Origin of the sequence: Spirillospora sp. NPDC000708 (genome assembly GCF_040299565.1) — a bacterium.
In the GTDB taxonomy this organism is placed as follows: domain Bacteria; phylum Actinomycetota; class Actinomycetes; order Streptosporangiales; family Streptosporangiaceae; genus Spirillospora.
In genome coordinates, this window is sequence record NZ_JBEPCJ010000098.1 from 1 (window position 1) to 40,611 (window position 40,611).

The following is a 40,611-nucleotide window of genomic DNA, read 5'->3' on the forward strand; positions in this document are numbered from 1 at the left end:
GGCCGCCCGCGCGATCGGCAAGGCCGCCCTCGCGCACAACCGGCGGCCCGGCCTCGGGCACGCCGCCGCCCTCGGCATCGGGCGGGCCGCCGTGCTCGGCCGCCGTCCCGGGCCGCTGCCGCGCCGCGTCGCCGCGCTGCTGGCGCCCCCGCCGCCGCGCCGCCGGTGGCTCGTCGTGGCCACGGCGGCGCTGGTCGTCCTGTCGGTGTGGGCCGCCAACGACGGCGCGATCGACCTGCACCAGCTGATCGAGCACGCGCAGACCCGCTAGGGCGCCCCGGGCGGCTCGGACGCCTCGGACGTCCGGGGGCGTTCCAGCAGGTCGCGCAGGAGCCGCTCGTCGTTCTCGGTCAGCTCGGAGACGAACCGGGCCAGCACGCCCGGCCGCTCGGCGCCGCTGCGGTCGAGCTCGGTGCGCATGCGGCGGGCGGTAAGCGCCGCGGTGTCCTCCACGGCGGCGCTGTAGGCGTAGGTGCGCCCGGCGCGGACCCGGACCAGCAGCCCCTTGGCGTGCAGCCGGGCGAGGATCGTGGCGATCGTCGTGCGGGCCAGGCCGTCGCCGAGGGCGACGCGGACGTCCCGCGCGGTCAGCGGCCGCTCGGCGGCCCAGATCGTCTCGAGCACCGCCGATTCCAGCTCTCCCGAGGGGCGGCGCGCTGCAGAGGTCACGGGCCCGAGTGTGCCACACGGCCGTCGGCGAACCCATGGACGGAAGATGGACGGCACGCGTCGGCACGGAGCGGCACGAGTCGGCTCTTGCCGGCGCGGGCCGGCGCGGTTCAGCGCGGTGCGAGCAGGTCGCCGACGGCGGCGATGCCCGCCCGGACGGCCCGCTCTCCGGTGTTGCCGAACCCGAGCACGAGCTGCACCGGGGTGTCCCCGCCGTCGGCGCGGCACATGCTCATCCCGTGCAGGCCGACCCCGCGCGCGCGGGCCGCCTGGACCAGCGCCGCCTCGCCGCCGGGGGCGTCGAGGTGCGCGACGGCGTGGAATCCGGCGTCCAGGCCCGTCACCCGGACGCCGGGCGCGTGCTCGGCGAGCGCCGCGAGCAGCGCGGCGCGGCGCGCGGCGTACACCGGCCGCATCCGGCGCAGGTGCCGGTCGTAGCGGCCGGACTCGATGAGCCGGGCGAGCGCGAGCTGGTCGAGCGCCGGGGAGCCGCGGTCGTTGAGCAGCTTGTGCTCCAGGACCGCCGCGCCCAGCGAGGGCGGGGCGAGCATCCAGCCGAGGCGCAGCGCGGGCGCCAGCGACTTGCTCACCGTGCCGATCGAGACGACCCGGTCGGCGGCGAGGCCCTGCAGCGCGCCGACCGGCTCGCGGTCGTAGCGGAACTCGGCGTCGTAGTCGTCCTCGATGATCATGGCGTCCCGGTCCGCCGCCCACGCGATCAGCTCCAGGCGCCGGCGCGGGGCCATGACCACGCCGGTCGGCCACTGGTGCGCGGGGGTGACGACGACCGCGCGGGCGCCGGTGGCGGCGAGCGCCCGCACGTCGACGCCGTCCCCGTCGACCGGCACCGGCACCGCGTCCAGCCCCGCCCACGCGGCCGCGGCCTCGGTGGAGCGGGGGCCGCCGGGGTCCTCGTAGGCGACCGTCCGCACGCCCGCCCGGGCCAGCGCGCTGAACGCCAGCACCAGCCCTTGGGCGTGGCCGGAGCAGACGACGATCCGGTCCGGCTCGGCCGCCGCGGCCCGGACGCGCCGCAGGTACCCGGCCAGGACCTCGCGCAGGGCCGTGGCGCCCGCCGGGTCGCCGTAGTCGAGCGCGGCGGTCGGGATCGCCCGCCCCGCCTCGCGGACCGCCCACAGCCAGTCGGCCATCGGAAAGGACCCGAGGTCGGGCACCCCGGGACGGAAGTCGGCCATCAGCCGGGCGGGCGGGGGAGCGGGCCGCGCGGGCGCCGCCGGGACCGGGGGCGCCGCCCCGGCCGCGACGCGGGTGGCCGAGCCGCCCCGCGTGGTGAGGTAGCCCTCCGCCCGCAGCTGGGCGTAGCACTCCTGGATCAGCCCGCGCGAGATCCCCAGCGTCCGGGCCAGCTCACGGGAGGACGGCAGCCGCTCCCCGACCCGCAGCCGCCCGCCCCGGATCGCGTCCCTGACCTGGCGTTCCAGCTGGCAGCGCAGCGGCTCGGCGGACGCCCGGTCCAGCGCCAGCAACAGTTCGGGGGACGAACCGGACCACTCCAGCGGCATGGAAGTGGAGCTTATCGGCGGTCCGCCCGGTCCGTAGCGTGATCGGCATGACGACGACGCACTGCCCCGAGGCCCCCGCCCCCGCGGCGCGACCGGCCCTCGTGACCCGCCCGCTGCTGCTGCGGTTCGTGTCCATGCTCGGCGCCGCGATCAGCTTCTACCTGCTGCTGTCGGTGGCGCCGCTCTACGCCCAGGGCGCGGGCGGGGGCGGCGGTGCGGCGGGCCTGGCGACCGGCGCGCTGATGTTCGCGACCGTGTGCGGCGAGTTCGGCACCCCGTGGCTCATGAACCGGTACGGGTACCGGGCCGCGCTCGGCGCCGGGCTGGTGCTGCTCGGCGCGCCCGCCCTCGTGCTGACGGCGTCGTCGAGCATGGCGTGGATCGTCCTGGTCTGCCTGCTGCGCGGCCTCGGGTTCGCGGTGACGGTGGTCGCCGGCGGCGCGCTGACCGCCTCGCTGATCCCCGACGAGCGGCGTGGCGAGGGGCTGGCGCTCGTCGGCATCGTCGCGGGCGCCCCGGCGCTCGGCGCGCTGCCGCTCGGCGTGTGGTCGGCGCGGCACTTCGGGTTCACGCCCGTCGCCGTCGCCGCGGGGCTCGCCGCGCTCGTCGCGGTCGCCTCCGTGCCCGGGCTGCCGGACGGCGAGCGCGGCGGCGGGCGGGCCGCCGGGATGCTCGCCGGGCTGCGCACGCCGGCGCTGTCGCGTCCCGCGCTCGTGTTCGGCGCGTCCGCGCTGGTCGCCGGCATCATCGTCACGTTCCTGCCGCTCGCCGTCGCGTCCGCGTCCGCCGGGGTCGTCGCGGCGGCGCTGTTCCTGCAGCCGCTCGCCTCGACCGTCGCCCGCGTCGCGGCGGGCCGGATCGGCGACCGGCGCGGGGCGGCCGTGCTGGTCCCGCCCGGCCTGCTCCTGTCGGCGGCCGGCGTCCTGCTCACCGCGCTCACCCGGCACGATCTCGCTGTGATCGCCGGGGTGACGGTGTTCGGCGTCGGGTTCGGGCTGCTGCAGAACGCGACGCTGGCCCTGATGTACGAGCGGGTGCAGCGGTCCGGGTACGGGACGGTCAGCGCGCTGTGGAACGTCGCCTACGACGCGGGGATGGGCGTGGGCGCGCTCGGTTTCGGGCTCGTCGCCGGGTGGACCGGCTACCCGTGGGCGTTCGTCCTCACCGCGGCGCTGCTGGTGGCGGCGCTGCCGGTCGCGCTGCGCGACGTCCGGGCCGCCCGCGAGGGGTGACCGTCCGCGACCGGTGGGCGGGCGTCCCGCTCACCGGGCCCGGTGCCCGCGCCGGAGCGGCAAATATTGTATCAAGTATCTCCAGGTAGAGATCTTGAGGAGGAGCGGGCGATGACGGAGACGCTGCGGATCGAGGACGACGGTGCGGTGCGGACGCTGGTCTTCGCCCGCCCCGAGGCGGCCAACGCCTTCAACGAGGAGCTGTACCACGCCGCCGCGCGGGCGCTGCGGGACGCCGCGTCCGACGACGCCGTCTCGGTCGTGCTGCTGACGGGGGAGGGCCGCGCCTTCACCGCCGGGACCGACATCAAGGAGATGGCCGAGATCGCCCGCGACCACGCCGCCGGGCGCTCGGACCAGGAGATGGGCAGCGGGTTCATCGCGCTGGTGGACGCGCTCGCCGAGTTCCCCAAGCCGCTGATGGCGGCGGTGAACGGCTCCGGCGTCGGCCTCGGCATCACCATGCTGGGCCACTGCGACGTGGTGCTCATCGCCGAGCACGCGCGGCTGATGGCGCCGTTCGCCGCGATGGGCGTCGTCCCCGAGGCGGCGGGCAGCTACCTGCTGCCCGCGCGCATGGGCCACCAGCACGCCGCGCTCGCGCTGTTCACCGGGAACTGGATCACCGCCGAGGAGGCCGTGCGCTGCGGCCTCGCGCTGCGCGCCTGCCCGGCGGAGACGCTGCTGGAGACCGCGCGCGGCATCGCCCGCGAGATCGCGGCCAAGCCGCTGGCGTCGCTGGTGGCCACCAAGGAGCTGATCCTCGCGCCGCGGCGCGCGGAGGTGCGGCGCGCCCGCGAGCGCGAGGACGCCGCGTTCGCCCGCCTGCTGGGGGAGGCGGGCGCCGACGGCCGCATCGCCGCGCGGCTCGGCTGACCCGCCGGACGCGCCCCTTCCGCCGATCGGGCCCGGGTCACTCCTCCGCGGGCAGGCCGCGCAGCGCCGCCTCGCCGAACAGCGGCTCGAAGACCGAGGAGTAGTCGGGGCCCCGGCGCAGGTGGTGGCCGCCGTCCACGTTGAGGATCTGCCCGGTGATCCACGACGCGTCCGGGCCCGCCAGGAACCCGACGGCCGCGGCGATGTCCTCCGGCTCCCCGACCCGGGCGAGCGGCATGCAGGCCAGGTAGTCCTCCAGCACGGGGCCGGTGTCGGCGATGCCCGCCACGAGCTCGGTGCGGGTCAGCCCGGGGCGGATCCCGTTCACCCGGATCCCCGCGCCGCCGAGCTCGTCGGCCGCCAGCCGGACGAGGTGGTCCACGGCCGCCTTCGACACCCCGTACGCGCCGAACCAGCGGTGGGTGTTCGACGAGGCGATGGACGAGATCGCGATGATCGAGCCGCCGCCCGCGCCCGCCATCGCCCGCGAGGCGTGCCGGATCGTCAGCATGGTGCCGGTGGCGTTCAGCTCCATCGTCGCGCGCCAGGCGTCGAGGTCGAGGTGCCCGATCGGCCCGATCGAGCTGGACCCGCCCGCGCACGCCACGGCCGTCCGCAGCGGCCCGCGCTCCGCCGCCGTCCGGACGGCGTTCGCGACCTGCGCGTCGTCGGTGACGTCCGCGACGACGTACCCGATGCCCCTGCCCGCCTTCGCGGCGGCCTCCCGCAGCCGGTCCTCGGTGCGCCCGCAGATGGTGACCGCGGCGCCCTGCTCGGCGAGCCGGACGGCGCACCCCAGCCCGATCCCGCTGCCGCCGCCCGTGACCAGCGCCGCCGTTCCGTCCAGGTTTCCCATGTCGTCTCCTCTTCAGCGGTCGACGGCGGTGGTGCCGCCGTCGACCGTCAGGTGCGTGCCGGTGATGAAGGACGCCTCGTCGCTCATGAGGAACCGGACCGCCGCGGCGACCTCCTCCGGGCGGCCGAGCCGGCCGACCGGGGCCTTGGCCTCGAACAGGGGGCGCATCTCGGCCGGCACGTCCGTGCTGAGCATCGGGGTGTCGATGTAGCCGGGGCAGACGGCGTTGACGCGGACGCCGTCGCCGGCGAGCAGGTGCGCCATCGAGCGGGTGAGGCCGAGCATCCCCGCCTTGGACGCGCAGTACGACGGGATGAACAGGCTCCCGACGAACGCCTCGATCGAGGCGATCCCGACGATCGCCGAGCCCTCCTGCGCGCGCAGGTCGTCCAGCAGCGCCTGGGACACCAGCGCGTGCGCCCGCAGGTTGACGTGCTGGACCGCGTCCCAGCGGGCCTCGTCGAGGTCGCCGACCGCGGCCGGTCCGGAGATCCCGGCGGCGTGGACGAGTCCGCCGATCGGGCCGAGCGCGGCGCGGCTGCGCTCGATCGCGTCGGGGAACGCGGCGGCGTCGGTCACGTCGATGCCGACGGCGAGGGTCGCCGTCCCGGTGTCGGCGGTCACGGCCGCGGCGACGCCGGCGGGGTCGGTGCGGTCCCACAGGGCGACCGGGCGGCCCACCTCGGCGAGGGCGCGGGCGCAGGCGGCCCCGATGCCCGAGGCGCCGCCGGTGACGACGACCGCGGTGCCGGGGGACGCGCTGCGGATCGCCATGGCGACTCCTTGATACTTGATACTTGATGCAAGTTCGGATCGAGATTAGCGTGCTCGCGACCCCGCCGACAGGGGCGGGACGGCGGACGCTGGAGGGTGCCGTGCGGGACCTGCGCGGAAGGGCGGCGGCCGTGACCGGCGCCGGAAGCGGTATCGGACGCGCGCTCGCGGTCCGGCTGGCGCGCGAGGGGGTGCGCCTGGCCCTCGCCGACATCGACGGGGAGGCCCTCGCGGAGACCGAACGCGCCCTGGGCCCCGGCGCCACGGTCGTCACGCGGGTCACCGACGTCGGCGACGAGGAGTCCGTGCGGGAGTTCGCCGACCGTGCGTTCGCCGCGTTCGGCGAGGTGCGCCTGCTGTTCAACAACGCGGGCGTCTACATGGGCGGGCGCATGTGGACGCGTCCCGCCGCCGACTTCGAATGGACGCTGCGGGTCAACCTCTGGGGCGTCCTGCACGGCGTCCGCGCCTTCGTGCCCCGGATGATCGAGCAGGGCGGCGAGGGGCACATCGTCAACACCTGCTCGGTCGCCGGGCTGTTCGCCGGTCCCGGCGCCGCGCCCTACACCGTCTCCAAGTGGGCGGCTTTCGCGGCGACGCTCAGCCTGGCCCAGGAACTGGCGCTGGAGAACTCGCCGCTGGGGGTCTCGGCGCTGTGCCCGGGCGGCGTGCGGACGCGCATCCACGAGTCGGAGCGGGGGCGTCCCGCCGGGCTGGCGACCGAGCCGGGCGAGGACTCCGCTTTCATGGAGGAGGTGATCGCCGCCACCGTGGCCGGCGGCATCTCGGTGGAGGACGCGGTGGAGGCGACGCTGAGCGCCGTCCGCGAGGGCCGCTTCCTCGTCCTCACCCACCCCGAGTACGAACCGGGCCTCGCCGAGCAGGCCGAGGCGCTCGCCGCCGGGCGGCTGCCGCGCCTGCCCGACTACGAAGGAAAGGGATGACGATGCCGCCGAAGGGGACCGCCGCGCCCAAGGGCCTGGACTCGCCGATCGTGCCGAAGATCCTCAAGGTCATGTCGCGCGTCAACATCGCGGCCTACCGCGCGACCGGCGGGCGCGTCGGCGGGACGTGGCGGCTCGGCAGCGCCTTCCGCAAGGGCGTGCCGATCTGCCTGCTCACCACCAAGGGGCGCAAGACCGGCCGCCCGCGCACGCAGCCGCTGCTCTACATGCCGGACGGCGACCGCGTCGTCATCGTGGCGTCCCAGGGCGGGCTGCCCAAGGATCCCCTCTGGTACCTCAACCTGCGCGCCGACCCGCGCGTGACCGTCCAGGTGCGGCGCGACGTCCGCCGCATGCGCGCCCGCACCGCCTCGCCGGAAGAGCGGGCGGCGCTGTGGCCCCGCCTGGTCGCCGTCTACGCCGACTTCGACAAGTACCAGTCCTGGACGGACCGCGAGATCCCCGTCGTCATCTGCGAACCCGCCTGACACCGGCTGCGGCGGCGCGGCGAGGCGGGCGCTCGCCGGGCGGCCTCCGGTTGACGCCCCTGTTGGCTAACCGCTATTCATTAGCTAGCCGTTAGGGGTGGTGCATGCAGGACGCGGTGCTGGCGATGCTCGCGAAGGAACCGTCGCACGGTTACCGCCTGCGCGAGCGGCTCCGGCGGGCCCTCGGGCCGCTCGGGGAGTCGATGAACGCGGGCCAGGTCTACGTGACCCTGGCCCGGCTGGAGAAGCAGGGGCTCGTCGCGTCCGAACACGCCGACGGCCTGCCCGACCGGCCGGACCGCAAGGTGTACGCGCTGACACCGGCCGGGCAGCGGCGGGTCGCCGCCTGGCTGAGCGAGGTGAACTGGCCGAAGCCGAACCTGGCGGAGTTCCACCTGAAGCTCGCCGCCGCGGCCGCGGGCCGGCTCGCCGATCCGGTGGAGCTGGTGGACGCGCAGCGCCGCGAGCTGCTGCGCCGCCTGAACGAGGTGCAGCGCGCCGTGCTGGCCGAGCCGGACGGGTCGACCGCCGGGCTGCTGCTGGAGGGCGTCGCGCTGCGGCTGCAAGCGGACCTGCGGTGGCTGGAGTCCTGTGAGCGCGTCTGGTCGACGCTTCGAGACGGAACCGGGGACGCATGAACGAGGCGGGCGCCGTGCTGCAGAGCCGCGGCCTGTGCAAGGAGCACGGCCAGGGACAGGGGCTGGTCCGGGCGGTCGACGAGGTCGACCTGGACGTCCCGGCGGGGCAGATGCTGGCGGTGACCGGCCCCAGCGGGTGCGGGAAGTCCACGCTCCTGCACCTGCTGGGCGGCCTGGAAAGGCCCAGCCGCGGGGAGGTGCTGCTGGCCGGCCGGCGCATCGACGCGCTGAGCGAGCGGGCCCTGGCCCGGCTGCGGCGCCGGTCGGTCGGGTTCGTCTTCCAGGCGTTCCACCTCGTGGAGGAGCTGTCGGCGAGGGAGAACGTGGAGCTGCCCGTGCTGCTGGCCGGCCGTTCGCCGCGCGCGGCCAGGCGCCGGGCGGCCCTGCTGCTCGAGCGGGTCGGGCTCGCCGACCGCGCCCGGCACCTGCCGTGGGAGCTGTCGGGAGGGCAGCGGCAGCGGGTGGCCATCGCCCGCGCCATGGCCAACGAGCCGCTGGTGCTGCTGGCGGACGAGCCGACCGGGAACCTCGACACCGCGGCGACGCTCGACGTGCTGCGGCTCTTCGAGGGGCTGCGCGCCGCCGGGCAGACCCTCGTCATCGTCACGCACGACGAGCGGGTCGCGGCGACCGCGGACCGGGTGGTCTCGATGCGCGACGGGACGTTCGTCGACGACACCCGGCTGGCGGGCCGGGCCGCCGGGGGGCTCGGGGACATGCTCGGGCTGGGGGAGTGAGCCCCGTGGGCCGCGTCCTCGTGGTACTCCGCCTCGTCGTGGCGGACGTGCGCCGCCATCCCGCCCAGGCCGCGATGATGCTGCTGGCGATCACCGCGGCCACCGCCACCCTGTCCCTGGGCATGTCGCTGCGCGGTGCGACCGACGCGCTCTACCTGCACACCCGCGCCGCCACGGCCGGGCCGGACGTGGTCGCGCTCGCCCCCGGCGGCGACCGGGCCACGTCCTCGGCCCTGGCGTCGCTGGCACGGGAGCCCGGAGTCGTCGCTCATGGCGGGCCGTACCGCCAGTACTACACGACCGCGACGGCGCACGGCGCGACCTCGGCCGCGGTGGTGCAGGGCGCCGGCGCGGCTCCTGGGCCGGTCGATCGCCCGCTGGTCACCTCGGGCACCTGGGTGCGTCCCGGCGGTGCGGTGGTCGAGCGCGGCTTCGCGTCCGCCCTGGGAGTCGGGGTCGGCGACCGCGTGACCGTCGCCGGCCGATCGCTTCCCGTCACCGGGATCGCCGTGACGACGGCGCACCCCATCTACCCCGGGGCGCAGATGATGGGCCCCGGCGGCGGCCCGAGCGACTACAGCGGCCTGGTCTGGATGACCGTGGCGGACACCCGGGCGCTCGCCGCCGCCGACCTCCCGGCGACCTCCCTGCTCTACCTGAGACTGCGGGACCCCGCCGCCGCTCAGGACTTCGTCGCCGCTCGCCGTCACGTCAGGGAAGAGCACCCGACGAACTTCTTCACCTGGCAGTTCATGGCGGAGCAGGACGCGGACATGCTCCGCCAGAGCCGGTCGGTGCTGGTCATCGGAAGCTGGCTGCTCGCCCTCCTGGCCGTCGGCGGGGTGGCCACGCTGGCGGCGGGACGCGCCACCGGGCAGACCCGGCGGGTCGGGCTGCTCAAGGCCGTCGGCGCCGCCCCCGGGTTCATCGCCGCCGTCCTGCTCGCCGAGTACCTCGCGCTGGCGCTAGTCGCCGACGTGCTGGGGCTGGTGATCGCCCGGCTGGCCGCGCCCGGCCTCGCCAACCCCACCGCGAGCCTGCTGCCCGCCGCCGCGGGCCCGACCGGTGACACCATCGCCGCCACGACCGTCCTCGCCCTGGCCGCGGCGGTCCTCACCACCCTCGGCCCGGCGCGGCGCGCCCTGCGCACCGAGACCGTCACCGCGCTGGCCGACGGCGCCCGCCGGCCCGCCCACCGGGCCCGGCTGAACGGGCTGTCGGCGCTCCTGCCGACCCCGCTGCTGCTCGGGCTCCGCCTGATCGCCCGCCGGCCCGGCCGCGCCGTCCTGCACGCGTGGAGCATCGCGGTCATGATGATCGGCGCCACGGCCCTGCTGATGGCCCGCGTCCAGCCCGACTACGACTACGGCCTGGGCTCCTCCGCCCTGGGCAACGTGCAGGCAGAGCAGGGCCACCGCGTGATGCTGGCCGTCACCGTCGCCCTGGCCGTGCTCGCCGCGGTGAACATCGTCACGATCACCTGGACGACCGCGCTGGAGGCCAGACCCGTCATGGCGATCGCGCGGACTCTCGGCGCGACCCCCGGGCAGATCACGGCCGGGCTGTCCGCCGCGCAGCTCCTCCCGACCCTGCCCGGCGCCCTCGCCGGCGTCCCCTTGGGGATGTTCCTGGTGCTGCTCTTCTCTCCTCCGAACGTCGCCGTTCCTCCCGTGTGGTCGCTGTTCCTGCCGGCGCTCGCCGCCCCCCTGGCGACGGCGGCGCTGACCGCCGTGCCCGCGCGCCTCGCGGCCCGCCGGTCCGTCGCGCGGACCCTCAGCACCGAGGCGGCCTGAGCCGCGGGGTCAGACCAGGCCGAGCGAGCCCAGGTCCCGGATCGCGGCGCAGGACCGGGTCGCCATGGCGAGGAACATCCGGTCGCCGCGCTCGGTCCGCGTGCCGTACGCGCAGCCGAGCACCGTGATCAGCGGTCCCTGGAGGGCGGCGAACCGGTAGTCGTCGAAGCACTCGTCCAGGCCGTAGCCCTCCACCCCGTACCCGGTGAGCGCCGCGTGGTAGGCCGCCACCAGGGACCGCTCGTGCTCCGCGCGGGCGCCGGGGTCGAGGCTCGTGCCCAGGAAGAAGGCGAGGTCGCGCAGGGGGTGGCCGATGCTGAGCGTCTGCCAGTCCACCGCCGTCGCGCCGCGCTCCGGCGCCGGCGGGAAGAGCAGGTTGTCGAGCCGGTAGTCGCCGTGGACGAGGCCGAAGCGCTCGGGACGCGCCGTCACCCACGCGGCGACCGCGCCGGCGGTCTCGCGCAGCGTCCGGACGTCCCGGTCGCCGAGGTCGGCGGCGAACCGGTCCGCGAAGGTCTCGACGGCGGGCGCGAACACCTCGGCCAGCGTCGCCGCGTCGTCCGCGCCGACCGCGCTCAGCCACGGCAGGTCCGCGAGCATCGGATCGCACCAGCGGGGCCCGTGCAGACCCGCGAGGTTCGTCACGGCGTCGGCGGCCTGCTCCGGCGTGCAGCCGGCGAGCTGGTCGCCCTGCGCCGCCGGATGCAGGTCGTCGAGCAGCAGGACGAACGCCGTGCCGTCCTCGGACAGGGCGCTGTAGTGGCAGCGCGGTGTCCGCACGTCGACGGTGGGGGCGATGTCCCGGTAGAAGGACACCTCGGCGCGGTAGGCGGGGCCGAGGAACGCGCGGGACGCCTCGTCCTCCGCCGCCATCTTCGCGACCAGGCGGCGCGGTACGCCGGCGGCGCCCTCCAGCCGGAGGCGGTAGCACGCGCCGATCTGCCCGGAGCCGACCTTCTCCCAGGCGACGGAGGTCACCGGGGCCGCGAAGATCTCGCTGAGCGCGGCGGGCGTCAGCCCGGACGGGCCGTCGATGACGGGCACGGGGGTCAGCTCCGTCCGGGGTTGTGCCGGGCCGTGCGCGCGGGGCCCTCCGGCCTGACGTCCCGGTAGGCGGCCACGACCGGTTCGGCCTCGGACGGCGTCACCCCGTGCAGGATCACGCCGTCGGCGCCGGCGCCGAACTGGTCGAGGACGCGCCGCGCGCACGCCTCGGCGGTGCCGGTCGCGGAGGCGGCGAGCCACTCGTCCGGGATGAGCGTCGCGACGTGCTCCAGCTGCTCCGCCGCGCCGATCGCGTCGAACGCGCCGGGGAAGCCGCTCACGAGGTCGTCCGCGCGGAACCGGGCGAGCGGCGCCGGGTCCCAGCCGTTCACGCGGACGAGCAGGTCGCCGTACCCCTGGAGGTAGGTGGCGAACCGGCCGACGAGCTTGCGCAGCCGCTGCTCCTCGTCCAGGTGGTCGCCCACGGTGGCGAGGACCGACCAGACCCGGACGCTCGCGGGGTCGCGCCCGGCGCGCTCGGCGCCGCGCCGCACGGCCCGCACCGAGCGGTCCAGCGTCTCGTCGGTGAAGAAGGTGTGCAGGACGACCCCGTCCGCGACCCGCCCGGCGAATTCGAGCGTCCTCTCGCCCATCGCGGTGAGCAGGATCGGGATGTCCTCGTCGAAGGCGGCGTCCTGGTTCAGGTACGGGAAGTCGCCGGCGGGCCCGTGGTGGCCGACGACCGCCTCGCCGCGCCACAGCCGCCGCATGATCCCGATGAAGTCCTCGAGCTGCGCGGACGTCACCCGCGGCAGGCCCATCACGTCGAACAGCAGGTCGAACCCGCGGCCGAGGCCGAGCGCGAAGCGCCCGCCGGTGAGCCGGTGCATCGTCGCCGCGAACGTCGCGGTGACGAGCGGGTGCCGGGTGTTGTGGTTGGTGGCCGCGGTGGCGATGCCGAGCCGCTCGCTCACCGCGCCCGCCGCGCCCGACAGGGTCGCGGCGTCCTTGGTGGCGAAGCGCTCGGACAGGAACACCGAGCCGAGGCCGAGCCGCTCGCCGTCGCGCACCTGGCCGAGCAGGTCGCGGGGCGAGGACGCGTGCCCGGCCAGCCCGTAGAAACCGAGTTCCGGCAGGTCGTCCACGTCAGGCGCCCAGCGGCGCGGACGGGGTGAACCTGACCTTGAACGACTCGTAGCCGGAGACGAAGTTCGCGGCCCGGTGGGCGGGCTCGCCGTCCTCGATCGGCTCGATGTCGGGCAGCCGGGCCAGCAGCCGCTCGAACATCACCTTCAGCTCCAGCCGGGCGAGGCTGTTGCCGAGGCAGAAGTGCGGGCCGTTGCCGAACGCGATGTGGTCGTTGGGGGTGCGCTCCACGTCGAAGCGGAACGGGTCGTCGAACACGTCCGCGTCCCGGTTGGCCGACGGGTACAGCAGCAGGACCTTGTCGCCCTCGCGGATCGTCCGCCCGCCGAGCTCGACGTCGCGGGTCGCGGTCCGGTTCATGTTCTTGATGGGGGAGACCCAGCGCAGCATCTCCTCGACCGCCGTCGGGATCTTCCCGGGGTCGTCGATGAGCGTGCGGCGCTGGCCGGGGTGGAGGCACAGCTGGTACATGCCGCCGGAGATGACGTGCCGGGTGGTCTCGTCGCCGCCGATGAGGATCAGCAGCGACTCCTGGAGCAGCGAGTCGTGGTCGAGGTGGTCGCCGTCGATCTCGGCGTGCACCAGGATGCTGAGCAGGTCGTCGCGCGGTTCGGCGCGGCGCAGCTCGACGGCCCGGGTGGCGTACTCGTTGAACCCGTTGAACGCCTCGCCGGCCTTGACCATCAGCTCCAGGTCGTCGCCGCCGGTCAGGGCGCGGAGCATGTCGTCCGACCATTCCAGCAGCTTCTGCCGGTCCTCGGGGGCGAAGCCGAGCGCGTCGCCGATCACGATCAGCGGGAGCTGGGCGGCGATGTCGTGGACGAAGTCGCACTCGCCCCGCTCGCAGACGCCGTCGAGGATCTCGTCGCAGATGCGGCGCAGGTAGTCCTCCTGCGCGGCGACCCGGCGCGGGGTGAAGCCCGCGCTGACCAGCTTGCGGCGCAGCTTGTGCTCCGGGTCGTCCATGTCGATCATCATCGGCATCGCGGCGTTGTCGGGCCGGATGCCGTGCGCGCTGGAGAACGCCTCCGGGTTCCGGGACACCGCCTTGACGTCGGCGTGCTTGGAGATCCCCCAGACGCCGCCGTTCTCGTCCCGGTACACCGGCTCGTTCTCGCGGATCCAGCGCAGTTCCTCGTGCGGGTCGCGGCCCCAGAACTCGCCGCTGACCAGGTTGATCGACTCGTGCATCGTGCCATCTCCACCAGTAGCGGGGGCCGGTCGGCCCGGCCCGGCGTGTGCGGTTCGCGCCCGACGGATCGAAATGAGACTGCCGTCTCATCCTTTCGTAGACTTGATGTTATATACAAGAGGTGACTCGACCCGGCGGCCCGACGGGAAGTGATCGATGCCCACCCCCCTCACCCTGGCGTGGCGCGGCGACGAGCTGCTCGACGACGGCATGCGCGAGCTGCTGTGCGGGCCCGGCGCGATGTTCGAGCGCCGCGTCGAGGACGTGCTCGGCGTCCCGGCCGAGGTGTTCGCCCAGCGGGCGCCGCACGTCCCCGCCATGCTCGCCGGCGCCGCGTCCGGCACCCCCGGCCTGACCTACCTGGCCTTCGCCGGCGCGCCGGACCGCGCCGTGACGTTCGCCGAGGCGCACCGGCTGGCCGCCGCGTACGCCCGGGTGCTGTCGGCCCGGTACGGGATCGGCAAGGGCGACCGGGTGGCGGTGGCGGCGCCGAACGGGCTGGAGCACATCCTGCTGTGGTGGGGGACGCTGTCGCTCGGCGCGATCATGGTCGGGCTGAACGGCTGGTGGACGCCGGGCGAGCTCGACCACGGCATCGGCCTCGCCGGGCCGTCCGTGCTGTTCGGCGCGGGGAAGCCGCTGGTGCGCCTCACCGAGACCCGCGCCGCCGCCGACGGCGTTCCGGTCGCGTCCCTCGACGAGCTGCACGCCGCCGCACTCGCGCTGGACGCCCCGCCGGCCGCGCTTCCCGACGCCGGGATCCGCGAGGACGACCCCGCGGCGATCATGTTCACCAGCGGGACGACCGGACGCCCGAAGGGCGCGACCATGTCGCACCGCAACTTCGTGCACTTCGGGCTGTTCGGCGGGCTCGGCGGCGCCGTCGCCGCCCTCACCGGCCCGCCCGGCCGGAGGCAGGTGCCGGACGGCGTCCAGCGCGCCTCGGTGTTCGCCAACCCGCTGTTCCACGTCTCCGGCGCCTGCCTCGCGCTGGCGAACGCGCCGCTGTTCGGGCTCAAGCTCGTGCTCCCGCCGCCCGGCCGCTGGGACGCGGAGGCCGCGCTGAAGCTCACCCACGACCACGGGCTGACGCAGTGGACCGGCGTCCCGACCCACTTCTGGCAGATGCTGACCCATCCGCGGTTCGCCGAGTACGACACCTCGCGGGTCACGACGGTCGGCAGCGGCGGCGCCACCTTCGCGCCCGAGCTGGTGCGGCTGTTCGAGGAGAAGCTGCCCGGCGTCGGCATCACCAACGGCTACGGGACGACCGAGACGACCGGGACCGGCACCTTCCTCAACGGCAGGGAGCTGGACGGGCACCCCGCCTCGGTCGGCGCCGCCGCCCCCACCATCCGCGTGCAGGTCCGCGACGAGGACGGGAACCCGCTGCCCGAGGGCGAGGTCGGGCGCGTCCACATCGGCGGCGCGGGCGTGTTCCTCGGCTACTGGGGCGACGAGGAGGCGACGGCGGAGGCGCTCACGCCGGACCGCTGGTACCGCTCCAGCGACTTCGGCCGGATCGTGGACGGTGTGCTCTACCTGGAGAGCCGGATGCGCGACCTCATCATCCGGGGCGGCGAGAACGTCTACCCGATCGAGATCGAGTACCGGCTCGTCGAGCACCCCGGCATCGCCGACGCCTGCGTGATCGGCGTCCCGCACACCGTCCTCGGCCAGGAGGTCAAGGCCGTCGTCGTCCCCCGGGAGGGAGCCCGCCTCACCGAGCGGGAGGTGCGGGACTGGGTGGCAGCGGCGCTCGCGCCCTTCAAGGTGCCCGCGCACGTGGAGTTCCGCGACGCGCTGCCCTACAACGAGACCGGCAAGGTCATGAAGCGGCTCCTGGAAGAGGCGCCGGCCCCCGTGCGCGACCATGCGATCTGATAACGGCTACAATATATTCTTTGCGCGCCGGGCGCGGGGGTGCGCGGCCCCGGCGGACGCGCCGGACCCGCTGGCCGCCGGACGCGGGGAGTGCGCGCTGCTAGCTTTGCGTTGCGTGCCGGGCGGTGTCGGACCGCCCACCGGACCTAGGGGTGAGGACGATCCCGCGGAGCCAGGAACCCGAGCTGCGGGGCGCCGGCATGACGGACGGGGCCGACGTGCTGCCGGGCCAGAACCTGTCCCGGCTGACGAGCGGCGAGCAGGTCCGGCTCTACCTGCGCCGGCTGATCTTCGACGGCGTGCTGCGGCAGGGCCAGCGGGTCCCGCAGGACGCGGTCGCCCGCGCGCTCGGGGTGTCGCGGATCCCCGTCCGCGAGGCGCTGATCGCGCTGGAGCGGGAGGGCTGGATCACGATCATCGCCCACCGCGGGGCGTTCGTGAACGCGCTCGACGAGCCGTCGGTCCGCGACCACTACGAGCTGTACGGGCTGTTCTACGGCTTCGGGGCCCGGCGCGCGGTGGAGCGGCAGGGCGCCGAGCTGGGCGAGCGGCTCGCGCCGCTGCAGAAGGAGATCGCCGCGTCCGGCGACGCCGAGGTCCTGCAGGACCTCACGGCGCGCTTCCACGGTCTCGTCGTGGAGGCCGCGCAGTCGCCCCGGCTGCGCAACATGCTCAAGCAGATGACCGGCATCGTCCCCGGCAACGTCTTCGAGCTGGTGCCCGGCGTGCCGGCCGCGGAGAAGCGCGGCACCGCCGCGATCGTCCGCGCGATGAAGAAGGCCGACGCGCAGGCCGCGGAGCGGGAGTACGTCGAGATGCTGCGCGCCCAGGGCGACCTGGTCGTCCGGCTGTTCCGCGGCCGGGGCATGTTCGACCGGCCGGACGACGGCGCGGCGCCCGCCTCGCCCTGAGAACGTCCCTGCCCGAGAACGTCCCGGCGCCTCCCGCCGGGAGGGCCGGCCCGCGCCGGGCGCGGCCCGGCCGCCCGCCCGGCGGCCTGAGCGACGATGGTCGAGGTGCCTGTGACGAACACGCCCGAATCCCCGCATCCCGCGCTTGAGGGCCGCGAAGACGAGTCCGCGGCGCTCATGGCCGCCGTCCGGCGCCTCATCGCGGCCGCCACGGCGACGACCGCGCCCGCGGACGCGACGCTGGCGGCGGCGCGCGAGCTGGAGTCCGTCGCGGACGCCCTGGAGCGGCACGTCCCGGACCCGCCGCTGCCGAAGACGCTGCTGCACCTCGCCGACGACGGCCGCACCGACTTCGCCGGGCGCCTGTCCTACGACGTCGTCATCGGCCGGCACAACCCGATGGCGCTCCCGCTGGAGGTGGCGTTCGAGCCGCCGAAGGCGCTGCTGCGCGGCACGTTCACCCGCCCGTACGAGGGGCCGCCCGGCTGCGTGCACGGCGCGGTGATCGCGGGCGCGTTCGACATCCTGTGCGCGGCGGCGAACTTCATCGCGGGGGCCACCGGCCCGACGGCCCGGCTGGAGATCGTCTACCGGCGCCCGACCCTGCTCGGCGAGCCGTGCCTGTTCGAGGGCGAGGTCGAGGCGCGCGAGGGCAGGCGGGTGCGGACGGTCGGGCGGCTCCTGCAGCGCGGCCGGGTGACGGTCGAGGCGACGGGCGACTTCGTCCACCTGGACCGCGAGACCATCGCCCGCATGGCCGCCCAGATGGAGTGACGCGGCGGCGCGGCCGGGGTCAGGACGGGAAGGACGCGGCGGCGACCGCGACGATCTCGTCCAGGTCGGCGGCGAGCAGGAACCCCGCCGCGACGGCCCGCTCCGCCGCCGCCCGGAACGCGGGCAGGTAGTCGCCGGCGCCGCGCGGGTACAGCCGCCGGAGCGTCGCGCCGTCGAACGGGCGCGTCGAGCCGAACAGCAGCGCGGCGCCCGGCGCCGCCTCCTGGCCGAGGCCGGAGAGCACCGTGACGGGGACGTCCACCCACGGCGTCCGCACGCCGCCGGCCGCGATGCCGTGCCCGTCCGTCCTCAGCCGCACCGGTTCGCCCGGCTCCAGTTCGAGGCGGCCGGCGGACGGCGGGGGAGCGCCCGTGCTCACCCAGCGGTCCAGCGCGGCGATCGCCGCCTGCGCGACGTAGTGCTGCTGCGGGCCGGAGTTGATCGGCAGCGGGAACGCGGCGCCGAGCGGTGCGGAGCGCGGCGCCATCATCGCCGCGAGCTCGTCCGGGCGGCGCCGCCCGGAGTCGCGGAACGCGGCGTCGATCGTGTAGGTGTCGGCGTGCGCGGCGCCCGCGACCTCCCAGAGCCGGAACCGCTCGCCGTCCGGCTGCCGCGATCCCGCCGACCGCAGCAGCCCCGCCACGTCCGTCTCGCTCTGCACCGTGATGACGGGCGCGTCGGCGTCGGTGCGGATCCGGACCCGCCCCGCGCGCGTCTCCCAGCGGGCCCCGTCCAAGAGCGCCGGGCCTCCCGCGCGGCCGTGGATCAGGTAGCCGTCGTAACCGCCCGCGACGGGCGCGACCGCGTTGACGAACGTGACGAGATGCGCGGCCGACTGCGACTGGCCCGCGGCGAGCACGCGGGACGCGCGGAGCGGCCCGAGCAGGCCGCCCTCCTCCCGCGCGAGCCGTCCCGCCTGCGCGAAGACGTCGAACGAGAACGCGTTGCCCGGATGGTCGAGGGGCGCGTACCGCTCCGGGTCGGTCCTCTTCAGCGGCGGAAGCGTGATGGAGGAGAAGTCGCCCTCCGCGGCGCTCAGGCGCGAGAACAGCGACTCGCCGTCGATGGAGTCCCGCTGCGCGGAGACGCCGATCCAGGCGGCGCCGTCCCGGACGAGCTGCCGGTGCGTCGTCAGCCAGCACGCCGGGGCGTCCGCGCCGGACGAGACGTTGAGCCATTCGACGACGACCGTCCCGCCGAACGCCGCCGGATCGGCCGGGCGGTGCACGACCAGGCGCGTCGTGAAGGGCGCGCGGCGGCCCGGACGGACGGGCCACACGCCGTCGTCGCCGGTCGCGCCGGCGGGCTCGTAGGCGGTGGCCTCGCCGGAGGCGAAGAACTCCGCCGTCGTGTACCCGTGCTCGCCGAGGTCGAAGAACGTGGAGATCAGGGACGGGGGGCCGTCCACGAGCCGGACGTCCATTCCTTCGGTGTCCTTTCTCGCCCCGGGAGGCGCGGGCGGCGGCCGGGGGGCGTCAGGGACGGGAGAGGGGCAAGGGCGGGGAGCGTCAGGGGCGGGGCCAGGGACGTCCGCTCAGCCGCTCGATGTCGGTGTTGAACCGCTTGAGGCAGTCGGCGAAGGTCCGCACGTCCTCCGGTGGCCAGTCGGCCATGATCTTGTCCAGGCTCGCGACGATCCGGGCGCGCTCCTCCTCCAGCCGGCGCTCGCCCTCGGCGGTGATGCGGAACTTGCGGGCGATGCCGCCCTCGGGGTCGGGGATGCGCTCGGCCAGCCCGGAGCGCACCATGGCGGAGGTCTGCCGGTTCAGCGTGGACTGGTCCAGGCCGAACGCCTCGCTGAGCTGGCGGATCGACATCGGCCCCTCGACCCGGATGCGGCTGAGCAGGATGTAGGCGCTGCGCTCCAGGTGCCCGGCCGCGCGGGCGGAGCCGCCCGCGAACTCCAGGCTGTGCCGCCCGAGCAGCATGGTCTCGTACTCGACCCGGTGCGTCGGTTCGTCCATGGTGCCTCCGATCCGTGCCCCCGGGATCAGCCCTCCGGGTGCGTCTCCTGCTTATCACAGCGGATATGCGCGATACACACTTTGTGCATCCACCACATCGTATGTATCGTGCATACGGCTGATCCGTTCCCCGAAGCCGATCCGTTCCCCGAAGAGGAGACCCACGTGGACGACTCCGGTCCCGCCGTCCGCCCGAACGGCATCGTCGCGGTGCTGGCCGTCGCGGGCATCGTCGCCGCGTTCATGCAGACGCTGGTGGTGCCGCTGATCGCCGATCTGCCGAAGCTGCTGCACACGACGGCGTCCAACGCGACCTGGGTGATCACCGGCACCCTGCTGGCCTCCGCGGTCGCGATGCCGATGATCGGCCGGCTCGGCGACCTGTACGGCAAGCGCAGGCTGATGCTGGCCTGCATGGTGCCGCTGATCGCCGGCTCGGTGCTCTGCGCGCTGTCGAGCTCGCTCTGGCCGATGATCATCGGCCGCGGGATGCAGGGCCTCGGCATGGGCATGATCCCGCTCGGCATCAGCGCGCTGCGCGACCTGCTGCCGCCCGAGCGGCTCGGCTCGTCCATCGCGCTGATGAGCTCCTCGATGGGCATCGGCGGCGCGTTCGGGCTGCCGATCGCCGCGCTGGTCGCCGAGAACACCAACTGGCGCGTGCTGTTCTGGGGGGCGGCCGCGCTGAGCGTCCTCGTCGCCGTGCTGATCTGGCTGCTCGTGCCCGCCGTGCCCGCGCAGGCCGAGGGCCGCTTCGACGCCCCCGGCGCGGTCGGGCTCGGCGCCGGGCTGGTGTGCCTCCTGCTGGCCGTGTCCAAGGGCGCCGACTGGGGCTGGGCGAGCGGCACCACCGTCGGCCTCTTCGCCGCCGCCGTGGTCGTCCTGCTCGCCTGGGGCTGGTGGGAGCTGCGCAGCCGCGACCCGCTCGTCGACCTGCGCGTGACGGCGCGGCCGCAGGTGCTGCTCACCAACGCCGCGTCGGTCGTGGTCGGCTTCTCCATGTACGCCCAGTCGCTGATCGCGCCGCAGCTCCTCCAGCTGCCCGAGCGGACCGGGTACGGGCTCGGCCAGTCGATGGTGGCCGCGGGACTGTGGATGGTCCCGTCCGGCCTGGTGATGATGGCGGTGTCCCCGCTCGGCGCGCGGCTGTCGGCCGCCCGCGGCCCCAAGGTCACCCTGATCTGCGGGGCCCTGGTGGTCGCCGCCGGGTACGGGTCGTCGCAGGTCCTGCTGGGGCACGCCTGGGGCCTGATGATCTTCACCGCGATCTGCGGCGGCGGCGTCGGGCTGGCCTACGGCGCGATGCCCGCGCTCATCATGAGCGCGGTGCCGCGGTCGGAGACCGGCTCGGCGAACAGCTTCAACACGCTGATGCGCTCGATCGGCACGTCGGTGTCCGCCGCCGTCGTCGGGGCCGTGCTGTCGCAGATGACGATCAGCCTCGGCGGGCACGCGCTGCCCTCGGAGAACGGCTTCCGCACCGGCCTCGCGATCGGCTGCGGCGTCGCGGTCCTCGCCGCGCTGATCGCCATGACGATCCCGGGCCGCCGCGCGGCCGCCGCCGCCAAGGACGCCGCGCACGCCGAGCCGTCCACCGAGCCGGTGGCCTGACCGGCCCCTCCACGGGAACGCCTCGGGGCGGGCGCGCATCGTCGCGCCCGCCCCGAGGCCGTTCCGTCTCGGGCGCGCCGCCGGGGCCGCTACGAGCGCCCGGACGGCGGGGGCGTGGCGATCTCCGCCTCCTCCGGCGGCTCCAGGGGCGGGTAGCGCAGGTCGAACGCCGGCCGCATCGAGCGGATCCGCGGCATCGCCACGAAGTTGTGGCGGGGCGGCGGGCACGAGGTCGCCCACTCCAGCGAATTGCCGAAGCCCCACGGATCGTCCACGCCGACGGGTTCGCCGCGCCGGTGCGTCCGGTAGATGTTCCACAGGAACGCGAAGGTGGACGCGCCGAGGATGAACGCGCCGATCGACGAGACGAGGTTCAGCGTCGCGAACTGCTTCGGGTAGTCGGCGTAGCGGCGCGGCATGCCTTCGGCGCCGAGCCAGTGCTGGACGAGGAAGGTGGTGTGGAAGCCGACGAACAGCGTCCAGAAATGGATCTTGCCCCAGGTCTCGTCGAGCATCTTGCCGGTCATCTTCGGCCACCAGAAGTAGAACCCGCCGAACATCGCGAACACCACGGTGCCGAACAGCACGTAGTGCATGTGGGCGACGACGAAGAACGAGTCGGTGAGGTGGAAGTCCATGGCCGGCGACGCCAGGATCACCCCGGTGAGGCCGCCGAACAGGAACGTCACCAGGAACCCGATCGCCCACAGCATCGGCGTCCGCAGGGAGATCTCGCCCTTCCACATCGTGCCGACCCAGTTGAAGAACTTGATGCCGGTCGGTACCGCGATCATGAACGAGGTGATCGAGAAGAACGGCAGCAGCACCTGCCCGGTGGCGAACATGTGGTGCGCCCAGACGGTCATCGACAGCCCGGTGATGCTGATGGTGGCGGCGACCATGCCGAGGTAGCCGAAGATCGGCTTGCGGGCGAACACCGGGATGATCTCGGTGACGATGCCGAAGAACGGCAGCGCCACGATGTACACCTCGGGATGGCCGAAGAACCAGAACAGGTGCTGCCACAGCAGCGCGCCCCCGTTCGCGCCGTCGTAGACGTGCGCGCCGAGCTTGCGGTCGGCCTCCAGCGCGAACAGCGCGGCGGCGAGCACCGGGAACGCGATGATGACCATCAGGCTGGTCAGCAGGATGTTCCAGGTGAAGATCGGCATCCGGAACATCAGCATGCCGGGGGCCCGCATCGTGATGACGGTGGTGATCAGGTTGACCCCCGTCAGGGTCGTCCCGACGCCCGACAGGATCAGCCCCATGGCCCACATGTCCTTCCCCAGGCCGGGCGAGAACGTCGGCGAGGTCAGCGGCGAGTAGGCGAACCACCCGTAGTCGGCCGCGCCGCCCGGCATCAGGAAGCCCGCCAGCACGATGATCGCGCCGAACAGGAAGAAGTAGTAGGTCAGCGCGTTCAGCCGCGGGAACGCCACGTCCGGCGCGCCGATCTGCAGCGGCATGATCACGTTGGCGAACCCGAGGAACAGCGGCGTCGCGAACAGCAGCAGCATGATCGTGCCGTGCATCGTGAAGAGCTCGTTGTACTGCAGGGCGTCCATCACCTGCAGGCCCGGCCGCAGCAGCTCCGCCCGCATCAGCATCGCCATCAGCCCGGCGATCAGGAACATCGCGAACGACGTCGACAGGTACAGGTAGCCCACCGTCTTGTGGTCGGTCGTCGCCAGGACGTTCCCGATCCTCGTCCCGAGGCTGTGCCGTTCCAGCGCCTCCTCGGCGCTGGTGTCGGCCGCCTCCTCGACCGCCGTCATCCGGGTCCCCCTCCCGCTGGCCTGCCTACACCGGGCACTAGCCGGAGAAAGCCCACGTCAAACGCCCCTCGCGCCCTGATCATCGTCATGCCGCGGCCGCGTCCGGCCACCGTCCGCCGCGTGCCCCGATACGCTCTCCTTGAAGATCAAGGACGACCGGCCGGACGGCGGGCGGCCCCGCCCGACCGTGCGGCACGACCGGGAGGGAGGGCGCCGTGGATCTGTCCGGTGTCGGTGTGTGGAGCCAGCAGCTGCGCTACGGGGACGCCGCCGAGGCGGCGGAGGTCGCCGCCGAGCTGGAGGAGCTGGGGTACAGCGCGATGTGGGTCCCCGACATCGGGGGACCGGTGTTCGACGCCGTCGGGAACCTCCTCGGGGCGACCCGCCGCGCGGTCGTCGCGACCGGCATCCTGAACCTGTGGATGCACGCGCCCGAGGACGCCGCCGCCTCGTTCGCGTCGCTGTCGGCCGAGCACGGCGACCGCTTCCTGATGGGCATCGGCGTCAGCCACGCCCCGCTGGTGGACTCCGCGGAGCCCGGCCGGTACCGCCGGCCGCTCGCGGCGATGTCCGCCTTCCTCGACGGCCTCGACGCGGCCGAGCGGCCCGTCCCCCGGGACAGCCGGGTGCTCGCCGCGCTCGGGCCCCGCATGCTGGAGACGGCGGCGAAGAGGGCCCGGGGCGCCCACCCGTACCTCGTCCCGCCCGAGCACACCCGGATCGCCCGCGAGGCCGTGGGCGACGGCCCGCTCGTGCTCCCGGAGCAGACGGTGATCCTCTGCTCGACGCGGGACGAGGCGCGCGAGATCGGGACGGACTGGCTGCGCTCCTACCTCGGCCTGCCGAACTACGCGGGCAACCTGCTGCGGATCGGGTTCACGCAGGAGGACGTCGACACGGTGAGCGACCGGCTGTTCGACGCCGTGATCGCCTGGGGCGACGAGGAGGCGGTCCGGCGCCGGGTCGACGAGCACCGCGCGGCCGGCGCCGACCACGTCTGCGTGCAGGTGCTCACGGCGGACGGCAACGCGTTCCCGCGCGAGGAGTGGCGGCGCCTGGCCCCCGCGCTGCGCTAGCGCGGTCCGGTCCGTCCTTGGCGCCGGGCGGGCGGGCTGTCAGGCTGGAGTGATGCGGATACTCGTGATCGGCGCGGGGATCGTCGGGGCCGCGCTGGCCGACCGGCTCGCCCGCCCGGCGGACGGCGGGCGGGGCGCGCACGCGGGCGACGCGGTCACGGTCGTCGAGGAGCTGCGGCCCGGCGCGGGGACGTCCGGCACCAGCTACGCGTGGCTCAACGCCAACGATCCCGCCGACCCCGCGTACCACCGGTTCCGGACGGCCGCGCTGCGCGCCTGGCGCGACCTGGCCGCCGGGTTCGGCGGGCCGTCCTGGTACCGGCCGGCGGGCAACACCGCGTGGGCGGCGTCCGAGGACGCCAAGGCGCGGCTGGCCGCGCGCGTCGACGACCTGGCAAGTCTCGGCTACGCCGCCCGCCTGATCGGCCCCGGCCGGCTGCGCGAGCTGGAACCTTCCGTAAGCGTGCCGGGCGACGCGCTCATCGCGCACTACCCCGACGAGGGCTTCGTGCACGGCGGCCCGGCGGCGCGGGCCCTCGCCGGGCGGGCGGAGGAGGCGGGCGCGCGGATCGTCACCGGGCGCCGCGCGGTCCGCCTCAACCTCGACGGCGGCCGCGTCACCGGCGTGCGCCTCGACGACGGCCGGGACCTGGACGCCGACCTCACGATCTGCGCCGCCGGACGGCACGCTCCCGCGCTGCTGGCCACCGCCGGGATCACGCTGCCGCTGGTCGACCCGGCACGGCCCGGTTCGGCCGCGCCCTGCCTGGTCGCCACGACGACCCCGGCTCCCGGCGCGGTCCACGGGCTCGTGCACGGCCCCGCGCTGTCGGCCCGGCCGGCGGAGGACGGGGGCCTCGTCCTCGAAGCCGACGACATCGACGCCGGCATCGACGACGCGGTCCCGGCGGAGCGGATCGAGGCCGCCGGCGCCGAACTCCTCGCCCGGGGCCGGGCCCTGATCCCCGGCCTGAGCGCGGACGTCGCCCGAGTGCGCCGGTGCGTGCGGCCGCTGCCCGTCGACGGCTACCCGCTCGTCGGCCCGCAGCTCCCCGGCCTGTACACGGTCGTGACGCACAGCGGCATCACGCTCGCCCCGCACCTCGCGGGACTGGTCGCCCAGGAGGTCCACGGCCGTCCCGCCGAGGCGCTGGAGCCGTACCGGCCGGGATCGCGGGGCTAGCGAGGCGTCCGCGATCCCGGCCGGTACGGATCAGGTGTGCGCGATGAGGACGGCCGGGTCCTCCACGCAGTCGGCCACGTAGCGCAGGAAACCGCCCGCGGCGCCGCCGTCGCAGACCCGGTGGTCGAAGGTGAGGGACAGCTGCGCGACCTTGCGCGGGACGACGGCGCCGCCGTGCACCCAGGGCCGGTCGACGATCCGGCCGACGCCGAGCAGCGCCGCCTCGGGATGGTTGATGATGGGCGTCGAGCCGTCCACGCCGAACACCCCGTAGTTGTTGAGCGTGAACGTGCCGCCGGTCAGCGCCTCGGGCGGCAGCTTCCCGGCGCGGGCGAGTCCGGTGAGCCGGGCCAGCTCGGCGGCGAGGTCCCCGGTCGTCATCAGGTGCGCGTCCTTCACGACCGGGACGACCAGCCCCCGGTCGGTCTGCGCGGCGAAGCCGAGGTTCACCCGCCCGTGCCGGACGATCTCGGCGCGGCCGGTGTCGACCGAGGAGTTCAGCTCGGGGAACCGGCGCAGCCCGGACACGCAGATCCGGGCGAGCAGCGCGAGCACCCCGATGCCGAGGTCCGGGCGGGTGCGGCGCAGCGCGTCCTTCACCTCGAGCAGGGCGGTGGCGTCGACGTCCACCCAGGTGGTGGCGTCGGGGATCTCGGCGCGGCTGCGGGTGAGCTTGTCGGCCACCGCCCGGCGCAGGCCGCGCAGCGGGATGCGCTCGTCCACGAGTCCGGGCGCCGCCGTGGCCGCCCGCTCTGGGGCCGCCCGCTCCGTGGCCGCCCGCTCTGTCGCCACCGGCTCTGCGGCCACCGGCTCCCTGGGGGCCGCGGCGGCGATGGCCTGCTCGACGTCGCGGCGCAGGATGACGCCGCGCGGGCCGGTCGGGACGACGGCGGCGATGTCCACGCCGTGCTCGCGCGCGATCCTGCGGACCAGCGGCGAGATCACGCGCGGCGCGAGCGGCGGCCGCGCCGCCGGCGCGGCGGCCTCCGTCCGGACCTCCCCGGCGGGCGCCGCGGCGGCGGGACGCGCCCTGCCGCGCCGCCGCCTGCGCGTCCCGGACGCGCCGCCGGTGCCGTAGCCGATCAGCACGTTGCCCGAGCCCGCCTGCTCCTCCTCGCGGTAGCGGGCGGCGGCCGGGTCCTCGGCCGCGGCCCCGGCCTCCCCGACCTCGATGAGCGGCTCGCCGACGCCGAGGACGGCGCCCGGCCCCGCGTGCAGCCTCAGCACCGTCCCGGCGAACGGGACCGGGACCTCGACGGCGGCCTTGGCGGTCTCCACCTCCACCACGACCTGGTCGACCTCGACGGTGTCGCCGACCGCGACCTTCCACTCCAGGACCTCGGCCTCCGTCAGGCCCTCGCCGAGGTCGGGCAGGCGGAACACCCGCGCCGCGACGGCGGTCGTCACGACGCCTCCCGCATGGCGCCGCCCGGCAGGAGGCGGGCCTCCGCCACCGGCGGCTCCGCCTGCGCGAGGTAGCGGGTGTCGGGCGCGTCGTCGAACTGGAGCCGGTCCACCGCGTCGAGCACCCGGTCGGCGTCCGGCAGGTGCGAGCGCTCCAGCTTCGGCGGCGGGTACGGGATGTCGAAGCCGCTGACGCGCAGCACCGGGGCCGCCAGCGAGTGGAAGCAGCGCTCCTGGACGCGCGCCGCGATCTCCGCGCCGACGCCCGCGAACCCCTGCGCCTCCTGGATCACCACGCACCGGCCCGTCTTGCGGACCGACGCCATGACGGTCTCGTCGTCGAACGGCACGATCGACCGCAGATCGACGACCTCCAGCGACCGGCCCTCCCGTTCCGCAGCCTCGGCCGCCTCCAGGGCCACGGAGACGCTGGGTCCATAGGCGACGAGCGTCGCGTCCGTCCCGGCGCGCCGCACGGCGGCCCGCCCGATCCCGGCCGTGCGGCGGTCCGCCGGCGACACCTCGCCCGAGGACCAGTACAGCCGCTTCGGCTCCATGAAGACCACGGGGTCGGGATCGGCGACGGCGTCGCGCAGCAGCCAGTACGCGTCGTCCGGCGTGGCGGGGGTGACCACCTTCAGGCCGGGGGTGTGCGCGTAGTACGCCTCGCTGGAGTCGCTGTGGTGCTCGACGCCGCCGACGCCGCCCGCGTACGGGATCCGGATCACCATCGGCAGCGGCAGCAGGCCGCGGGTGCGGTTGCGCATCTTCGCGACGTGCGAGGCGATCTGCTCGAACGCCGGATAGGCGAACGCGTCGAACTGCATCTCCACGACCGGGCGGAACCCGCCCATCGCCATGCCGACGGCGAGCCCGACGATGCCGGCCTCCGCGAGCGGGGTGTCGAAGCACCGGTCCTCGCCGAACTCGGCGGTGAGTCCGTCGGTGATGCGGAAGACGCCGCCCAGCGGGCCGACGTCCTCACCGAAGACCAGGACCCGCTCGTCCTCGCGGAGCGCGTCCCGCAGCGCGGCGTTCAGCGCCTGCGCCATCGTCATCCCCGTCTTGCGGGTCGTCGTTTCCGTCATGTCAGTCCTCCAGGGCGGCCAGCTCGGACGCCAGCTGGGCCCGCTGCTCGCGCAGCTGCGGGGTGGGCTCGGCGAACACGTGCTCGAACAGCTCCAGCGGCGCGGGCGCGGTCTCGTCGTCGGCGTTCAGCGCGTCGCGGACCCGGGCGGCGAACTCCTCGGCGGCCCTGTCCGCCGAGGCCACCCCCTCGTCGTCGAGCACGCCCCGGCCGCGCAGGTAGGTCTCCAGGCGCGCGATGGGGTCGGCGGCCTCCCAGCGCGCGACCTCGTCGTCCTTCCGGTAGCGGGTGGCGTCGTCGGCGTTGGTGTGGGCGTCCATGCGGTAGGTGTGCGCCTCCACCAGCGACGGGCCACCGCCTGCGCGCGCGTGCTCCACGGCCGAGGCCAGCACGGACAGCACCGCGACGAGGTCGTTGCCGTCCACCTGCTCGGAGCGGACGCCGTACCCGACGCCCTTGTAGGCGAGCGCGGGCGCGGCGGTCTGCTTGGCCAGCGGCACCGAGATCGCGTACTGGTTGTTCTGCACGAAGAACACCACGGGCGCGCGCCGGACCGCCGCGTAGTTGAGCGCCTCGTGGAAGTCGCCCTCGCTGGTGCCGCCGTCGCCGACGAAGGCCATCACGACGCCGTCCTCGCCCTTGCGGCGCAGGGCCTCGGCCATGCCCACCGCGTGGAGGGTCTGGGTGGCCAGCGGGGTGCACTGCGGCGCGACGCGCATGGCGGCCGGGTCGTACCCGCAGTGCCAGCCGCCCTGCAGCAGCGTGAGCACCTCGGCGGGGTCGAGGCCGCGGGCGACCAGCGCCACCGAGTCCCGGTAGGTGGGGAAGAGCCAGTCGCCGTCGCGCAGCGCGAGCACGCCGCCGATCTGGCACGCCTCCTGGCCGCGGCTCGACGGGTACACCGCGAGCCTGCCCTGCCTGGTCAGCGCCGTCGCCTGCCGGTCGAAGCGGCGGCCGAGCACCATCCGGCGGTACGCCTCCAGCAGCTCGCCGTCGGCGGGCGCCGTCCGGCCCGCCGGGGGCTCGACGGCCGTGCCGTCCTCGGCGACGAAGCGCACGGGGGCGGGGGACGGGAGCAGCCCGTCGACCTCCGGCCGGTGATCGCGCACGGCCTCCCGGACGGCACCGGCCTCCCGGACGGCACCGGCCTCCCGGACGGCACCGGCCTCCCGGACGGCACCGGCCTCCCGGACGGCTCCGGCCTCCCGCGCCGCCTCGGATTTCCGCGCCGCCCCGGTTTTCCGCGCGGCACCGGCCTTCCGGACGGGCACGGCTTTCCGCGCGGGCTCGGGCTTGCGCACCGGCATGGGTTTCCGCACTGGCATGGCGCGCCTCGCTTTCCTTGGACGCTTGACGACCAAAGCGTCCGTCCCGGCGACCATCTGTTCAAGACATGCCGGATAATGAGCGACAAGTTGGTCTCAATGAGGCGTGAGGGTGGCCAAATGTCGAACGATGACGCCGCGGACGGCGCCTGGCCGGGACGTTCTGCCGGACGGCTGGACGCGGTGGACCGGGCGATCATCGCCGAGCTGCTGCGCGACGGCCGGATCTCGGTGCGGGCCCTCGCCGAGAACGTGCACGTCTCCCGCGCCAACGCCTACGCGCGCCTCACCCGCCTGATGGACGACGGCGTCATCACCGGTTTCACGGCGGAGCTGGCGCCGCACCGGGCGGGGCTCGGCACCAGCGCGTACGTCTCGATCACGATCGAGCAGAACTCCTGGCGGGCGGTGTCGGCCCGGCTGAAGGAGATCACCTACGTCGAGCACTTCGCGATGGTCGGCGGGGACTACGACGTGCTCGCCCTCGTCAGGGCCCCGGACAACGCGGCGCTCCGGCACGTGGTGCTGGAGCGCGTCCAGGACATCCCCGGGGTCCGCGCCACCCGCACCTGGCTGGTGTTCGACGAGGCCCGCGGCCGGGGAGCGGCGTGGGGGGCCGTCCCGGGCGCGTGAACGCGGCCGCCGCCCGCCTCGTCCGCGACGAGGGGGCGGCGGCCGGACTGCGTGATCAGCCGAGGGTCTCGCGCACCTCGCCGGAGAACATGGTCGTGGAGGCGACGTCGTACTTCGCCGCGTCCTCGGCGGCCGCGGCCATCTCCGGGCTGCCCAGCGCCGCCGCGAGGGCGTCGCCGTCCTCGAACCACAGCTCGGCGACGAGGTAGGGCGCGCCGGCGCCGAGCGCCTGCGGGCGCGTCAGGGTGAACGACTTCAGGCCGGGCAGGGCGTGCACGAGCGGGACGTGCGTGCTCTCGTAGCGCTCGTCGAACGCCGCGGGGTCGGCGGGCGAGAAGTACTGGACGGTGAGGCGGTGCATGCGGTCCTCCAGGGTGGATGCGGCCGGCCGGGTCCGGGCCACCTCACCGTAGCCCGCGGCCCGGCTCCGCGGAGGAGCCGGTCCCGGCCTTCGCGCCGGCCCGCGGGGCGGATGCGCGGGGGACCGTTGCGCTCGGGCGGCCGCCCGTGCGACCGTATTACTGACCGAACGATAAGTAATTCGTTCGACCGGTGAGGAGGGGACATGACGACGACCCCCGTGGATCCCGCGCCGCGCGAGGCGGCGGCGCAGGAGCGGTTCGACGCGACCATCGCGCGGGGCGACCGGATCGAGCCCCGGGACTGGATGCCGGACGGCTACCGCCGCACCCTGATCCGCCAGATCGCCCAGCACGCGCACTCGGAGATCATCGGGATGCAGCCGGAGGGCAACTGGATCGGCCGCGCCCCGTCTCTGCGCCGCAAGGCGATCCTGCTGGCGAAGGTCCAGGACGAGGCCGGGCACGGGCTGTACCTGTACTCGGCGTGCGAGACCCTCGGCGTGTCCCGGGCCGAGCTGACGGAGATGCTGCTGTCGGGCCGGCAGAAGTACTCCTCGATCTTCAATTACCCGACGCTGTCGTACGCCGACGTCGGCACGATCGGCTGGCTCGTCGACGGCGCCGCGATCTGCAACCAGGTGCCGCTGTGCCGCACGTCCTACGGGCCGTACGGCCGCGCGATGATCCGGATCTGCAAGGAGGAGTCCTTCCACCAGCGGCAGGGCTACGAGCTGCTGATGACGATGATGCGCGGGACGGACGCCCAGCGCGCGATGGTGCAGGAGTCGGTCGACCGGTTCTGGTGGCCGTCGCTGATGATGTTCGGCCCGCCGGACGCCGAGTCCCCGAACAGCGCGCGGTCGATGGCGTGGGGCGTCAAGCGCAACTCCAACGACGAGCTGCGGCAGAAGTTCGTCGACATGACCGTCCCGCAGGCCGAGGCGCTCGGGGTGACGCTCCCCGACCCGGACCTGCGCTGGAACGCCGAGCGCGGCCACTACGACTTCGGCGAGCCGGACTGGGAGGAGTTCGCCCAGGTCGTCGGCGGGAACGGGCCGTGCAACGCGCAGCGGCTGGCGCACCGCCGCGCCGCCCACGAGGACGGCGCGTGGGTGCGCGAGGCCGCGACGGCGTTCGCCGAGCGATCCGCGAGGGAGGCCGGTAATGACCGATAGGCGGGAATGGCCGCTCTACGAGGTGTTCGTGCGCGGCAAGCGCGGCCTCAACCACGTGCACGTCGGGTCGCTGCACGCCCCCGACGACGTGATGGCGCTGCGCCACGCGCGCGACGTCTACACGCGCCGCAACGAGGGCGTGAGCATCTGGGTCGTGCGGGCCGACGCCATCACCGCGTCCAGCCCGGACGAGAAGGACCCGCTGTTCGCGCCGAGCGGCGACAAGGTCTACCGGCACCCGACCTTCTACGACATCCCCGACGACGTCCCGCACATGTGAGGGCGGACCACCGATGAGCGACGACCTTCTGAACAGCGACCTCGGCGGCGTGTTCGACGGGCTGGCCGGCGGCGAGTCCTCGCAGTGGGCGTTCGGCACCGGCTTCGAGGACCCCCTCGCCGGCGTCGACACCACCGTGCCGGACGGCGTCGACCGCGCCGACCTCGCCGCGTACTGCCTGATGCTCGGCGACGACGCGCTGATCATGTCCCAGCGCCTGGCGGAGTGGTGTAGCCGCGCCCCCGACCTCGAAGAGGACATCGCGCTCGCGAACATCGCCCTCGACCTGCTCGGCCAGGCGCGGCTGCTGCTGTCGCGGGCGGCCGCCGCCGACCCCGCCGCCGTGCCCGCCCTCCCCGAGGGCTCGCCGGTGCCGGGCGAGGACGCGCTCGCCTTCTTCCGCGAGGCGGGGGAGTTCCGCAACGTCCGCCTCGCCGAGGTGGCCAACGGCGACTTCGCGCACGTGGTCGTCCGGCTGCTGCTGTTCTCGGCGGCGCGGCTCGCGCTGCTGGAACGGCTCCGGGCGAGCGCCGACCGGGTGCTGGCGGCGGTGGCGGCCAAGGGCGCCAAGGAGGTCACCTACCACCGCGACTGGGCGGGCCGCTGGTTCCTGACGCTGGCGCAGGGCACCGAGGAGTCGCGCCGCAGGCTCGTCGCCGCGCTGGACGAGCTGTGGCCGCTCCAGCCGGAACTGGTCGCCGCGCACCCGGTCGAGGCGTCCCTCGCAGAGGCCGGCGTGGGCGTCGACCCCAGCGCCGTCCGCGACGAGGTCGACGCGGTCCTCGACCAGGTGCTGGCCGTCAGCGGCGTCGACCGCCCGGACCGCCCGCCCCTCGCCGGGGTCGGCGGGCGGACGGGCCGCGACGGCATGCACACCGAGGCGTTCGGCCGGCTGCTCGCCGAGATGCAGGTGGTCGCGCGCGCACACCCGAGCGGGCAATGGTGAACGCCCGCGCGGTGGCCCGCGCGACGGCACGCGAGCGCGCCCTCGACGCGGCCGGGCAGGTGCGCGACCCGGAGATGCCGATGCTCACCCTCGCCGACCTCGGCGTCCTGCGCGGCGTCGACGTCGAGCGCGACGCCGACGGCGCGGAGGCCGTCGTCGCCTCGATCACGCCGACCTACACCGGCTGCCCGGCCCTCGCGACGATGCGCGACGACCTCGTCCACCGGCTGAACGGCGCGGGGTTCCCGCGCGTGCGGGTCCGGATCGTGCTGGACCCGCCGTGGTCGAGCGACTGGATCTCCGAGCGCGGGCGGGCCGCGCTGCGGGAGGCGGGCCTGTCGCCGCCGGGGCCGGTCCGGCGCCCGTCCGGGCCGCTCGGGCTCACGCTCGGGCCGACCCGCCGCGCCCCCGCCTGCCCGCGCTGCGGCTCCACGTCCACCCGCCTGACCTCCGAGTTCGGCGCGACCGCGTGCAAGGCCCTGTACCGCTGCACCGACTGCCTCGAGCCGTTCGAGCACGTCAAGGAGATCTGACATGACCACCCTCGCGCCCGGCGCCGCGCCCGCCCGGTCGGCGGTGTTCCACGAGCTGACCGTGGCGGCGGTGGACCGCCTCTGCGAGGACGCCGCCGCGATCACCTTCGCCGTCCCGGACGGCCTGCGCGACGCCTACGCGTTCCGGGCCGGCCAGTCCCTCACCCTGCGCCGCTTCGTCGACGGGCGGGAGGAGCGCCGCTCGTACTCGATCTGCGCGCCCGCCGGCGCCGCGCCCCGGATCGGCGTCCGGGAGATCCCCGGCGGGCTGTTCTCGTCCTGGCTGGTGAACGAGGTCGCGCCGGGCACGCGCATCGAGGTGCGGACCCCGACCGGCTCCTGGCGGGCGGACCCGGCGACCGGCGAGCGGCACCTGTGCATCGCCGCCGGCTCCGGCATCACCCCGATGCTGTCGGTCGCCTCGACGGTGCTCGCCCACCCCGGCGCGCAGGTGTCGCTGCTGTACGGCAACCGCACCAGCCGCACCGTGATGTTCACCGAGGAGCTCGGCGACCTGAAGAACCGGTACGGGCCGCGGTTCCAGCTGGTCCACGTGCTGTCCCGCGAGCCGCGCGACGCCGAGCTGTTCTCCGGCCGCCTCGACGGCGACCGCCTCGCCCGGCTGCTCACCGGCCTGGTGCCCGCGGAGGTGTTCGACCACGTCTGGATCTGCGGGCCGCTCCAGATGGTCGAGGACGCGCGGAAGGTCCTCGCCGACCTCGCCGTCCCCTCACCGGTGCACGTCGAGCTGTTCTACGTCGACGCTCCTCCGCCGCAGCCCAGGCGTGCCGACGACGCCGTGGCCGGTGCCACGACCGAGCTGACCGTCGTGCTCGACGGCCTGCGCACCACGTCGCGGGTGTCCCGCGAGACGACGATCCTGGAGGGCGCCCAGCTGACCCGCGGGGACCTGCCGTTCGCCTGCAAGGGCGGCGTCTGCGGGACGTGCCGCGCCCGCGTCCGCGAGGGGGAGGCGGACATGCGCCGCAACTACGCCCTAGAACCGTCCGAGGTCGACGCCGGGTTCGTCCTGACCTGCCAGTCGTTCCCGGCGGGCGACACCGTCACCGTCGACTACGACGCCTGATCTCCCTGGTCCGGCGGGGTCTCGTGGCGGGCGAGGCCGTCGAAGGCCAGGGAGGTGATGGCGTCGGCGACGGTCGCCGTGTCGTAGGCGCCGCCCGGCCGGTACCACTCGACCAGCGAGTTCACCATGCCGAACAGCAGCCGGCTCACCAGCGCCGGCGGCACGTCCCCGCGCAGTGCCCCCTCGGCGACGGCGTCCGCGACGAGCTCGGCGAGGCGGTCGTCGAGCCACCGGCGCCGCTCCAGCGCGGCCAGCTCGACCTCGCTGTTGCCCCTGACGCGGAGCAGGAGCGTGACGGACGGCTGGTGCGCGACGAGGACCTCGACGCTGCGCCGCACCACCGCGCGCAGGCGGCCGTAGGCGGTCGTCCCCTCCCGCTCGCGGGACGCCTCCGCGACGGCGGCGGTGAGCTCGTCGAGGGCGTCGTCCAGCGCCTGGCCGAGCAGCTGCTCCTTGCCCGCGACGTGGTGGTAGATGGCGGGCTTGGTGAGCCCGAGCTCGCGGGCCAGGTCGCCCATGCTGGTGGCGTCGTAGCCCTTGCGGTTGAACAGCTCCACGGCGGCGCGCAGGATCGCCGCCTGGTCGTGGCCGGGACGGCCGCGCCGGCGGCGCGGAGAGGATGCTTGCGGACCGGTCGTCGCCACGACCGCAGCATCTCACGCGGGCACGGGCGCCCGGCCGGACCGGGGGCCGGGCGGGGCGCACCTGGCCGGACGGTGTGATCTACGTAACCATGGCGCCGAGGGAGGGCGCGGGCGCCGCCCGGCATATTCCCTGGTAAATCGGTATGTTTTATGGGTTTTTCTGGTCGGACGGGGCGTCCGTGCAGGTAGAGCGGGCTTTCGGCGGGCTTCACAAGCGCCGGTTCCGTGTGCATCCTTGGGGACATGAACGCGACGGAGGTACTGGTGGCGAGGCGCCACATCGACCTCCTCCGCGTGTGCAGCGCGTCCTGTTGAACCGCTGATCCGCACATCCACGGCCCGAGATCGGCCGCCTCTCCTCTCTCTCCTCCGCCCGGCAGTGTCGCCGGCGCCGGATCACTCCCTCCCTCCTGCCTGCCTGCCTGCCTTCCGACCGTCCCCCTGTTCCGGAGGTGCCGCGTGTCCACCGACCTGCTAGATCCGCCCCGCTCCGCCCTACCCGGACCCGCCGCGCCCACGGCCGCGGGGCGCTCCGGCGCCTTAGCGCTGTCGCTGCTGCGCCGCGCCCGCAAGGCCGGCGGGCTCGTCGCCGTCCTCGTCCTCTGGGAGGCCGGCGCCCGCGCGGGCTGGCTCGGCAGCACGACGCCGCCGGTCAGCGACGTCGCCGCGCGCGGCTGGGAGATGGCCTCGTCGGGCGAGCTGTTCACCAACCTCGGCGTCTCGCTGCTGCGGGTGCTGAAGGGCCTCGCGATCGGGCTGCCGCTCGGCCTCGTGCTCGGCCTGCTGTCCGGGCTGTTCCGGATCAGCGAGGACGTCATCGACGCGCCCGTCCAGGCCGTCCGGATGCTGCCGCACCTGGCGCTCGTGCCGCTGTTCATCATCTGGTTCGGGATCGGCGAGACGTCCAAGGTCGGCCTCATCGCGGTCGGCGTCGTGTTCCCCCTCTACATCAACGTGTTCCACGGCATCCGCGGGGTGGACGAGCGGCTCGTGGAGTCGGCGCGGACCTGCGGCCTCGGCCGGCTCGGGCTCGTCCGGAAGGTCGTGCTGCCCGGCGCGCTCCCGCAGATCCTCGTCGGGCTGCGGCTGTCGCTCGGCGTCGCGTGGCTGACGCTCGTCGTCGTTGAGCAGTCGGCGACCGCCAGCGGCATCGGGTTCCTCATCAACCAGGCCACTCAGTTCATGCAGATGGACACGGTCTTCGTTGTCCTCGTGCTGTACGCGCTGCTCGGCGTGTCGACGGACCTGCTGGTCCGGCTCATCGAGCGGCGCGCGCTGGCCTGGCGCAAGGGACTGGTGGCGCGATGACCGCCGCCCTGCGCGACGGGGTCCGCGTCCGCGGCCTCAGGCGCGTGTTCGGCGACCGGACCGTCCTGGACGGCGTCGACCTCGACATCGCGCCCGGCGAGTTCGTGGCGCTGCTCGGCGCGAGCGGGTCCGGCAAGAGCACGCTGCTGCGCGCCCTCGCCGGGCTGGACGGCCACGGCGGCGGCGAGGTCGACGTCCCCGGCGCGCGCGCCGTCGTCTACCAGGAGCACCGGCTGCTCCCGTGGAGCCGGGTGTGGTCCAACGTCGTGCTCGGCCTGCGCGGCCGGGACCTGCGCGCACGGGCCGAGGCCGCGCTGGCCGAGGTCGGGCTCGCGGCGCGCGCCGACGCGTGGCCGCTCACCCTGTCCGGCGGCGAGTCGCAGCGCGTCGCGCTGGCCCGCGCCCTCGTCCGGACGCCCGACCTGCTGCTGCTCGACGAGCCCTTCGGCGCGCTGGACGCGCTGACCAGGCTGAACGCGCAGGCGCTCGTCGCCGACCTGTGGGCCGAGCACCGGCCCGCCGTCCTGCTCGTCACCCACGACGTGGAGGAGGCGCTGCTGCTCGCCGACCGCGCGCTGCTGCTCGCCGGCGGCCGGATCGCGCGCGAGTACACCGTCGGCCTGCCGAGGCCGCGGTCCCTGGACGACCCGGAATTCATCGCGCTGCGGCGCGACCTGCTCGACGGGCTCGGGGTACGGGCCGTCGCCACCGCCAAGGAGACCCGATGAACGAACTGACCGCCGACGTCCTCGTCGCGGGCGGCGGCCCCGCCGGCGCCTGGGCCGCCGTCAAGGCCGCGGAGGCCGGCGCGAGCGTCGTCCTCGCCGACAAGGGGTACCTCGGGACGAGCGGCGCGACGGCGTCCGCCGGCACCGGGGTCTGGTACGTCGAGCCCGACCCGCGGGCGCGGGAGGCCGCGATGGCGAGCCGGGAGGGCCTCGGCGGCCATCTCGCCGACCGGGCGTGGATGGCCCGCGTCCTCGACCAGACGTACGCGAACATGAACGAGCTGGCCGAGGTCTCGAAGTACCCGTTCCCCGTGGACGAGCAGGGCCGGCAGATCCGGCGCGGCCTGCAGGGCCCGGAGTACATGCGCCGCATGCGCGTGCGGGTCCGCCGCGCCGGGGTCCGGGTCCTCGACCACAGCCCGGTCACCGAGCTGCTGGCGGACGGGTCCGGGGCCGTCGCGGGCGCCGCCGGGTACCACCTGCGGGACGACCGGCCGTTCCGCGTCCGGGCCGGCGCGGTCGTGCTCGCGACCGGCGGGTGCGCGTTCCTGAGCAGGGCCCTCGGCTGCGACGTCGACACCGGGGACGGCGCGCTGTTCGCGGCGGAGGCGGGCGCGGAGCTGTCCGGCATGGAGTTCTCCAACGCCTACGCGATCGCCCCGGCGTTCACCTCCGTGACCAAAACGGCGTTCTACTCGTTCGCCACCTTCTACCGCGCGGACGGCAGCGTCCTGGAAGGCGCGGGCAGCCGGCGCGGCCGCTCCGTCATCGCCCGGACCCTGCTCAGCGAGCCCGTCCTGTGCCGCATCGACCGGGCCACCCCCGAGGAGCAGCGGGCGATGCGGCTCGCGCAGGCGAACTTCTTCCTGCCGTTCGACCGGCAGGGCATCGACCCGTTCACCGACCTGTTCCCGGTGACGCTGCTGGCGGAGGGGACGGTCCGCGGCACCGGCGGCATCCGCATCACCGGCGCCGACTGCTCGACGACGGTGCCGGGCCTGTTCGCGGCCGGCGACGCCGCCACCCGGGAGCTGATCTGCGGCGGCTTCACCGGCGGCGGCAGCCACAACGCGGCGTGGGCGATGTCGTCCGGCACCTGGGCCGGGCTGGGCGCCGCGCGCCACGCCGCCGGGCTGGGCGGACGGGCGGCCGCGCGTCCCGTCCGGGCGCTGGGCGAGGCGGGCGTGCGGCCGTCCGGCCCCTCGGCCCCCGGCCACGCCGAGCATGTCGCGGCCGTCCAGGCGGAGGTGCTGCCCTACGACAAGAACCTCCTGCGCCGCGGCGACCGCCTCGCCGCCGCGCTGGCGTCCCTCGACGGGACGTGGCGCGAGCTGCGCGGCACGCTCCGCGAGGACGGCGCCGGGATCGTCCGCGCGCGGTCGGCCGCCGCGATGGCCGCGCACGCCCGCTGGATGTACACCGCCGCGCTCGCCCGGACCGAGACGCGCGGCATGCACAAGCGGCTGGACCTGCCCGAGCAGGACCCGGCCCAGCGTCACCGGCTCGTCACCGGCGGCCTCGACGAGGTGTGGACGCGGCCGGAGACCGGCGCCTTGGCGGTGGCGTCGTGATCGAGGTCGTCTCGCGGGACCGGTGCATCGCCTGCGACAAGTGCGTCGAGGTCTGCCCCACCAACGTGTTCGACCGCGGCGCGGACGGCGTCCCGGTGCTCGCCCGGCGGTCCGACTGCCAGACCTGCTTCATGTGCGAGGCGTACTGCCCGGTGGACGCGCTGTTCGTCGACCCGCGCTCGCATCCGCTGCCCGAGCCGCCGGACGAGGCGGCGCTCGCCGCGGGCGGGCTCCTCGGCAGCTACCGCGAGCAGATCGGCTGGGGGCGGGGGCGGACCCCCGGCGCCCGGCTCGCGGTGGGGCCCTCGCTGGACCGCGCGGGCGCCCCCCTCACCTCCTGACACCACCCTCCCCGAGACCACGCAGAACCCTGCGAACCCCCGAAAGGCATCACCGTGAGAATTCCCCGGATGCTGGCCGCCGTCCTGCTCGTCCTCGCCGCGGCGGCGTGCGGTTCGTCCGCGGCCGCCGGCGGCTCCGGGACGCTCCGCGTCGGAGTGATCGGATCGGCCGTCGGCAACAAGCTGACCCGCGCCGTCGGGTTCCTCGACGAGCGCGGCGAGCTGCTGCCCGCGCTGAAGGCCGCCGGCGTCACCAGGATCAAGGTCGCGACGTTCCAGAACGGCCCGGACCTGAACCAGGCGCTCGCGGGCGGCTCCCTCGACATCGGCATGTACGGCGACACGCCCGCGCTGGTCGGGCGCGGCCAGGGCCTGCCGACCCGGCTGCTGTCGCTCAACTCGGTCCGGCTGGACGCCGCCATCGTCGCCAAGAAGGACGGCGGGCCGACGTCCCTCAAGGACCTGCAAGGCAAGGTGATCGGAGTGCAGACCGGTTCCTACATCCACCGCTACCTGCTCGGCGCGCTGCAGCAGGCGGGGGTGAAGCCGAAGCAGATCATCCACATGTACACACCCGCGATCATCGCGGCGCTGGAGAAGGGGTCGATCGACGCGGGCGGCCTGGTCTCCGCCGACCAGGCCGCCGAGGAGGCGAAGGGCTACAGGTCGATCGACGTCGCCTCCCGCGACCACCCCGACCTGCTCGGCACGTCCGTCACGGTCGTGACGGAGAAGTACCTGTCCGGGCACAAGGACATCGTCAAGGTGTGGCAGCAGGCCGAGACCAAGGCCTCGCAGGTCGCCAAGGCGAACTGGGCGGGCTACACCGCGTACGTCGCCAAGACCGGCGGGTACGCGCCGCAGGTCACGCTCAAGACGACGCTGAAGGACCAGCTGCCCGACGAGCCGTTCCCCGCGGACGGGCTGAAGCTGCTCGACGGCACCAAGACCTTCCTCGTGCGGCAGAACCTCGTCAAGAAGGACTACACGCTCGACTCCTGGCTCGCCCCCGGAGCGAAGGCGTGATCGAGCTGGACGCCGACGTCCTCGTCCTCGGCGGCGGCCCCGCCGGGGCGTGGGCGGCCCTCGCCGCGGCCGGCGAGGGAGCGCGCGTCGTCCTCGCCGACAAGGGCTACTGCGGCACCAGCGGGCCGACCGCGTCCGGCGGCAACAACCTCTGGTACGTCCCGCCTGACCAGGCCGCGCGCGAGCGCGCCGTCGACGAGCGGTTCGAGCAGAGCGCCCGGCTCGCCGACCGCCGCTGGATGGCCCGCGTCGTCGACGAGACGTACCGGCGCGTCGGCGACCTCGCCGCGTTCGGCTACCCGTTCGCCGTCGACGACGACGGGGTGGAACGGCGCGGCAGCCTCCAGGGGCCGGAGTACATGAAGCGGATGCGGCGCCGCGTGCACAGGTCGGGTGTGACGATCCTCGACCACCATCCGGCGCTGCGCCTGCTCGTGGACGGCTCGGGCACCGCGTCGGGCGCGTCGGGCCTCGCCCGCCAGAAGGGCGGGGAGGCGTGGACCGTCCGCGCGGGCGCGGTGGTCCTCGCGACCGGCGGCTGCGCGTTCCTGTCCGGGGCGTTCGGGACCAACGTCGACACCGGCGACGGCCACCTGATGGCCGCCGAGCTCGGCGCGGAGCTGTCGGGCATGGAGTTCTCCGCCGCGTACGCGCTGTCCCCGGCGCACGGCGCGCACACCAAGGGCCTGATGATGCAGTTCGCGACGTACTCCACCGAGGACGGCGACCGGATCGACGTCCCGGACCCGCTCGGCGCGAGGACCCGCGTCGCCGAGCTGCTTGCCGCCGGCCGGAAGGTGTTCGCGCGGCTGGACCGGGCGCCCGCGGAGCTGCGCGGGGCGATGCGGGCCGCGCAGCCGAACTACTTCCTGCCGCTGGACAAGGCCGGCATCGACCCGTTCCGCGACCGCTACGAGGTGCGGATGGTGCTGGAGGGCACCGTCCGGGGAACGGGCGGCCTGCGGATCACCGGCGACGACTGCGCGACCGCGGTCCCCGGCCTCTACGCCGCCGGGGACGTCGCGACTCGGGAAGGCAGATCGGCCACGCGTCGATCCCGGCGAACCGCTTGAACAGCGCCGCCTTGCCCTCCATGACCGGCAGCGCCGCCTCCGGGCCGATGTTGCC

The 40,611-nt window shown here is 74.8% G+C and carries 41 protein-coding genes and 1 pseudogene; 26 read left to right on the plus strand and 16 right to left on the minus strand.

Features of this window, described 5'->3' with window-relative positions:
• On the plus strand, positions 1–271 hold a 271-nt coding region (locus ABT299_RS43295), incomplete at its 5' end, for a hypothetical protein (protein WP_500254336.1).
• On the opposite strand, the gene ABT299_RS43300 is transcribed toward ABT299_RS43295, so the two are convergent.
• The gene (locus ABT299_RS43300; RefSeq protein WP_500254337.1) at positions 268–669 is read right to left on the minus strand and encodes a BlaI/MecI/CopY family transcriptional regulator; all 402 of its coding nucleotides are present in this window, start codon (positions 667–669) and stop codon (positions 268–270) included. The genes ABT299_RS43295 and ABT299_RS43300 overlap by 4 nt on opposite strands.
• A gap of 110 nt (positions 670–779) precedes the next feature.
• Positions 780–2,192 carry a MocR-like pyridoxine biosynthesis transcription factor PdxR gene (gene pdxR / locus ABT299_RS43305; protein WP_500254338.1) on the minus strand — a complete coding sequence of 471 codons (1,413 nt, stop codon included), beginning with the start codon at positions 2,190–2,192 and terminating at the stop codon, positions 780–782.
• A 47-nt stretch (positions 2,193–2,239) separates the two neighbouring features.
• Here pdxR and ABT299_RS43310 point away from each other — a divergent pair, with 47 nt between their 5' ends.
• Both ABT299_RS43310 and ABT299_RS43315 read left to right on the plus strand, forming a co-directional pair.
• On the plus strand, positions 2,240–3,424 hold the full coding sequence (locus ABT299_RS43310) for an MFS transporter (RefSeq protein ID WP_500254339.1): 1,185 nt from the start codon (positions 2,240–2,242) through the stop codon (positions 3,422–3,424).
• Positions 3,425–3,535: 111 nt separating this feature from the next.
• Complete coding sequence (locus tag ABT299_RS43315) at positions 3,536–4,300, plus strand: enoyl-CoA hydratase/isomerase family protein (protein ID WP_190866759.1); 765 nt, start codon at positions 3,536–3,538, stop codon at positions 4,298–4,300.
• 37 nt (positions 4,301–4,337) lie between these two features.
• Here the strand turns inward: ABT299_RS43315 and ABT299_RS43320 are convergent, their stop codons facing one another.
• Positions 4,338–5,156: an SDR family oxidoreductase gene (locus ABT299_RS43320; RefSeq protein WP_190866761.1), complete on the minus strand. Its 819-nt coding sequence runs from the start codon at positions 5,154–5,156 to the stop codon at positions 4,338–4,340.
• A 12-nt stretch (positions 5,157–5,168) separates the two neighbouring features.
• Positions 5,169–5,930: an SDR family NAD(P)-dependent oxidoreductase gene (locus ABT299_RS43325; RefSeq protein ID WP_500254340.1), complete on the minus strand. Its 762-nt coding sequence runs from the start codon at positions 5,928–5,930 to the stop codon at positions 5,169–5,171.
• A gap of 50 nt (positions 5,931–5,980) precedes the next feature.
• Between ABT299_RS43325 and ABT299_RS43330 the strand changes: the two genes are divergently transcribed.
• From ABT299_RS43330 to ABT299_RS43350, 5 genes are all read left to right on the plus strand, one after another.
• A complete protein-coding gene (locus tag ABT299_RS43330; RefSeq protein WP_500254341.1) occupies positions 5,981–6,874 on the plus strand; it encodes an SDR family NAD(P)-dependent oxidoreductase in 894 nt (297 codons plus the stop codon).
• The gene (locus tag ABT299_RS43335) at positions 6,871–7,362 is read left to right on the plus strand and encodes a nitroreductase family deazaflavin-dependent oxidoreductase (RefSeq protein ID WP_347257068.1); all 492 of its coding nucleotides are present in this window, start codon (positions 6,871–6,873) and stop codon (positions 7,360–7,362) included. Before ABT299_RS43330 ends, ABT299_RS43335 begins: the two co-directional genes overlap by 4 nt.
• Positions 7,363–7,466: 104 nt before the next feature.
• Positions 7,467–8,000 (plus strand): PadR family transcriptional regulator, encoded by a 534-nt coding sequence (locus ABT299_RS43340; RefSeq protein ID WP_190866766.1) that lies wholly within the window; start codon positions 7,467–7,469, stop codon positions 7,998–8,000.
• Complete coding sequence (locus ABT299_RS43345; protein ID WP_433137434.1) at positions 7,997–8,737, plus strand: ABC transporter ATP-binding protein; 741 nt, start codon at positions 7,997–7,999, stop codon at positions 8,735–8,737. Before ABT299_RS43340 ends, ABT299_RS43345 begins: the two co-directional genes overlap by 4 nt.
• A 5-nt stretch (positions 8,738–8,742) precedes the next feature.
• On the plus strand, positions 8,743–10,530 hold the full coding sequence (locus ABT299_RS43350; RefSeq protein ID WP_500254342.1) for an FtsX-like permease family protein: 1,788 nt from the start codon (positions 8,743–8,745) through the stop codon (positions 10,528–10,530).
• Positions 10,531–10,539: 9 nt separating this feature from the next.
• Here the strand turns inward: ABT299_RS43350 and ABT299_RS43355 are convergent, their stop codons facing one another.
• From ABT299_RS43355 to ABT299_RS43365, 3 genes are read right to left on the minus strand one after another with little or no spacing between them, the layout of a single operon-like run.
• Entirely contained in the window at positions 10,540–11,574 is a 1,035-nt protein-coding gene (locus ABT299_RS43355) for a phosphotransferase family protein (RefSeq protein ID WP_500254343.1), read from the minus strand.
• Between the two features lie 5 nt (positions 11,575–11,579).
• On the minus strand, positions 11,580–12,659 hold the full coding sequence (locus ABT299_RS43360; protein WP_500254344.1) for a TIGR03857 family LLM class F420-dependent oxidoreductase: 1,080 nt from the start codon (positions 12,657–12,659) through the stop codon (positions 11,580–11,582).
• Between the two features lies 1 nt (position 12,660).
• Positions 12,661–13,851: a cytochrome P450 gene (locus ABT299_RS43365; RefSeq protein WP_500254345.1), complete on the minus strand. Its 1,191-nt coding sequence runs from the start codon at positions 13,849–13,851 to the stop codon at positions 12,661–12,663.
• A 157-nt stretch (positions 13,852–14,008) separates the two neighbouring features.
• Between ABT299_RS43365 and ABT299_RS43370 the strand changes: the two genes are divergently transcribed.
• The 3 genes from ABT299_RS43370 (at position 14,009) to ABT299_RS43380 (ending at position 17,421) form a co-directional block, all read left to right on the plus strand.
• Complete coding sequence (locus tag ABT299_RS43370) at positions 14,009–15,736, plus strand: class I adenylate-forming enzyme family protein (RefSeq protein ID WP_500254346.1); 1,728 nt, start codon at positions 14,009–14,011, stop codon at positions 15,734–15,736.
• 152 nt (positions 15,737–15,888) lie between these two features.
• On the plus strand, positions 15,889–16,647 hold the full coding sequence (locus tag ABT299_RS43375; protein ID WP_387019756.1) for a GntR family transcriptional regulator: 759 nt from the start codon (positions 15,889–15,891) through the stop codon (positions 16,645–16,647).
• Positions 16,648–16,752: 105 nt separating this feature from the next.
• A complete protein-coding gene (locus tag ABT299_RS43380; RefSeq protein ID WP_500254347.1) occupies positions 16,753–17,421 on the plus strand; it encodes a PaaI family thioesterase in 669 nt (222 codons plus the stop codon).
• A gap of 19 nt (positions 17,422–17,440) precedes the next feature.
• On the opposite strand, the gene ABT299_RS43385 is transcribed toward ABT299_RS43380, so the two are convergent.
• Together ABT299_RS43385 and ABT299_RS43390 are read right to left on the minus strand one after the other, a co-directional pair.
• Positions 17,441–18,844, minus strand: coding sequence for an alpha/beta hydrolase domain-containing protein (locus ABT299_RS43385; protein ID WP_500254348.1), 1,404 nt, complete (start codon positions 18,842–18,844; stop codon positions 17,441–17,443).
• Between the two features lie 85 nt (positions 18,845–18,929).
• Positions 18,930–19,385 carry a MarR family winged helix-turn-helix transcriptional regulator gene (locus ABT299_RS43390; RefSeq protein WP_387019761.1) on the minus strand — a complete coding sequence of 152 codons (456 nt, stop codon included), beginning with the start codon at positions 19,383–19,385 and terminating at the stop codon, positions 18,930–18,932.
• Between the two features lie 108 nt (positions 19,386–19,493).
• Between ABT299_RS43390 and ABT299_RS43395 the strand changes: the two genes are divergently transcribed.
• Positions 19,494–20,996, plus strand: a complete 1,503-nt coding sequence (locus ABT299_RS43395; protein ID WP_500254349.1) for an MFS transporter — start codon at positions 19,494–19,496, stop codon at positions 20,994–20,996.
• Between the two features lie 89 nt (positions 20,997–21,085).
• On the opposite strand, the gene ctaD is transcribed toward ABT299_RS43395, so the two are convergent.
• Positions 21,086–22,774, minus strand: a complete 1,689-nt coding sequence (ctaD, locus tag ABT299_RS43400) for an aa3-type cytochrome oxidase subunit I (RefSeq protein WP_387019766.1) — start codon at positions 22,772–22,774, stop codon at positions 21,086–21,088.
• Between the two features lie 215 nt (positions 22,775–22,989).
• Between ctaD and ABT299_RS43405 the strand changes: the two genes are divergently transcribed.
• Positions 22,990–23,850, plus strand: coding sequence for an LLM class F420-dependent oxidoreductase (locus ABT299_RS43405; protein WP_500254350.1), 861 nt, complete (start codon positions 22,990–22,992; stop codon positions 23,848–23,850).
• Positions 23,851–23,902: 52 nt separating this feature from the next.
• Positions 23,903–25,033 (plus strand): NAD(P)/FAD-dependent oxidoreductase, encoded by a 1,131-nt coding sequence (locus ABT299_RS43410; RefSeq protein ID WP_500254351.1) that lies wholly within the window; start codon positions 23,903–23,905, stop codon positions 25,031–25,033.
• Between the two features lie 30 nt (positions 25,034–25,063).
• Here ABT299_RS43410 and ABT299_RS43415 read toward each other — a convergent pair whose 3' ends face one another.
• The 3 genes from ABT299_RS43415 to pdhA are packed head-to-tail and all read right to left on the minus strand — an operon-like array spanning position 25,064 to position 28,849.
• Positions 25,064–26,440 carry a dihydrolipoamide acetyltransferase family protein gene (locus ABT299_RS43415; protein ID WP_500254352.1) on the minus strand — a complete coding sequence of 459 codons (1,377 nt, stop codon included), beginning with the start codon at positions 26,438–26,440 and terminating at the stop codon, positions 25,064–25,066.
• The gene (locus tag ABT299_RS43420; RefSeq protein WP_500254353.1) at positions 26,437–27,525 is read right to left on the minus strand and encodes an alpha-ketoacid dehydrogenase subunit beta; all 1,089 of its coding nucleotides are present in this window, start codon (positions 27,523–27,525) and stop codon (positions 26,437–26,439) included. Before ABT299_RS43420 ends, ABT299_RS43415 begins: the two co-directional genes overlap by 4 nt.
• A 1-nt stretch (position 27,526) precedes the next feature.
• A complete protein-coding gene (gene pdhA / locus ABT299_RS43425) occupies positions 27,527–28,849 on the minus strand; it encodes a pyruvate dehydrogenase (acetyl-transferring) E1 component subunit alpha (protein ID WP_500254354.1) in 1,323 nt (440 codons plus the stop codon).
• 120 nt (positions 28,850–28,969) lie between these two features.
• Between pdhA and ABT299_RS43430 the strand changes: the two genes are divergently transcribed.
• Positions 28,970–29,482 (plus strand): Lrp/AsnC family transcriptional regulator, encoded by a 513-nt coding sequence (locus ABT299_RS43430; RefSeq protein ID WP_190866790.1) that lies wholly within the window; start codon positions 28,970–28,972, stop codon positions 29,480–29,482.
• A gap of 55 nt (positions 29,483–29,537) precedes the next feature.
• Here ABT299_RS43430 and ABT299_RS43435 read toward each other — a convergent pair whose 3' ends face one another.
• On the minus strand, positions 29,538–29,843 hold the full coding sequence (locus tag ABT299_RS43435) for an EthD family reductase (protein ID WP_190866792.1): 306 nt from the start codon (positions 29,841–29,843) through the stop codon (positions 29,538–29,540).
• Positions 29,844–30,047: 204 nt separating this feature from the next.
• On the opposite strand from ABT299_RS43435, the gene paaA reads away from it, so the two are divergent.
• The 5 genes from paaA to paaE are packed head-to-tail and all read left to right on the plus strand — an operon-like array spanning position 30,048 to position 33,865.
• Positions 30,048–31,019, plus strand: coding sequence for a 1,2-phenylacetyl-CoA epoxidase subunit PaaA (paaA, locus tag ABT299_RS43440; protein ID WP_190866794.1), 972 nt, complete (start codon positions 30,048–30,050; stop codon positions 31,017–31,019).
• Positions 31,009–31,299, plus strand: a complete 291-nt coding sequence (paaB, locus tag ABT299_RS43445) for a 1,2-phenylacetyl-CoA epoxidase subunit PaaB (RefSeq protein WP_151543025.1) — start codon at positions 31,009–31,011, stop codon at positions 31,297–31,299. Before paaA ends, paaB begins: the two co-directional genes overlap by 11 nt.
• 13 nt (positions 31,300–31,312) lie before the next feature.
• Positions 31,313–32,245: a 1,2-phenylacetyl-CoA epoxidase subunit PaaC gene (gene paaC, locus ABT299_RS43450; RefSeq protein WP_500254355.1), complete on the plus strand. Its 933-nt coding sequence runs from the start codon at positions 31,313–31,315 to the stop codon at positions 32,243–32,245.
• Positions 32,239–32,778: a 1,2-phenylacetyl-CoA epoxidase subunit PaaD gene (paaD, locus tag ABT299_RS43455; RefSeq protein ID WP_500254356.1), complete on the plus strand. Its 540-nt coding sequence runs from the start codon at positions 32,239–32,241 to the stop codon at positions 32,776–32,778. Before paaC ends, paaD begins: the two co-directional genes overlap by 7 nt.
• Before the next feature lies 1 nt (position 32,779).
• Positions 32,780–33,865, plus strand: coding sequence for a 1,2-phenylacetyl-CoA epoxidase subunit PaaE (gene paaE / locus ABT299_RS43460; protein WP_500254357.1), 1,086 nt, complete (start codon positions 32,780–32,782; stop codon positions 33,863–33,865).
• Here the strand turns inward: paaE and ABT299_RS43465 are convergent.
• Complete coding sequence (locus ABT299_RS43465; protein WP_190866802.1) at positions 33,853–34,509, minus strand: TetR-type transcription factor C-terminal domain-containing protein; 657 nt, start codon at positions 34,507–34,509, stop codon at positions 33,853–33,855. The two genes, paaE and ABT299_RS43465, sit on opposite strands and share 13 nt — an antisense overlap.
• Positions 34,510–34,968: 459 nt before the next feature.
• On the opposite strand from ABT299_RS43465, the gene ABT299_RS43470 reads away from it, so the two are divergent.
• The 6 genes from ABT299_RS43470 (at position 34,969) to ABT299_RS43495 (ending at position 40,556) form a co-directional block, all read left to right on the plus strand.
• Complete coding sequence (locus tag ABT299_RS43470; RefSeq protein ID WP_500254358.1) at positions 34,969–35,817, plus strand: ABC transporter permease; 849 nt, start codon at positions 34,969–34,971, stop codon at positions 35,815–35,817.
• Positions 35,814–36,545, plus strand: a complete 732-nt coding sequence (locus ABT299_RS43475; RefSeq protein ID WP_190866804.1) for an ABC transporter ATP-binding protein — start codon at positions 35,814–35,816, stop codon at positions 36,543–36,545. The genes ABT299_RS43470 and ABT299_RS43475 overlap by 4 nt, the downstream gene beginning before the upstream one ends.
• A complete protein-coding gene (locus ABT299_RS43480; protein ID WP_500254359.1) occupies positions 36,542–38,116 on the plus strand; it encodes an FAD-dependent oxidoreductase in 1,575 nt (524 codons plus the stop codon). Before ABT299_RS43475 ends, ABT299_RS43480 begins: the two co-directional genes overlap by 4 nt.
• On the plus strand, positions 38,113–38,457 hold the full coding sequence (locus ABT299_RS43485) for a 4Fe-4S binding protein (protein ID WP_190866808.1): 345 nt from the start codon (positions 38,113–38,115) through the stop codon (positions 38,455–38,457). The genes ABT299_RS43480 and ABT299_RS43485 overlap by 4 nt, the downstream gene beginning before the upstream one ends.
• A 69-nt stretch (positions 38,458–38,526) precedes the next feature.
• A complete protein-coding gene (locus tag ABT299_RS43490; RefSeq protein WP_500254360.1) occupies positions 38,527–39,483 on the plus strand; it encodes an ABC transporter substrate-binding protein in 957 nt (318 codons plus the stop codon).
• Positions 39,480–40,556, plus strand: coding sequence for an FAD-binding protein (locus ABT299_RS43495; protein ID WP_500254361.1), 1,077 nt, complete (start codon positions 39,480–39,482; stop codon positions 40,554–40,556). Before ABT299_RS43490 ends, ABT299_RS43495 begins: the two co-directional genes overlap by 4 nt.
• Here ABT299_RS43495 and ABT299_RS43500 read toward each other — a convergent pair.
• Positions 40,516–40,611: pseudogene (locus ABT299_RS43500) on the minus strand (hypothetical protein); the annotation flags it as partial. The gene ABT299_RS43495 and the pseudogene ABT299_RS43500 sit on opposite strands and share 41 nt — an antisense overlap.

Bases quoted from the DNA above. Each gene is read 5' to 3' on its own strand.
- pdxR (WP_500254338.1), bottom strand. From the start codon at position 2,192: ATGCCGCTGGAGTGGTCCGGTTCGTCCCCCGAACTGTTGCTGGCGCTG.
- ABT299_RS43310 (WP_500254339.1), top strand. From the start codon at position 2,240: ATGACGACGACGCACTGCCCCGAGGCCCCCGCCCCCGCGGCGCGACCG.
- ABT299_RS43315 (WP_190866759.1), top strand. From the start codon at position 3,536: ATGACGGAGACGCTGCGGATCGAGGACGACGGTGCGGTGCGGACGCTG.
- ABT299_RS43320 (WP_190866761.1), bottom strand. From the start codon at position 5,156: ATGGGAAACCTGGACGGAACGGCGGCGCTGGTCACGGGCGGCGGCAGC.
- ABT299_RS43325 (WP_500254340.1), bottom strand. From the start codon at position 5,930: ATGGCGATCCGCAGCGCGTCCCCCGGCACCGCGGTCGTCGTCACCGGC.
- ABT299_RS43335 (WP_347257068.1), top strand. From the start codon at position 6,871: ATGACGATGCCGCCGAAGGGGACCGCCGCGCCCAAGGGCCTGGACTCG.
- ABT299_RS43340 (WP_190866766.1), top strand. From the start codon at position 7,467: ATGCAGGACGCGGTGCTGGCGATGCTCGCGAAGGAACCGTCGCACGGT.
- ABT299_RS43345 (WP_433137434.1), top strand. From the start codon at position 7,997: ATGAACGAGGCGGGCGCCGTGCTGCAGAGCCGCGGCCTGTGCAAGGAG.
- ABT299_RS43365 (WP_500254345.1), bottom strand. From the start codon at position 13,851: ATGCACGAGTCGATCAACCTGGTCAGCGGCGAGTTCTGGGGCCGCGAC.
- ABT299_RS43370 (WP_500254346.1), top strand. From the start codon at position 14,009: ATGCCCACCCCCCTCACCCTGGCGTGGCGCGGCGACGAGCTGCTCGAC.
- ABT299_RS43385 (WP_500254348.1), bottom strand. From the start codon at position 18,844: ATGGACGTCCGGCTCGTGGACGGCCCCCCGTCCCTGATCTCCACGTTC.
- ABT299_RS43390 (WP_387019761.1), bottom strand. From the start codon at position 19,385: ATGGACGAACCGACGCACCGGGTCGAGTACGAGACCATGCTGCTCGGG.
- ctaD (WP_387019766.1), bottom strand. From the start codon at position 22,774: ATGACGGCGGTCGAGGAGGCGGCCGACACCAGCGCCGAGGAGGCGCTG.
- ABT299_RS43410 (WP_500254351.1), top strand. From the start codon at position 23,903: ATGCGGATACTCGTGATCGGCGCGGGGATCGTCGGGGCCGCGCTGGCC.
- ABT299_RS43420 (WP_500254353.1), bottom strand. From the start codon at position 27,525: ATGACGGAAACGACGACCCGCAAGACGGGGATGACGATGGCGCAGGCG.
- pdhA (WP_500254354.1), bottom strand. From the start codon at position 28,849: ATGCCAGTGCGGAAACCCATGCCGGTGCGCAAGCCCGAGCCCGCGCGG.
- ABT299_RS43430 (WP_190866790.1), top strand. From the start codon at position 28,970: ATGTCGAACGATGACGCCGCGGACGGCGCCTGGCCGGGACGTTCTGCC.
- ABT299_RS43435 (WP_190866792.1), bottom strand. From the start codon at position 29,843: ATGCACCGCCTCACCGTCCAGTACTTCTCGCCCGCCGACCCCGCGGCG.
- paaA (WP_190866794.1), top strand. From the start codon at position 30,048: ATGACGACGACCCCCGTGGATCCCGCGCCGCGCGAGGCGGCGGCGCAG.
- paaB (WP_151543025.1), top strand. From the start codon at position 31,009: ATGACCGATAGGCGGGAATGGCCGCTCTACGAGGTGTTCGTGCGCGGC.
- paaC (WP_500254355.1), top strand. From the start codon at position 31,313: ATGAGCGACGACCTTCTGAACAGCGACCTCGGCGGCGTGTTCGACGGG.
- paaD (WP_500254356.1), top strand. From the start codon at position 32,239: ATGGTGAACGCCCGCGCGGTGGCCCGCGCGACGGCACGCGAGCGCGCC.
- paaE (WP_500254357.1), top strand. From the start codon at position 32,780: ATGACCACCCTCGCGCCCGGCGCCGCGCCCGCCCGGTCGGCGGTGTTC.
- ABT299_RS43475 (WP_190866804.1), top strand. From the start codon at position 35,814: ATGACCGCCGCCCTGCGCGACGGGGTCCGCGTCCGCGGCCTCAGGCGC.
- ABT299_RS43480 (WP_500254359.1), top strand. From the start codon at position 36,542: ATGAACGAACTGACCGCCGACGTCCTCGTCGCGGGCGGCGGCCCCGCC.
- ABT299_RS43490 (WP_500254360.1), top strand. From the start codon at position 38,527: ATGCTGGCCGCCGTCCTGCTCGTCCTCGCCGCGGCGGCGTGCGGTTCG.